This is a genomic window from Arthrobacter sp. 01T414 (genome assembly GCF_056398965.1).
On sequence record NZ_JBFTQK010000005.1, the window covers coordinates 1 to 55268 of the forward strand.

Annotated in this window: 55 protein-coding genes (1 of these 55 running past the window's edge); 27 read left to right on the plus strand and 28 right to left on the minus strand. The window is 67.8% G+C overall.

What is annotated here, in order from left to right:
* Window positions 1-314, plus strand: a 314-nt coding sequence (locus AC1DK9_RS12325; protein WP_476916107.1) for a hypothetical protein, incomplete at its 5' end; no start/stop codon positions are given.
* Window positions 315-569: 255 nt separating this feature from the next.
* Here AC1DK9_RS12325 and rpsN read toward each other — a convergent pair.
* Genes rpsN through rpmB form a run of 3 tightly spaced genes read right to left on the minus strand, consistent with a single transcriptional unit; the run spans window position 570 to window position 1283 of the window.
* The gene (gene rpsN / locus AC1DK9_RS12330) at window positions 570-875 is read right to left on the minus strand and encodes a 30S ribosomal protein S14 (protein WP_043485315.1); all 306 of its coding nucleotides are present in this window, start codon (window positions 873-875) and stop codon (window positions 570-572) included.
* A 4-nt stretch (window positions 876-879) separates the two neighbouring features.
* The gene (gene rpmG, locus AC1DK9_RS12335) at window positions 880-1047 is read right to left on the minus strand and encodes a 50S ribosomal protein L33 (RefSeq protein WP_056737121.1); all 168 of its coding nucleotides are present in this window, start codon (window positions 1045-1047) and stop codon (window positions 880-882) included.
* Window positions 1047-1283 (minus strand): 50S ribosomal protein L28, encoded by a 237-nt coding sequence (gene rpmB, locus AC1DK9_RS12340; protein ID WP_011693744.1) that lies wholly within the window; start codon window positions 1281-1283, stop codon window positions 1047-1049. The genes rpmG and rpmB overlap by 1 nt, the downstream gene beginning before the upstream one ends.
* A 474-nt stretch (window positions 1284-1757) precedes the next feature.
* Here rpmB and AC1DK9_RS12345 point away from each other — a divergent pair, with 474 nt between their 5' ends.
* The 3 genes from AC1DK9_RS12345 to AC1DK9_RS12355 are packed head-to-tail and all read left to right on the plus strand — an operon-like array spanning window position 1758 to window position 4529.
* Complete coding sequence (locus AC1DK9_RS12345) at window positions 1758-3200, plus strand: ferredoxin reductase family protein (protein WP_476861572.1); 1443 nt, start codon at window positions 1758-1760, stop codon at window positions 3198-3200.
* Complete coding sequence (locus AC1DK9_RS12350; RefSeq protein ID WP_476861571.1) at window positions 3197-3727, plus strand: FMN-binding protein; 531 nt, start codon at window positions 3197-3199, stop codon at window positions 3725-3727. Before AC1DK9_RS12345 ends, AC1DK9_RS12350 begins: the two co-directional genes overlap by 4 nt.
* Window positions 3728-3767: 40 nt before the next feature.
* Window positions 3768-4529: an FAD:protein FMN transferase gene (locus AC1DK9_RS12355; protein ID WP_476861570.1), complete on the plus strand. Its 762-nt coding sequence runs from the start codon at window positions 3768-3770 to the stop codon at window positions 4527-4529.
* A 10-nt stretch (window positions 4530-4539) separates the two neighbouring features.
* Here the strand turns inward: AC1DK9_RS12355 and AC1DK9_RS12360 are convergent, their stop codons facing one another.
* From AC1DK9_RS12360 to AC1DK9_RS12370, 3 genes are read right to left on the minus strand one after another with little or no spacing between them, the layout of a single operon-like run.
* On the minus strand, window positions 4540-5952 hold the full coding sequence (locus AC1DK9_RS12360; protein ID WP_476916108.1) for a GH1 family beta-glucosidase: 1413 nt from the start codon (window positions 5950-5952) through the stop codon (window positions 4540-4542).
* Between the two features lie 39 nt (window positions 5953-5991).
* Window positions 5992-6753, minus strand: coding sequence for an SGNH/GDSL hydrolase family protein (locus tag AC1DK9_RS12365; RefSeq protein ID WP_476861568.1), 762 nt, complete (start codon window positions 6751-6753; stop codon window positions 5992-5994).
* A gap of 55 nt (window positions 6754-6808) precedes the next feature.
* Complete coding sequence (locus AC1DK9_RS12370) at window positions 6809-7303, minus strand: MarR family winged helix-turn-helix transcriptional regulator (RefSeq protein WP_476861567.1); 495 nt, start codon at window positions 7301-7303, stop codon at window positions 6809-6811.
* A gap of 85 nt (window positions 7304-7388) precedes the next feature.
* On the opposite strand from AC1DK9_RS12370, the gene AC1DK9_RS12375 reads away from it, so the two are divergent.
* Window positions 7389-7676, plus strand: a complete 288-nt coding sequence (locus tag AC1DK9_RS12375) for a YciI family protein (protein ID WP_476861566.1) — start codon at window positions 7389-7391, stop codon at window positions 7674-7676.
* A gap of 1 nt (window position 7677) precedes the next feature.
* On the opposite strand, the gene AC1DK9_RS12380 is transcribed toward AC1DK9_RS12375, so the two are convergent.
* Window positions 7678-8502, minus strand: a complete 825-nt coding sequence (locus AC1DK9_RS12380) for an SGNH/GDSL hydrolase family protein (RefSeq protein ID WP_476861565.1) — start codon at window positions 8500-8502, stop codon at window positions 7678-7680.
* Window positions 8503-8953: 451 nt separating this feature from the next.
* On the opposite strand from AC1DK9_RS12380, the gene AC1DK9_RS12385 reads away from it, so the two are divergent.
* Window positions 8954-9448 (plus strand): FBP domain-containing protein, encoded by a 495-nt coding sequence (locus AC1DK9_RS12385; RefSeq protein ID WP_476916109.1) that lies wholly within the window; start codon window positions 8954-8956, stop codon window positions 9446-9448.
* Between the two features lie 34 nt (window positions 9449-9482).
* Here the strand turns inward: AC1DK9_RS12385 and AC1DK9_RS12390 are convergent, their stop codons facing one another.
* From AC1DK9_RS12390 to AC1DK9_RS12400, 3 genes are read right to left on the minus strand one after another with little or no spacing between them, the layout of a single operon-like run.
* Window positions 9483-12959, minus strand: a complete 3477-nt coding sequence (locus AC1DK9_RS12390) for an ATP-binding protein (protein ID WP_476916110.1) — start codon at window positions 12957-12959, stop codon at window positions 9483-9485.
* On the minus strand, window positions 12956-13927 hold the full coding sequence (locus AC1DK9_RS12395) for a DUF4194 domain-containing protein (protein WP_476861562.1): 972 nt from the start codon (window positions 13925-13927) through the stop codon (window positions 12956-12958). Before AC1DK9_RS12395 ends, AC1DK9_RS12390 begins: the two co-directional genes overlap by 4 nt.
* A 2-nt stretch (window positions 13928-13929) precedes the next feature.
* Complete coding sequence (locus tag AC1DK9_RS12400; RefSeq protein WP_476916111.1) at window positions 13930-15378, minus strand: DUF3375 family protein; 1449 nt, start codon at window positions 15376-15378, stop codon at window positions 13930-13932.
* A 295-nt stretch (window positions 15379-15673) separates the two neighbouring features.
* Between AC1DK9_RS12400 and AC1DK9_RS12405 the strand changes: the two genes are divergently transcribed.
* The 3 genes from AC1DK9_RS12405 (at window position 15674) to AC1DK9_RS12415 (ending at window position 19161) form a co-directional block, all read left to right on the plus strand.
* Window positions 15674-15988: a hypothetical protein gene (locus tag AC1DK9_RS12405; protein WP_476861560.1), complete on the plus strand. Its 315-nt coding sequence runs from the start codon at window positions 15674-15676 to the stop codon at window positions 15986-15988.
* A gap of 64 nt (window positions 15989-16052) precedes the next feature.
* Entirely contained in the window at window positions 16053-18068 is a 2016-nt protein-coding gene (locus tag AC1DK9_RS12410; RefSeq protein WP_476916112.1) for an acyl-CoA dehydrogenase family protein, read from the plus strand.
* A 166-nt stretch (window positions 18069-18234) separates the two neighbouring features.
* On the plus strand, window positions 18235-19161 hold the full coding sequence (locus tag AC1DK9_RS12415; protein WP_476916113.1) for a YrzE family protein: 927 nt from the start codon (window positions 18235-18237) through the stop codon (window positions 19159-19161).
* Here AC1DK9_RS12415 and AC1DK9_RS12420 read toward each other — a convergent pair.
* Window positions 19158-19583: a YchJ family protein gene (locus tag AC1DK9_RS12420; RefSeq protein ID WP_476861557.1), complete on the minus strand. Its 426-nt coding sequence runs from the start codon at window positions 19581-19583 to the stop codon at window positions 19158-19160. The two genes, AC1DK9_RS12415 and AC1DK9_RS12420, sit on opposite strands and share 4 nt — an antisense overlap.
* Before the next feature lie 250 nt (window positions 19584-19833).
* Between AC1DK9_RS12420 and AC1DK9_RS12425 the strand changes: the two genes are divergently transcribed.
* From AC1DK9_RS12425 to AC1DK9_RS12440, 4 genes are all read left to right on the plus strand, one after another.
* Window positions 19834-20442, plus strand: a complete 609-nt coding sequence (locus AC1DK9_RS12425; RefSeq protein WP_476916114.1) for a hypothetical protein — start codon at window positions 19834-19836, stop codon at window positions 20440-20442.
* A 40-nt stretch (window positions 20443-20482) separates the two neighbouring features.
* Entirely contained in the window at window positions 20483-21487 is a 1005-nt protein-coding gene (locus tag AC1DK9_RS12430; RefSeq protein WP_476861555.1) for an aldo/keto reductase family protein, read from the plus strand.
* Window positions 21488-21490: 3 nt separating this feature from the next.
* The gene (locus AC1DK9_RS12435) at window positions 21491-22345 is read left to right on the plus strand and encodes an SDR family oxidoreductase (RefSeq protein ID WP_476916115.1); all 855 of its coding nucleotides are present in this window, start codon (window positions 21491-21493) and stop codon (window positions 22343-22345) included.
* Window positions 22346-22435: 90 nt separating this feature from the next.
* The gene (locus AC1DK9_RS12440; protein ID WP_476916116.1) at window positions 22436-23569 is read left to right on the plus strand and encodes a sulfite oxidase; all 1134 of its coding nucleotides are present in this window, start codon (window positions 22436-22438) and stop codon (window positions 23567-23569) included.
* A 25-nt stretch (window positions 23570-23594) separates the two neighbouring features.
* Here AC1DK9_RS12440 and AC1DK9_RS12445 read toward each other — a convergent pair whose 3' ends face one another.
* The 5 genes from AC1DK9_RS12445 to AC1DK9_RS12465 form a co-directional block, all read right to left on the minus strand.
* Window positions 23595-24365, minus strand: a complete 771-nt coding sequence (locus AC1DK9_RS12445; protein WP_476916117.1) for an SDR family NAD(P)-dependent oxidoreductase — start codon at window positions 24363-24365, stop codon at window positions 23595-23597.
* Between the two features lie 104 nt (window positions 24366-24469).
* Entirely contained in the window at window positions 24470-26239 is a 1770-nt protein-coding gene (locus AC1DK9_RS12450) for a DUF4389 domain-containing protein (protein ID WP_476916118.1), read from the minus strand.
* Entirely contained in the window at window positions 26236-26685 is a 450-nt protein-coding gene (locus AC1DK9_RS12455) for a flavodoxin family protein (RefSeq protein WP_476916119.1), read from the minus strand. The genes AC1DK9_RS12450 and AC1DK9_RS12455 overlap by 4 nt, the downstream gene beginning before the upstream one ends.
* Window positions 26682-27737 (minus strand): zinc-dependent alcohol dehydrogenase family protein, encoded by a 1056-nt coding sequence (locus AC1DK9_RS12460; protein ID WP_476916120.1) that lies wholly within the window; start codon window positions 27735-27737, stop codon window positions 26682-26684. The genes AC1DK9_RS12455 and AC1DK9_RS12460 overlap by 4 nt, the downstream gene beginning before the upstream one ends.
* Window positions 27734-28114: a hypothetical protein gene (locus AC1DK9_RS12465; RefSeq protein ID WP_476861548.1), complete on the minus strand. Its 381-nt coding sequence runs from the start codon at window positions 28112-28114 to the stop codon at window positions 27734-27736. Before AC1DK9_RS12465 ends, AC1DK9_RS12460 begins: the two co-directional genes overlap by 4 nt.
* A 361-nt stretch (window positions 28115-28475) precedes the next feature.
* On the opposite strand from AC1DK9_RS12465, the gene AC1DK9_RS12470 reads away from it, so the two are divergent.
* Window positions 28476-30041 (plus strand): amidohydrolase, encoded by a 1566-nt coding sequence (locus AC1DK9_RS12470; protein WP_476916121.1) that lies wholly within the window; start codon window positions 28476-28478, stop codon window positions 30039-30041.
* Here AC1DK9_RS12470 and AC1DK9_RS12475 read toward each other — a convergent pair.
* Entirely contained in the window at window positions 30038-30598 is a 561-nt protein-coding gene (locus tag AC1DK9_RS12475) for a hypothetical protein (RefSeq protein WP_476916122.1), read from the minus strand. The genes AC1DK9_RS12470 and AC1DK9_RS12475 overlap by 4 nt on opposite strands.
* Window positions 30599-30691: 93 nt before the next feature.
* Between AC1DK9_RS12475 and AC1DK9_RS12480 the strand changes: the two genes are divergently transcribed.
* From AC1DK9_RS12480 to AC1DK9_RS12495, 4 genes are all read left to right on the plus strand, one after another.
* Entirely contained in the window at window positions 30692-32077 is a 1386-nt protein-coding gene (locus AC1DK9_RS12480; RefSeq protein ID WP_476916123.1) for an HNH endonuclease, read from the plus strand.
* Between the two features lie 263 nt (window positions 32078-32340).
* Complete coding sequence (locus AC1DK9_RS12485; protein WP_175323539.1) at window positions 32341-32958, plus strand: uracil-DNA glycosylase family protein; 618 nt, start codon at window positions 32341-32343, stop codon at window positions 32956-32958.
* A gap of 169 nt (window positions 32959-33127) precedes the next feature.
* Window positions 33128-33871 (plus strand): glucose 1-dehydrogenase, encoded by a 744-nt coding sequence (locus AC1DK9_RS12490; protein WP_476916124.1) that lies wholly within the window; start codon window positions 33128-33130, stop codon window positions 33869-33871.
* A gap of 22 nt (window positions 33872-33893) precedes the next feature.
* Window positions 33894-34850 carry an L-lactate dehydrogenase gene (locus AC1DK9_RS12495; RefSeq protein WP_476916125.1) on the plus strand — a complete coding sequence of 319 codons (957 nt, stop codon included), beginning with the start codon at window positions 33894-33896 and terminating at the stop codon, window positions 34848-34850.
* 4 nt (window positions 34851-34854) lie between these two features.
* Here AC1DK9_RS12495 and AC1DK9_RS12500 read toward each other — a convergent pair whose 3' ends face one another.
* The gene (locus tag AC1DK9_RS12500; RefSeq protein ID WP_476916126.1) at window positions 34855-35958 is read right to left on the minus strand and encodes a cation diffusion facilitator family transporter; all 1104 of its coding nucleotides are present in this window, start codon (window positions 35956-35958) and stop codon (window positions 34855-34857) included.
* Complete coding sequence (locus tag AC1DK9_RS12505; protein ID WP_476916127.1) at window positions 35955-36290, minus strand: ArsR/SmtB family transcription factor; 336 nt, start codon at window positions 36288-36290, stop codon at window positions 35955-35957. Before AC1DK9_RS12505 ends, AC1DK9_RS12500 begins: the two co-directional genes overlap by 4 nt.
* A gap of 140 nt (window positions 36291-36430) precedes the next feature.
* On the opposite strand from AC1DK9_RS12505, the gene AC1DK9_RS12510 reads away from it, so the two are divergent.
* The 3 genes from AC1DK9_RS12510 to AC1DK9_RS12520 all read left to right on the plus strand — a co-directional run bounded on the left by AC1DK9_RS12510 (window position 36431) and on the right by AC1DK9_RS12520 (window position 39045).
* Window positions 36431-36862, plus strand: a complete 432-nt coding sequence (locus tag AC1DK9_RS12510; RefSeq protein WP_476916128.1) for a DUF6153 family protein — start codon at window positions 36431-36433, stop codon at window positions 36860-36862.
* Between the two features lie 111 nt (window positions 36863-36973).
* Window positions 36974-37570 carry a DUF305 domain-containing protein gene (locus AC1DK9_RS12515; protein WP_476916129.1) on the plus strand — a complete coding sequence of 199 codons (597 nt, stop codon included), beginning with the start codon at window positions 36974-36976 and terminating at the stop codon, window positions 37568-37570.
* Between the two features lie 125 nt (window positions 37571-37695).
* Entirely contained in the window at window positions 37696-39045 is a 1350-nt protein-coding gene (locus AC1DK9_RS12520) for an ATP-binding protein (protein WP_476861539.1), read from the plus strand.
* Here AC1DK9_RS12520 and AC1DK9_RS12525 read toward each other — a convergent pair.
* Window positions 39042-39659 (minus strand): HD domain-containing protein, encoded by a 618-nt coding sequence (locus AC1DK9_RS12525; RefSeq protein WP_476861538.1) that lies wholly within the window; start codon window positions 39657-39659, stop codon window positions 39042-39044. The two genes, AC1DK9_RS12520 and AC1DK9_RS12525, sit on opposite strands and share 4 nt — an antisense overlap.
* 9 nt (window positions 39660-39668) lie before the next feature.
* On the minus strand, window positions 39669-40565 hold the full coding sequence (gene gluQRS / locus AC1DK9_RS12530) for a tRNA glutamyl-Q(34) synthetase GluQRS (protein ID WP_476916130.1): 897 nt from the start codon (window positions 40563-40565) through the stop codon (window positions 39669-39671).
* A gap of 330 nt (window positions 40566-40895) precedes the next feature.
* Between gluQRS and AC1DK9_RS12535 the strand changes: the two genes are divergently transcribed.
* Window positions 40896-41354, plus strand: a complete 459-nt coding sequence (locus AC1DK9_RS12535; RefSeq protein ID WP_476861536.1) for an Lrp/AsnC family transcriptional regulator — start codon at window positions 40896-40898, stop codon at window positions 41352-41354.
* A 426-nt stretch (window positions 41355-41780) separates the two neighbouring features.
* Entirely contained in the window at window positions 41781-44507 is a 2727-nt protein-coding gene (locus AC1DK9_RS12540; RefSeq protein WP_476916131.1) for an FG-GAP-like repeat-containing protein, read from the plus strand.
* 25 nt (window positions 44508-44532) lie between these two features.
* On the opposite strand, the gene AC1DK9_RS12545 is transcribed toward AC1DK9_RS12540, so the two are convergent.
* A complete protein-coding gene (locus tag AC1DK9_RS12545) occupies window positions 44533-44988 on the minus strand; it encodes an Lrp/AsnC family transcriptional regulator (RefSeq protein ID WP_476861534.1) in 456 nt (151 codons plus the stop codon).
* Between the two features lie 102 nt (window positions 44989-45090).
* Between AC1DK9_RS12545 and AC1DK9_RS12550 the strand changes: the two genes are divergently transcribed.
* Window positions 45091-45747: a LysE family translocator gene (locus tag AC1DK9_RS12550; protein WP_476916132.1), complete on the plus strand. Its 657-nt coding sequence runs from the start codon at window positions 45091-45093 to the stop codon at window positions 45745-45747.
* A 25-nt stretch (window positions 45748-45772) separates the two neighbouring features.
* Here AC1DK9_RS12550 and AC1DK9_RS12555 read toward each other — a convergent pair whose 3' ends face one another.
* The 5 genes from AC1DK9_RS12555 to AC1DK9_RS12575 all read right to left on the minus strand — a co-directional run bounded on the left by AC1DK9_RS12555 (window position 45773) and on the right by AC1DK9_RS12575 (window position 50775).
* Window positions 45773-46738: a hypothetical protein gene (locus tag AC1DK9_RS12555; protein WP_476916133.1), complete on the minus strand. Its 966-nt coding sequence runs from the start codon at window positions 46736-46738 to the stop codon at window positions 45773-45775.
* 40 nt (window positions 46739-46778) lie between these two features.
* A complete protein-coding gene (locus tag AC1DK9_RS12560; protein WP_476861531.1) occupies window positions 46779-47279 on the minus strand; it encodes a DUF456 domain-containing protein in 501 nt (166 codons plus the stop codon).
* A gap of 51 nt (window positions 47280-47330) precedes the next feature.
* Window positions 47331-48509, minus strand: a complete 1179-nt coding sequence (locus AC1DK9_RS12565) for an NAD(P)-dependent malic enzyme (RefSeq protein ID WP_476916239.1) — start codon at window positions 48507-48509, stop codon at window positions 47331-47333.
* 285 nt (window positions 48510-48794) lie between these two features.
* On the minus strand, window positions 48795-49382 hold the full coding sequence (locus tag AC1DK9_RS12570) for a TetR/AcrR family transcriptional regulator (RefSeq protein ID WP_476861530.1): 588 nt from the start codon (window positions 49380-49382) through the stop codon (window positions 48795-48797).
* A gap of 127 nt (window positions 49383-49509) precedes the next feature.
* Window positions 49510-50775 (minus strand): MFS transporter, encoded by a 1266-nt coding sequence (locus AC1DK9_RS12575; RefSeq protein ID WP_476916134.1) that lies wholly within the window; start codon window positions 50773-50775, stop codon window positions 49510-49512.
* Between the two features lie 93 nt (window positions 50776-50868).
* Here AC1DK9_RS12575 and rraA point away from each other — a divergent pair, with 93 nt between their 5' ends.
* The 3 genes from rraA to AC1DK9_RS12590 all read left to right on the plus strand — a co-directional run bounded on the left by rraA (window position 50869) and on the right by AC1DK9_RS12590 (window position 54764).
* Window positions 50869-51363 (plus strand): ribonuclease E activity regulator RraA, encoded by a 495-nt coding sequence (gene rraA / locus AC1DK9_RS12580; protein ID WP_476916135.1) that lies wholly within the window; start codon window positions 50869-50871, stop codon window positions 51361-51363.
* 138 nt (window positions 51364-51501) lie between these two features.
* Entirely contained in the window at window positions 51502-53154 is a 1653-nt protein-coding gene (locus AC1DK9_RS12585) for an MDR family MFS transporter (protein WP_476916136.1), read from the plus strand.
* Between the two features lie 170 nt (window positions 53155-53324).
* Entirely contained in the window at window positions 53325-54764 is a 1440-nt protein-coding gene (locus AC1DK9_RS12590) for a sugar porter family MFS transporter (RefSeq protein WP_476861526.1), read from the plus strand.
* A gap of 78 nt (window positions 54765-54842) precedes the next feature.
* On the opposite strand, the gene AC1DK9_RS12595 is transcribed toward AC1DK9_RS12590, so the two are convergent.
* Window positions 54843-55268, minus strand: the 3' end of a protein-coding gene (locus AC1DK9_RS12595; RefSeq protein WP_476916137.1) for an MFS transporter. It continues 801 nt past the right edge of the window; the window shows 426 of its 1227 coding nt (coding positions 802-1227); its start codon lies off the right edge, out of view; the stop codon is at window positions 54843-54845.

Below are 55268 nucleotides of genomic sequence, written 5' to 3' on the forward strand. Positions count from 1 at the left end.
GTATCAGTATCAACAAACTTGGCACACTATTGAGTTCTCAAACAACAGACACACCCGGCACCACCCAAACCAAACGGTCCAGGATCGCTCCGGAGCAACTTTTCAAACTTACCCGATCACCAACCGCTTTGCAAACCGGCGTATCCGCCGAATTCGAAGCAATGGAAGGGTCCCCAGCCAAAAAACCAGCACGGAAATCCGCACCATTTTCCAGGCCGTTCAACAAGGGGGTCGGTCGCTATCTTTCCGCTTCAGCGGCGGCGACTCGAACTACTCTACACACCAACCCGACCCGGAACAAATCGAGCCCTTAAGCAGGTGGATCCCCGGAAATCCGCGCCAGAACAGGGCGACGGACGCAGAAACCACGCCCCGGCGTCGAAAGTGGCCGGTGTGTGCTCGGTCACCGCCCGAACCCGCGGGAGCCGAAACCCCGCCGGCCTAGGCGGAGGCAGGGCAGCCCGGACTGGCGGCCCATGCCTAAACGCAAACATGCTTAAACGCAAAGAGGGCCGGCAACCATGTGGTTGCCGGCCCTCTTTCAAGCCACTGGCTTCAGGAGTGCTGAATTACCAGGAAGACTTCGTGATGCCCGGGAGCTCACCGCGGTGAGCCATGTCGCGGAAGCGAACACGGGAGATACCGAACTTCTGGAACGTACCGCGGGGGCGGCCGTCGATGATGTCGCGGTTACGCAGGCGGACCGGCGAGGCGTTGCGGGGCAGCTTCTGCAGGCCGAGGCGTGCGGCTTCGCGTGCTTCATCGGTCGAGTTGGGGTCAACCAGAGCCTTCTTCAGTTCGAGGCGCTTTGCAGCGTAACGCTCGACGATGACTTTACGCTGTTCGTTCTTAGCGATCATTGACTTCTTAGCCATGTGTTTAGCGCTCCTCTCGGAATTCGACGTGCTGGCGGATTTTGGGATCGTACTTCCGCAGGACCATGCGGTCCGGGTCGTTACGACGGTTCTTGCGCGTCACGTAGGTGTAACCCGTGCCCGCGGTCGACTTGAGCTTGATGATCGGACGTACGTCCTTGTCCTTTGCCACTAGAGCTTCACTCCTCGTGCCAGGATGGCGGCGACGACTACGTCAATGCCGCGTACGTCGATGGTCTTGATGCCACGCGCAGAGACCTGCAGGGTGACATTGCGGCGCAGGGACGGAACCCAGTAGCGCTTCTTCTGGATGTTCGGGTCGAACCGGCGCTTGTTGCGGCGGTGCGAGTGCGAAATGCTGTGTCCAAAGCCCGGCTCGGCTCCGGTCACCTGGCAGTGTGCTGCCATGACGACTCTCCTAATGAAAATAAAATGAAACGGCTGGCGGAGTTCCGCGTAGCCGTGCGACAGGCGGCGTCCGCATCCAGTCCCTACCGACTCCCGCAGGAATCCGGCAACCGGCGGAACCGGCTGCAGTCAGCACTGCGGCGAAGATTGTGGGTCACCGGCACCGGGCGGTGAACATCCGTAAGGAATCACTGCGAAGTGCCGGGATACTGGGCGAATACAGGAGTGCACGCAACTTGAGCCCCTAACTACCGGCCACCGGGAGTGCCTGATTTCTCAGCCATTTCCGCCAACCGGAGCAATTGCACACGCTCCGCGCCACCTAGCGCCTACCAAGTCTACGAGCTTGGCGAATTAAAGACCAATCCGGCCCTCCAGGGTGTATAAGCGTCCGTCGTCCTCCTGCAGGGAAGTCACATCAGCGGCGCAGTTCTTTCACAGCAAAATGAAAGGCAATGGGCAGACTCTGGATCCATGAACACACCAACCCAGACTGCCCTGCAGCCCGAGGCCCGGCGGGCGCCGGCCGGCGGCAACCCCTTCAGGGGCCAGCACCGCAGGCGGCTGTTCAAAGCGGACCTGTTGACCGTGATCGCCTGGGCGTCGGTGGCGGGGGCCGTGGCGTTGTGGCTGGCCGACGGCGGCGCTGCCGGCTTCTCCAGCGTCGCGGGGACGTTCACTGCAGCGGGCATCGTGGCAGGCCTCGCCGGGATGGACCTGGTGCTGCTCATGCTGCTCCTCGCTGCACGCCTCCCGGTCATCGACAGCGCGGTGGGCCACGACCGGGCCCTTGAGTTCCACCGCAAACTCGGAAAGCCGTCCCTCTACCTGCTGCTGGCGCACGGCCTCCTGGTCGCGACCGGCTACGGGCTGGCGGAGGGACTTAATCCCATCAGTGAGTCGGTCGCCCTGTGGGTTAATGTCCCCGACATGTGGCTGGCGTTCGTCTCCACGGCACTTTTTATCGCCGTCGTCGTCACTTCCCTGGTGGCCGTCCGCCGTCGGTTCCCCTACGAGTTTTGGTACGCCGTCCATCTGCTGACCTACGCCGCCGTGCTGACCTCGCTGCCGCACCAGTTCAGCGTCGGCGGACTGTTCGCCGAGGGCACCTGGCAGCGCTGGTATTGGCTTGCCGTCTGCATTGCGACGGGCGCCGCACTGCTGCACTACCGGGTCCTTGAGCCCATCGTCGCCACGGTGCGGCACCAGCTGCAGGTCAGCCGAGTGGTGGCCGCCGGACACGGCGTGGTCAGCATCGAAATGACGGGCCGGCATCTCGACGAGCTGGCCGGCAGCGGCGGACGGTTCTTCATCTGGCGGTTCCTCGCCCCCGGGCAGTGGTGGCACCCGCATCCGTTCAGCCTCTCGGCCGAGCCGTTGCAGCTCGACGCCGACGGCGGTGGCCGGCTGCGGATTACGGTCCGGAACCTCGGCCGCGGCTCCGCGAGCCTGGCCCGCCTGCGGCCCGGCACCCGGGTTGCGGTGGAAGGACCGTACGGGCTCTTCAGCACCGCGGCCCGCAGCCGGAGGAACGTCGTGATGATTGGTGCCGGCATAGGCATCACCCCCATTCGGGCGCTGCTGGAGAGCACCCCGTTCGCGCCGGGCGATGCGACCGTGATCCTCCGCGGCCATAGCCGGTCCGGGCTGTACCTGGGCGACGAGATTCTCGAGCTCTGCAAGCAGCGCGGCGCGACCCTGTTCCATCTGACCGGGCGCCGTCCCCGGGGCATCGAAACCTGGCTACCGGAAACCGAAGCCCGGGCCGGCTACCGGCTGGCCAGCTACGCTCCCCGCTTGGGCGACGCCGACGTCTACGTCTGCGGGCCCGCCGAGTGGGCAAGAAACGTCCTCGATGACGCGCGCCGGGCAGGCGTGCGGGAAGAGCAGCTCCATTACGAAAGGTTCGACTGGTGAGAATTCGCGCAGTAGTTTCAGCAACCCTGGCGTCGGCGGGGATCTTGGTGGCCGGCTGGCAGTCCGGAGCCCACGTGGCGAACACGGCCAGCGCCGTCGGCACGGCGGCTACCGCCGGGGCGGGCACGGAGCCGGGCACGGGTGCGGGCGGCGCCAACTCAGGCTCCGGCAATTCGGCGGGCAGCTCGGCGTCGTCGTCGGGGACCTCCGGCTCGGCCGGTTCCTCCGGATCGGCCGGAGCAGCGGCGAAGGCCGGCACCTTTACCGGCGACGTGGTGCAGACCCGCTTCGGGCCCGTCCAGGTGCAAATCACCGTCAGCGGAGGCACCATCTCGGATGTCACCGCCCTCCAGCTCACCGACGACGGCGGCCGCTCGGTACAGATCAGCAACTACGCCGCACCCCTGCTCCGCAGCGAGGTCCTCCAGGCCCAGTCCGCCAACGTACAAACCATCAGCGGCGCAACCGTCACTAGTGATGCTTATCTGACCTCGCTCCAGGCGGCCCTCGATGCAGCGCACCTCTGAGCGGGGCCGGCCGGAGCTGCGGGCCCGGACCTTCCGGTGCATGGGGACGGTCGTGAGCCTTACGGTTCCGGTCGGATCCGAGGACGGGACGTCAGCCGCCGACGCCGCACTGGCAGACGCCAGCAGCGTCGTCGAACAGCGTTTCGTGGAGCTCGATGCCCGCTTCAGCCTTTACCGCCCCGAGTCCGAGGCGAGCCGGCTGGCAAGCGGGGAGCTCTCGCTGCGGCAGGCCTCCCTGGAATTCCGGAACTGCTACGCCGACGCCGCTGAATGGCGCTTGCGGACAGAGGGCGCGTTCACGCCGGAACGTCCTGACGGGGTTCCGGACCTGTCCGGACTGGTAAAAGGATTCGCGATCAAGGAAGCCGGGGCCCTGCTGAAGGCGCGGGGGCTTAGCGACTGGTGCCTCAACGCCGGCGGGGACGTGCTGGTGGCGGGTTCACCCATCGCGGGCAGCCGGGCGGCGTGGCAGGCCGGGATCGTGGACCCACAAGACCGCACGACCCTGATCGCCGCTTACCCCTTGGGCGGCAGTACTGGTGCCAGCACTGGTGCCAGGGCGTTGGCCACCTCGGGGTCCGCTGAACGCGGTGACCACATCTGGACCCAAGGGGCCGGGGGTAGCGAATTCCGCCAGGTCTCGGTCGCCGCCGCAGACATAGTCACCGCCGATGTACTCGCGACGGCCATCGTGGCCGGCGGGGTCAGCATGCTCAACCGGGCAACCAGCGGCTGGGACATTGAAGTGCTCGCCGTCCGGAACGACGGCGGCATCCTCGCCACAGCCGGGTTCCGCGCCTGAACCTGGCCGGCTATTCCTTTGCCGCGGGCAGGGCGTTCGACGCCGCAACACGCGCGTACCAACGACCGCTCGCCTTGGGAATGCGGCGCTGCGTCTCATAGTCCACCCGCACCAGGCCGAAGCGCTGGTGATAGCCGAAGGCCCATTCGAAGTTGTCCAGCAGGGACCACGCGAAATACCCGCGGACGTCCACACCGTCCGCGAGGGCGTGGTGAACGGCCCGCAAGTGCGCATCGAAAAACGCCAGCCGTGCCCGGTCGTCGACGAAGCCCTCTGCGTCCGGAACGTCCTCGAAGGCGGCCCCGTTTTCGGTGATGTAGATCGGCACAGCGGCCGGGCCGGTGTATTCACGCTGCAGCCTGGTCAGCAGCCGGTGCAGGCCCTCGGGCTGGATCTCCCAGCCCATTCCGGTGACGGGCAGGCCGCGCGGCACCTGGCGGACGCCGTCGGCCGCGACGAGCGGCGATGCCGGTTCTCCGCCGGCCACGTCCCGGTGCGGTTCCGGGTCCGTGGTGAAGGCGTCCCCGTGGTAGTAGTTCACGCCCAGCACGTCGAGGGGCGCTGAGATGATGTCGAGATCGCCCGGCCGGACGACGCCGGCCATGCCGAGGTGGACCACGTCGGCGAGCACATCGTCCGGGTATTCGCCCTTGAAGAGCGGGTCCAGGAAGAGCCGGTTGGATTGTCCGTCGACCCTCCTGGCAGCATCGAGGTCCCCCGCCCGCCCGGGATCTGCCGGATCGGCCACCGTCAGGTTCAAGGTGATGCCCAGGGTCGCCTCGGGATCGAGCCGGCGGAGCGCGCTGACAGCCAGGCCGTGCCCCAAGAGCAGGTGGTGGACAGCCGCCAGCGCCGCGGCGGGGTCCCGGCGGCCCGGGGCGTGGATGCCCGCGGCGTAGCCGAGGAACGCGGAGACCCAGGGTTCGTTGAGCGTCGTCCAGATCCGGACCCGGTCACCAAGCGCCTCGTGCATCACCGCGGCATAGGCGGCAAAGCGCTCGGCTGTTTCCCGCGCCGCCCAGCCGCCCTTGTCTTCCAGCGCCTGCGGCAGGTCCCAGTGGTACAGCGTGACCCAGGGAGTGATGCCGGCAGCAAGCAGCTGATCGACCAGCCGCGAATAAAACGCAATGCCTTCCGGGTTCGGCGTCACGCCGTCGGGCATGCAGCGGGCCCAGGAGACGGAGAAGCGGTAGGCGGCCAGGTTCAGCTCCTGCATCAGCCCCACGTCCTCGGCCGAGCGGTGGTAGTGGTCGCAGGCAACATCGCCGTTGTGGCCGTCCGCAACGGCCCCGGGCACGCGGCAGAAAACGTCCCAGATGGAATCCCCGCGGCCGCCCTCGTGGGCGGCGCCCTCGATCTGGTACGCCGCGGTGGCCGCTCCCCACAGGAAGCCGGCAGGGAAGGTGAGGGGGCTGCTGTTCATCCTGTTGCTGCTCCTTGCATGAGGCGGCACGGCATTGGGCTAGAGGCGGGTCAGCTGGGGGTAGCGCGGCGAGAGGCCGTCGCCCGAGGACTTGCCGGTAACCCGACGCACCACCCAGGGCCCGGCGAACTCGCGCACCCAGCGGGCGTTCGCGCGGAGCGCCTCGGAACGGCTCAGCTCGGGTACCGGCGTCATCGGCGGGACATCGATCGAGTGGTCGTGTTCCAGCACGGTGAGGACCCGCTTGGCCATGTTGGCATGGCCTGCGGCGGACATATGCATGCGGTCGGTGGCCCACATGCCCCAGTCGTAATACTCGTTGAACCGCCAGTAGTCCACCAGCAGGGCATCGTGGTCCCCGGCGATGCCGCGGACGAGTTCGTTGTAGATGGCGGTCCGGCCGCGCATGGTGCCGAAAATCTTGGAGCCGCGCGCGTCGAAGCCGGTGAACATCACCACGGTGGCGCCGGTGGCCTTCAGCTTCCGGATGCCGTCGTCGTATTCCGCCAGCAGGTCATCGATGTCGATCTTGGGGCGGAGGATGTCATTCGCCCCCGCGTAGATGGTCACCAGCGTGGGTTTGAGTGCGACGGCGGCGTCCACCTGTTCGGCCAGGATCTGGCGGAGCTTCCGTCCGCGAATGGCGAGGTTGGCGTAGCCGAAGCCCGGGTCGGCTGCTCCCAGCTGCTCGGCCACACGGTCCGCCCAGCCCCGCACGCCGTTGGGGCGGCCCGGGTCGTCGTCGCCGACGCCTTCCGTGAAGGAGTCTCCGAGTGCAACATAGCGGGCTGTGAAATCCATGGAGCCAGTCTGCCATCCGTTGCTGCGAGCAACCAAGGGCCCGCGGCCGGTCCCGTCAGGCGGGAGGAGGCGTGTTCTCCCGCAGGATCCAATGGCCGGCGTCGAGCCGGGACACGATCTTCTCGCCGATGCGGGCCAGGGCGGCGACGTCGTCCGGATCAAGCGCGTCCAGGAACAGGGCCCGGACGGACTCCACGTGGGCCGGCGCGAGCTCCACGATCGTGGCCATGCCGGCGTCGGTGAGGTGGGCGGTGGTGACGCGGGCGTCCCCCGGGTGCGGCCGCCGCTCCAGCCAGCCACGGTTTTGGAGCTTGGTGACAACGTGCGAAAGCCGGGACAGCGACGCGCTGGTGCGTGCCGCGAGTTCACTCATGGGCAGGTACTGCCCCTCCGCCTCGGACAGCATGGCCAGGACGTTGTAGTCGAAGAGCGATAGCTTCCCGGCAGCATGCAGCTGCGTGTCCAGCGCAGCCGGCAACAGGGTGTTGATGCTGAGCTGGGCCAGCCAGGCCCGGCGTTCGTCGGCGTTGAGCCAGCGCGGTTCGGTCATGCCTCTATTCTAGGAGCCTCGATGCTTGACGGTTCAACATCGAGGCTGCCGCCACTCTGCCGCGGGCAGGCGGTAGGCTGGCGCCATGTATGTAGTCTCCCTGACCTACAAGGTGCCCGAAGAGATCGTCGACTTCCACCTTCCGGCCCACGTCACGTGGCTGCAGGATGCGTTCGACCGCGGCGTGTTTCTGGTGGCCGGCCGCAAGATCCCGCGCACCGGCGGCCTTCTGCTCTCCAACGCCGACCGCGCCGACCTGGACGACGCCCTGGCCAAGGACCCCTTCTACGTCAACGGTGTGGCTGACTTCGACGTCGAAGAGTTCCACGCCAGCCGCGTCGCGCCCGGCTACGAAAACCTGCTGGACAGCTAGCTCAGCCGGCCAGGAGCTTCTTCAACCCGCCCTTACGTGGGACTTTCACCGGGGCGGGCCAGCGCGGGCTGAGCTCATCCCCCAGCGTGACGCCGCGGAGTTTGCGGCCAAAGAGGGGCAGCACCCAATCGTGCACCCAGCGGCGCTGCCGGCGTTCCCAGTCGCGCAAGCCGAGCCTGGCGGGGGGTTCCCACTCCTTGAGGCTGATGTTGTGCGGCACGCCGAGATGGTCCAGGACCTGCGCTGCAAGGTATTTGTGGCCGGCCTTGGACATGTGGAGCCGGTCCGCATCCCACATCCGGGGGTCGTGGAAGGCATCGAAGCACCAGTAGTCCACCAGCACCGCCCCGTACCAGGCAGCCAGCTCACGGACGCGCCGGTTGTAGAGGGTGTTGCGACGCTTCAGCGGTTCCAGCAGCACGGAGACTTTAACGTCGAAACCCGTGAACAGGACCACGGTGGCGCCGCTTGCAGCCAGCTTCGCCACCAGATATTCGTAGTCATCCATCAGATCGTCGATGTCGGTTCCGAAATCCAGGATGTCGTTGCCGCCGGCATACAGCGTGACCAGGGTCGGTTCCATGGCGAGCGCCGGTTCCAGCTGTTCGGTGATGATGTGGCGGAGGCGTTTGCTTCGGATCGCGAGGTTGGCGTATTCCCACCCGGGTTCGGCTTTGGCCAGCTTCTCCGCGACCCGGTCTGCCCAGCCGCGGACCCCGTTGGGCAGGCGCTTGCTGCGGTCTCCCACGCCCTCGGTGAACGAGTCCCCCAGTGCAACGTAGATCCGCCGTCCGCCCGGTCCCGGTTTTAGAAGGTTCTCGGCCACCCGTCCAGGCTATCCAGTGCAGTCGACCGGCAAGGAACGGCGGCGTGAACACCAGGGGACAGCAGCGAACAGCAGCTGAACCGCGTGCTTTACCCGGGCCGGCCGGGGCCGGGGTTGCAGCTTGAAACTGGACAGCAAGGCCGGGCTTTGCAACGATGGGGCCGCCGGTGCAATGGAACCGGCCGTGAATTCGGGAAGAGATAGGGAAGTGAGCATGCGCATCGCAATGATGACCGCTGCCACGGTCAGCGGGGTGGCCACTTTGGCCTGCTACGCGGCCGCGCAACTGCCAGCCCTTTCCCGGCAATCCGGGCCCGCCGCGGCCTGATTCCCCGGAAGCACCCGGTTCACACCGGAGTCGAATGCTGGCAGTCCCCTGCCCACTTACCGGCCCCCTCCCGTGCTGCTGCCCGCCCGGGGCCGGAACCATCCGATTCCGAAAGATTCAGCCATGCAAAAACTCACTCCCCAGCAGATCCGCTCGTCCTTCATCAATGCGAGCCGGTCCGAAGCCGCAAAACTCAACCTGCCCATGAACTTCGACACCCTGGACTGGGAGAGCCTCGACTTCCTCGGCTGGCGGGACGCGAAGATGCCGCTGCGCGGGTACCTGGTAATGCCGGGCGCGGACGGTCCCACCGGAATCATGCTCCGGGCCCCTGAAGGCGGCGCCAAGAAGAACCGTTCAGTCCTGTGCGAGCTGTGCCGCGACATCCTCTCCAAGGACGATGTGCTGCTCTGGGTAGCCAAGCGTGCCGGGCAGTCCGGCCGCAACGGCAACACGGTGGGGACCTTGATCTGCGCCGAATTCGGTTGCTGCCGCAACGTCCGGGTCGAACCCCCGGCAAACGAGATCAACCCGGATCCGGCCGCCGTCGTGCTGCGCCAGATCGACGGCCTGGCAGGGCGGACCACACAGTTCCTGCAGCGCGTGCGGGCAGGGTAGCGCCGGCACAGGCAACGCCCGCGCTGCCCCGGGATCAGCGCAGGACGATATCCACCGGGTTCGCCTCGGAGCGCCACACGCCCTCCGTGGCGGACCCGCGGGCGATCACCGGGGCCGTCAGGACGCCGGAGCGGTTGGTGCGCTTATCCCGCAGGATCTCAGTGACCGAGCCCAGGTGCCGGGACAGGTCGATCACGTTTTCCGGGGCGGCAAGGAGCAGCTGGAAGCCGAATTCGTGCAGCGCCTTGATGCCGGCGCCGGCGAATTCCTCCGAGGCCAGCACGAACGCCTCGTCCATCATGACGGTGCCGTAGGTGGTGAAGCCCTGCTCGGCGATGCCCAGCTGGTAGCTCAGGGCCGCGGCCATGATGAAGGCCGTAAAGCGCTGCCGCTCGCCGCCGGACATGGAACCGGTGTCCGCGTGCATGAAGACCTCGGTCCGCTTGCCGCCGTTCCTGCCCGCTTTCGACCCCTGCACCTCGCGGTGCTCCTTGCACTGGATGAAGAGGTGACCGCGGACATCCAGCACCTCGGCCCGCCAGCGCCGGTCCTCGGGCGTCTGCGAACCGAGCCGCTTCACCAGTGTTTCGAGCGACTTATAGCGGCTGGTGAGCTCGGCGTCGTCGTCCGCCTCCGCGCCGGCGGACCCAGCGGCCGGCCCAGGGGCCTTCCCTGTCCTGGCGTGGCGGACCTTCAGCGCGTTTTGGATTGCGTCCTTGAACTGCTTTGCGGTTGCCGGGAGGGTCTGCTTGATGTCTAGTTCCAGGAAGCTGCCTTCGTGGAAATTCACCTCGGAGAGGATCCCGTTCAGCGGCAGGATCCTGCTGGTGATGGAGCGGCGCTCCTCGTCCAGCAGGTGCAGGAGCGTGCTGAAGGACTCGTGCGTGCGCTGGTTGAAGAACTGCCGGAACTCGGCCTCCTGCGCGGGCAAGCCGTCGCTGACAATCGCGTGATACCGGGCCTCGAACTCCCCGGCGGCCCCGATTGAGGTGCCGTGGTCCGCGGAGATCGCCGTGCCCCACTCGCGGACGAAGCCTTCGAAAATGCGGGTGAGCCGCTCCGAGGTGGCCTGCCCGCGCGAATCGGCCACGTGCAGCTCGGCCAGCAGCCGCGTCCGGACCTGGTTGGCGAGATTGTCCAGCTCGTACATCTCCAGCACGTCGCCGAACTCCGCGAAGTAAGGTTCCAGCGCCGCGACGGTGGCATCCGACGGCGGCTGCTGGGCCAGGCGCAGACGTGCCGCGTCAAGCAGGGAATCCGCCGTGGTGAGCTGGGCGTCGAGGGCCTTGTACTCGCTCTGCAGCACGGCCGCGGCCTCGGTGCTGGACTGGTGCTTCTGCCGGGCGACTTCGATGTTGGCGCGCAGCGGCTCGAGGTCGGCCTGCGCGGCGAGGGCATCCTTGAGCCGCTGTTCGATCCGGGCGAGCTCGTCGGCGGCCACTACCGCGGAAACCTGTTCCCACGGCCGGTGGTCGTCAGCCACCCGGCGCAGGGCGTCGAGCTGTCGGGTCATGCCCTGGTGGGATTCTTCCCGGCTCTGGGCCAGCTCGGCTGCCTTGGCGAGTTCCTGCTGCAGGTCCTCGACCTGCGCCGCGACCAGTTCGAGCTTGGCGGCATTGTCGAAGCCGAGGACGTAGTCCTGCCGCGAGGTGAAGCGGTCGTCCTTTTCCACGGTGTGGCGGTTGCGCTTGACCACGCCGCCCAGGCTCAGTCCCTTGTCCAGCCGGGCAAGTTCGTCCGGATCCTCGACGCAGGGGTAGGCGAAATCGAGGGCGATCCGCTCCCGGATCCATTCGCCCGCCTCCGCGGCCGGCCCGGCGGTGAGGATGTCCAGTTTGGTCAGCAGGTCGCCGTCGGCGGCGTCCTGCACGGCCAGCGCCCCGCCGGCGAGCGGCTTCGAGACGTCGACGGCGCGCAGTGCCCCGCGGACCGAGTGGTCGTTGAGGTAGCGGGTGACGGCGGCGAAGTGCTCGCCGGGGACCAGCAGCGTGGTGGCGAGGCTGCGCAGCGCACGCTCGGCGGCCGGCCTCCACTGTTCCTGCCCCTCGGCCAGGTCGATCAGCTCGCCGCCGAACGGCATCTGCTCCTCGGGAACGCCGGTGGCCGCCGCGATGGCGCTGCGGTTTTCAATGCTCGACGGCGGCAGCAGGGACTTGCGCGTCTTGAGCGAGACGAGTTCCTGCTGGGCGGCGGCCAGCTCCCGCTTCCTGGTCGCATGGCCGTCGAAGGCCTCAAAGCGCAGTTCCTTGAGCGCTTCCGAGTCGTCCTTGAGCTCGGCCGAGCGGGCGGCGGCGTGCTCGTGCGCCTGCTCCCAGCCGGCGGCGGTCCATTCAAGTTCCAGGCCCGCGTCGGTCAGGGCCTTGCGGGCGGATTCCTCGACCTGCTCGCGGAGTTTGAGGCCCACCCGGGCGTTCTCCAAGGACTGCTCGATCGCTGAGATCGCGTTGCCGCCCTGGTTGTTGTAGTCCGCCTCAAGCTGCCGCAGTTCCTGGGCGAGGCCGTCGCGGATACCGCGTTCAGCGCCGAGTTCCTTGGCCTTCGCCTGGGCCAGGTCCTTGAACCGGGCCAGTGTTTTCTCGTGGACGGTGACGGCGAGCTGCTGCTTGTAGGCCTCGAATTCCTCGCCGGCGAGGTCGCGCAGCCGGTTCGCGTCGAGCAGGGACTGCGCGTACTCCTTGTTCAGTCCGGGGACCGGTGCGAGTTGGTCGCGCTGTTGCCGGACGTCCTCGAGGCGCTGCCGGATGGACATCAGGTTGCTGAATTCCTCGACGACGTCGTCCGCGGCGGCCAGTGTGGCCGGCGCATCGAGGACCTGGTCGCGGAAGAAGGTGTTGACGCTGCCGCCCAGGCCCTTACCGGCCTGGATGACACGAAGCAGCGGAAGGGCCTGGTCCGAGTTGATCCCCAGCAGGCGCCGGAAGCGCTCGGCGAAGGCCTTGTGGACGTCGAAGATCTGGGCGTCCGGGAAGATCGCGTCCAGCGCCGCCTTGGTGAAGCGCTTCTCCGCGATCCCCTCGAGCGCGGACAGATCCAGCGGCTTGTTGTCGATCAGGTAGTACCGGCCGACGCTCGACTCGGTGCCGTTCTTCGGCAGGTCGAAGAGCGCCGAGATGGTCACGCGGGTGCCGGCAGCGTTGTCGAAGGTCAGGGCGACGGCGGACCAGGTGGCCCCGGGGCGCTGGAAGGCGCTGGCCGAGCCCTCGCCGACGGCTTTGTCTCCCACCTTGCCGCGCATGTACGTAAACGTGGTGCGCTTGTCCTCGACGGCGCCGCCGGCACGCTGGGCGGCGGCCTCGTTGGAGCGCGGCCGGGCATCGAAGACCCGCAGCATGGCGTCGAACAGCGTGGACTTGCCGACGCCGGAGTTGCCGGTCAGCAGGGTGCCGTTGCGGTCCACGTGCATCGTGTGGGCGCCATGGAATGTGCCCCAGTTGACCACCTGGACGAGGGCAAGGCGCATCTGGCCCGGGTTCGTAAGCTCGCCCATCGGGAGCATGGTTGCGATGCTCATTCGGCTGCCTCCGCTTCGTTGGTGGACGGGTCGGGTGACGACGACGGCGATGCCGCCCCCGCCCCTGCGCCGCGCAGCTGATCTTCGATCAGCTCAGCGCGCGGCTCCGACAGGCCCGATGCCACTCCCGGGGCGGCATCGCCGTCATCGTCGTCGCTGGTCAGGTCACCTTGAGCGTCGTCCCCTGAGTCGTCGTCCGTGTCGTCGTCGCCGGAGGTCCCCGGGTCGGCGTCGAGTTCGATCAGGGGTTCGGTGCCGGAGGGGTCGGTGCTGGCGGCGATGAGGGCTTCGATTTGGGCCGGGATGTCGCCGATGTTCTCGAAGGGGAGGGCCAGCGGGAGGGCGTTCGAGATGGTGTAGACCTCGTCCAAGCCGGTGCTGAGGAGGAGCTGGCGGGCCAGGAGCTTGGTGATGGCGCGGGTGACGACGTCGGCGTCGCGCAGCGCGTCCTGTTGGCCGGAGGGCTGGTAGTGGGCCACGAGGTCGGCGATTTCTTCGCGCGTGATCGTGGGGTCGGTCTGGGCGGTGACGTGGCGGTCCAGCAGCAGGCGCAGGCGAAGCAGCACGATGGTCTCGACCCGGCTCAGGGCCCGCTGCTGGCGCAGGATGCTGGAGCGGGTGCTGCCGCCGATCGCCTCCGGGTCCACCGGGCGCAGCACTGCCACCTTGCGTTCGTGGTCCAGCTGCAGCGTCAGGAAAAGTTCGGAGAGCCGGCTGCGCAGGATGAGCTGGTTGTCCAGCAGCGTGGTCCACAGCTTCTCGTCCCGGCCGCCGTCGATGTACGGGCCCTTGAGGAGCTTCACGAGGGCCTGGCGTACCTTCATCGGGAGCACGCCGGTGTCCCCCGGGAAGAAGGCAGCGCCGTCGACAAACGTGTCCCGCGGGGTGACGGTGAAGGGATCGGCGGGAACGTGCTCCGGCCCTTGCTGGGGCTCCGCGTCGTGTGCTTCCAGGGAAACTTCGGTCATCTTCAATCCTTCTTGAGCGTGACGACGGGCAGGTAGGCGGTGCGGGTGGAACCGTCGATTTGTTCGAAGTCGAGCGGCTCCCAGGCCTCGCGGTCGAAGCCGGCGCCCTGGTGCAGCGCGTGCGAGAGCAGGGCCCGGATGGAGTTGATGTGGCGCTCCTCCTCCGGCAGCTGCGCCCAGGCTTCGGCCAGGGTGGAGGCGCCGGCGAACGCGGCGCGGATCGCCTCGGGGCTGGCCTTGCCGGTCCGCGGCGAGCGCACCCGGTCCGAGTCGCTGAACGCGATGGGGTCGGCCAGTTTGGGCGGCGCGGCAAACTCGTCCGGGTCGAAGAGCTTGACCATGGCAAGGGACTCGAATCCGGCGTTGAAGAGCACCGGGCCGCGGACCAGGCCCGGACGTTCGCGCTCGTAGGGCAGCGAACGGATTGCTTGCTCGGCCTCACGCAGTACCTTGCGAAGCCGGACGGACTGGCGGTAGTCGTCGCTCTGGACGTACGTGTTGAGGCTCTCGCTGAGCTTGCCGTAAATCCGCTGGATCTGGCTGTGCTGGCTGCGCAGTTCGGCCACCAGGTTCTTCAGTGTCTCTCGCTCGTCCGGACTGAGCTCGTCGGCGAACTGCCGGCTAAGCACCTCCCCGATCGCGGACCGGAAGCGGAGCTGCTGCTGCGGGTCCTCCAGGAACGCGGTGAAGGACCGGAAGGTCCTGCCCTCCGGGCTCTGCCGCAGCCGCTTATCCGCCTCCAGCACCTGCGCCATGGTGGCGCCCTTGCTGAGGGATTCCTCGATGATCTGGTTGCGCAGCTCGCCCACCAGCTCCTCGATCCGGTCGCGCATCTTCTTGTAGTCCGCGGGCAGGCTCGCGGCGAGGTCCAGGATGTTTCCGGCCGCTTCGACGGCCTCCTCGTCGTCGAGCAGTCCGTCGAACTCGCCTGAGCTGATCTCCTCGATCAGTTGGCGGCGTTCGCCAATCTCTTCCTCCAGGGATTCCAGCCGCGCACTCTGGTCCGGGTTGGTCTCGTTGGCGAGCTTCTCGACGTCACCCAGCAGCGTCCCCAGCCGGGAGCCGTTCAGGGTGGAGCGTTCGCTGGAAAGGCTGTCCAGGAAGGCGAGGACACGGGCCGCGGGCTCGGTAACTTCGTACACGATCTGACCCGACTGGTTGCGACGGGTCAGGAAGCTTTTGCGCGTCCACTCATCCCCGAAGCTCTTGCCGTTGGCGGATCCGCCCAGCCCGGGGTCCTGGCGACGGAGCTGCTCAAGGAAGGCGTCGACGTCGGCATGGAACTGCTCCAGCGGCAGCTGGGGACGGGTCCGGGTGAAGGAGGCCTGCAAGACGGCGATCACCCACGGCGCCGAGCGGGTCAGCGCCCAAGCAGGCCCCTTGGTGAGGAGTTCGAGGTCCCGGAGCCGGGCGCTGATGGCGTCGGCGGAGGACACCGCGGAACGGGACACGCAATTCTCCAATCGCTGCCGGGGGTGGGTTCGGGCAGCGGATCGATGAAAACTGCCAACTACAAGGTTAACGCAGGCCTCCTCCCCTTCCTCGTTGAACCTCCCGGGCGGCCGGAGTGCTCCGCAAATGGCGACGCCGGTGAGCTTTTCGCGACCTCGCCGTGACCTACGCCCGGGTAGCATTTCGATCCCGTATCAAGGCACCGGACGCGCCCCGGGACTCTGGTTCGGCGCCCCTCCCGCACCCTACGCTCGGGCTACTGGTTCAGCCGAAGCGACGGGTGCAGGAGGAAGAATGCAGTTCGATCTAAGCGCAGTGGAGACGGGCACGATGGTCTTCGCCGGGACGCTGGCTTTCGCCCTTGTAATTGCCCTCTTCATCATTACGGCCGCCTTCGCCGCCCTGGTGCTGATCGGGCTTGCCCGGCTGTCCTGGTTCCTTGCCGCCAGCGTGCTGCTCGGCCTGGTTCACGGCATCAACGCCGGCTGGGACCGGCTGCTGCACCATGCCTCCACAGTGGAACTCCCCGGAGAATTCCCCGGCGAACTAATAGGGCAGTCCTCCCCTAGTACCGGCACCTACCCGCGGGTAGTATTGCGGGACAGCTGAAGGGTCCACCACCCGCGGCGGATCCAGGGCTCGAGCCGGACAACCCGGTTAGAGGAGATGCCCAATGAGCTCCGCCGTCGACAACCCAGCCACCGAAGATCCGGCCACCGATAGCCCCGCCACCGAGGTGCCGGTAGCCGCCCGGAAAATCGGCCCCGAGGCCACCGCAGCCGATGCCCGGGCCGTCGCCGAAGCTGCCCGGGAAACCAACTGGGACCGGCCCAGCTTCGCCAAGGGCCTCTACCTCGGCAGCTTCGACCTCAGCCTCATCCACCCCTGGCCGCAGGCACCGGCGGACGACGTCGAACGGGGCGACGCGTTCATGGAGCGGCTCACCGCGTACTGCCGGACGATGTCCGGGCGCACCATCGAGCGCGAGGCCCGGATCCCCGACGAATACCTCTCCGGCCTGGCGGCCCTGGGCGCCTTTGGCATGAAGATCCCCCGCGAGTACGGCGGCCTGGGCCTTTCGCTCGTGTACTACGGCCGGGCGCTGGCCCTGCTCGGGTCGGTCCACCCCAGCCTCGGCGCCCTCCTGTCCGCGCACCAGTCGATCGGCGTTCCGGAGCCCGTCAAGGTGTTCGGCACGCCAGAGCAGAAGCGCGAGTACCTGCCGCGCTGCGCCGCCGGTGCGATCACTGCCTTCCTGCTCACGGAGCCCGACGTCGGCAGCGATCCGGCACGGATGGGCAGCACCGCGGTCCCCTCCGAGGACGGCCGGTCCTACGTGTTGGACGGCGTGAAGCTCTGGACCACCAACGGCGTGATCGCCGAGCTCGTCGTGGTGATGGCTCTCGTCCCCGCGCACACCGACCCGGACGGCACCGCGCACAAGGGCGGCATCAGCGCCTTCGTCGTGGAGATGGACTCCCCCGGCATCACGGTCGAGAACCGCAACGCGTTCATGGGCCTGCGCGGCATCGAGAACGGCGTCACCCGCTTCCACCAGGTCCAGGTTCCGGCTGCCAACCGGCTGGGCCGCGAGGGGCAGGGCCTGAAGATCGCGCTCACCACGCTCAACACCGGGCGCCTCTCCATTCCCGCGCTCTGCGTAGCCTCCGGCCGCTGGAGCCTGAAGATCGCCAGGGAGTGGTCCAACGCCCGCACCCAGTGGGGCCGCCCGGTGGGCCAGCATGAGGCTGTGGGCAAGAAGATCGCCTTCATCGCCGCGAGTGCCTTCGCACTGGACGCGGTGTTCGAGCTGTCCGCGGAGCTGGCCGACGCCGGGCAGAAGGACGTGCGGATCGAGGCCGCCCTCGCCAAGCTGTGGTCCACCGAGATCAGCTGCCGGATCGCCGACGAGCTGGTGCAGATCCGCGGCGGACGGGGCTTCGAAACGGCCGACTCGCTTGAGGCCCGCGGAGAGCGCGCCGTCCCGGCCGAACAGCAGCTGCGGGACCTGCGGATCAACCGAATCTTCGAGGGCTCCTCGGAAATCATGCGGCTCCTGATCGCGCGCGAGGCGGTGGACGCGCACTTGGCCGCCGCTGGCGCGCTGGCCTCCGAGGACGCCAGCTTCCCGGAAAAGGCGAAGGCCGCCGTCGGCGCCTCCGGTTTCTACGCCCGCTGGCTGCCGAAGCTGGTGGCGGGCACCGGCATGGATCCGCGTTCCTACGGCGACTTCGGAATACTCGCAAGGCAGCTGCGCTTCGTGGAGCGGGCGTCGCGGCGGCTGGCGCGGCAGACCTTCTACGGGATGGGCCGCTGGCAGGCGAAGCTGGAGCACAAGCAGGCGTTCCTGGGCCGGATCGTGGACATCGGAGCCGAGCTATTCGCGATGGCAGCCTGCTGCTCGCGGGCGGAGATGCTGCTGCGGACCTCGCCGGAGCGCGGCGCCTCGGCCTACGAGCTCGCCGACGCCTACTGCGAGCAGGCGCGCGTCCGGGTCGAGGAGTATTTCGACCAGCTCTGGCGGAACACCGACGACGGCGACCGTGCCCTGACGCGCAAGGTCCTTGCCGGGGATTTCGAGTGGCTGGAGGCCGGCGTGCTCGACCAGTCGGAGGGGACCGGCCCGTGGATTGCGGATACCAGCCCCCGCGCCTCCGTAACCGAGAACCTGCACCGAAAGTACCGCTGACGTGGGGCGATGCCGGGGAGGGCACGCTCCGGAAAAATAGTAAGCATCCTTGCTATTGGCTGAGCTGCCGTGGTTAGGTGGTGCCAAGACCTGATGACGGTCGAAGCATTGCCGTGCCCGGCTCAAATCATGAGTCCGGGTCAATCAATGAAAGCGAGCAGCCATCATGACCACCCCCACTGGACCCGAAGAGCGCACGCCCCGCACCGCACGCGAGGAAGAAGTCAGCCGGAACCAGGACCCGCGGATCCACGACGCCCGCCAGGACGGCGTAACCGCGGAGCGGCCCCTCAGCGTTGACGAGCCGGCAGAGCGCCGCGCCGAGCACCGTTCCGAGGTACGGGACGAGCGCGCCAACGACACCCGCGCCTTCCCCGCCGCTCCCGTTGCCGGAGCCGCCGCCGCCGCGGGTACTGCCGCAGGTGCTGCCGGCCGGGACAACCGGGTGATCCACGGGTCCCGCGACGACCGCTACGACGGCGAGAACCACACCGTCGTCGAGGAGGTGCCCACTCGCGAGACTGTGGTGGCCCGCGAGAAGGAACAGTTCGGCGGCGTCAAAATCGGCTCCGCGTTCTTCGGCTGGCTGGCCGCCACCGGCATGGCAGTGCTGCTCACCGCCTTGGTCGCCGCCGCCGGCACCGCCGTCGGCCTGGCCACCAACACCAACGTCAACGAGGCGGTCAACCAGGCCTCGCAGAACCAGAGCGTGGGCATCGCAGGCATCATCGCGCTGCTCGTCATCCTCTTCGTCTCCTACTACTGCGGCGGCTACGTGGCAGGGCGGATGGCCCGGTTCAACGGCGCCCGCCAGGGCCTGATGGTGTGGATCTGGGCACTGATCGCGGCCATCGTCGTCGCCGTCCTTGCCATGACGGCCGGTCAGAAGTTCAATGTCCTGGCGAGCCTGAACAGCTTCCCGCGCATCCCCGTCAACGAGGGCGACCTGACCGCCACGAGCATGATCGCCGCGGTCGTCGTTGCCGTGGTGGCCCTGATCGGCGCGATGCTGGGCGGCCTGGCCGGGATGCGCTTCCACCGCAAGGTGGACCGCGCAGGCTTCACCCCGGTGGAAACCGTCGAGGAGCGCTAGGCGAGGGTGAGCGCGCCGAGGTAGTACCAGCGCCGGCCCTCGCGCAGGAAACGGCTTGTTTCGTGCTGGATCCCGCGTTCGCCGTCGTGCCGGTAGTACGCCTTGAATTCGACTGTGCCTTCGGTGTCCAGCGGGCCTCCCCTGCCGGTCGACACAATATCCAGGCGCCGCCACTGCACGGCCGGGTCGAGGTCGAGCCGGGTCGGCCGGGTGTCCGGATGCCACGTCCGCAACAGGTACGCGGCGTCCAGCACCACAAAGGCGCTGTAGCGGGAGCGCATCAGTTGTTCCGCCGTCGGCGCCTCCGCGTCACCGCGGTGGAACCGGCCGCAGCAGTCGCCATACTGCTCGCCCGACAGGCACGGACAGTTGCCCTGATACAGGGCCTCGCCGTGCTCGGAACTGGCCTGGGCGTGCGTCAAGGGGATCCTTCCGGCTGGCCGGGCGGGTCCGGCGTGGGCTGCTTCCGACTATAGCCGCCCGCCCGGCCCGAGATCCCGACGGCGGGGTCCCGCCGTGCGGGCCACCGAAGGTATCAGCTTGGACACATACTGCCCCGCAAGGCCTTTCCCTGCGTGTCAGTTCGAAATAGTCCGTATGGTTAAGAAGGGCTGTCGCCCGGCGGAACGATTGCGGCACGGACCTCACTGCAGGCTGGATTGGAGAGGCGAAGTGGAAGACCCGACAACGATCGCCATGAACCTGACTTTCTTCGGCACCCTTGGGATTGGCCTGGTCATGTTCTTCGGCGTCTTCCTGGCCCTCGTCATCGTCCTGTTGCTGGCAGGCCTCGGCCGGCTGCTCGCCGTTGCCGGCATGGCCCTGGGCCGCGGCCTGACTTCCCCGCGTGTATCCGCCGGCCAGACGGCCGCCGTCGAGCGTGCCGCCGAGGATCCCGGAACAGCCAAGGCAGCGCGACCGGCGAAGCCCGCCAAACCGGCCCGCAAGGAGCCCCAGCTTTCCCCGGAGTGGGCCGCCGCCGTCGAACGTGCCGATGCCCGCGCAAAGGCCCGGGCCGAGGCCGCGGCGGCGCCGGAGGTGACCGTGTCGGTCCGCGAACTGCCCAGCCCGAAGGCCCCGGTCCGCGAGATCAAGGAAGTTGGGCCCCTGGTCGAGTCCGCCACGGACCGGAACGGCGCCGCACCCGGAACTCCGCGGGCGTCCACGAAGCCCGCGGTTCCGGCCGCCAGCCCGGTGCTGGACACCGGCTCGCTGGCCATGCTCAAACACCAGCCCGCTCAGCAGGGCCAGCGGCAGAATACGGAACGCAAGGCCAGCTGAGCCCTTACCCCGGACAACCATCTGGGCTACGTTGGAACCCATGGAATTCAGATACCTCGGGCACAGCGGCTTCAAGATTTCGGAAATCACCTTCGGCAACTGGCTCACCCACGGCTCGCAAGTGGAGAACGACGTCGCCACCCAGTGCGTGCGGGCAGCGCTCGACGCGGGCATCAGCACCTTCGACACGGCGGACGTCTACGCGAACACCGCGGCCGAGACGGTCCTGGGTGAGGCGCTCAAAGACGAGCGGCGCGAGTCCCTGGAGATCTTCACCAAGGTCTTCGGCCCCACCGGCCCCAAGGGCCACAACGATCTTGGACTGTCCCGCAAGCACATCATGGAATCCATCAACGGCTCCCTGTCACGGCTGCAGACGGATTACGTGGACCTCTACCAGGCCCACCGCTACGACTACGAGACGCCGCTGGAAGAGACCATGCAGGCCTTCGCGGACATTGTGCGGCAGGGCAAGGCGCTGTACATCGGCGTCAGCGAATGGACGGCCAACCAGATCCGCGACGGCCACGCCCTCGCCAAGGACCTCGGCTTCCAGCTGATCTCCAACCAGCCGCAGTACTCGATGCTGTGGCGGGTCATCGAGGCGGAGGTGGTCCCGACGTCGGAGGAACTGGGGCTGTCCCAGATTGTCTGGTCCCCGATGGCCCAAGGCGTGCTCAGCGGCAAGTACCACCCCGGCAAACCCGCGCCCGAGGGCAGCCGCGCCACGGATGCCAAGGGCGGCGCCCGGATGATCGAGCGCTGGATGTCCGACGAGGTCCTGACCGGTGTGCAGCGACTCAAGCCGATCGCGGAGGAGGCCGGACTGACCATGGCCCAGCTGAGCATCGCGTGGGTGCTGCAGAACAAGAACGTTGCCTCCGCCATTATGGGCGCGTCCCGGCCGGAGCAGATCGCCGGAAACGTGGCCGCCGCCGGCGTGAAACTGGATCCGGCCCTCATGGACAAGATCGACGACGCCATTGGATCCCTCGCCGAACGGGACCCGGCGCAGACCAAGTCGCCGGCCTCCCGCGAGGCCTAGCCGGTGCGGGACCTGCCGGAGCTCGCCGTCACCGGTTCCACCGGCCAGCTCGGCGGCCAGGTGGCCCGGCTGCTGGCCGGTGCCGGGAGCGCCCAGCGGCTGCTCGTGCGCGACATCCGCCGGGCGCCGGAACTCGACGGCGCCGTTCCCGCCGTCGCCAGCTATGCGGACGCCGCGCAGGCGCGCGAAGCACTCGCCGGGGTGAAGACGCTCTTCATGGTCTCCGCCGCGGAGGCCGAGGACCGGCTTCAGCAGCATTACACCTTCGTCGATGCGGCGGCGGAGGCCGGCGTGCAGCACATCGTGTACACCTCGTTCTTCGGCGCGGCCCCTGACTGCACCTTCACCCTGGGACGGGACCATTACGCCACCGAGGAGCGGATCAAGGCTTCCGGAATGGACTACACGATCCTGCGGGACAACTTCTACCTGGACTTCCTGCCGTTGCTGGCCGGCGAGGACGGCGTGATCCGCGGCCCCGCCGGCAACGGTGTCATGGCAGCCGTGGCCCGGGCGGACATTGCCCGCTCTGCGCTGGCGGTGCTGCGCGACCCTGCCCTGCACGTGGGACGGAGCTACGACCTGACCGGCCCGGCGGACCTTTCGCTGGCCGCGGCCGCGGTTCTGCTGACCGCCGGCACCGGGCGCACCGTCAGCTACCATGACGAGACCCTCGAGGAGGCTTACGCCTCCCGGGAACACTACGGTGCGCCGCCCTGGCAGGTGGACGCCTGGGTCAGCACCTACACCGCCATCGCCGCCGGTGAGCTCGCGGGGCCGACGTCGGCCGTGCATGAGCTGACCGGGCGCGAACCGCTGGGACTGGCGGACTTCCTGGCCGAAGTGCACTCCCTCTAGGCGGCGGCATGACTCGGCACGGTATTGACGCTTTCCGGGCGACGGCGTAGACCTGAACGGCAGGCGAAAACCGCACAGAATCGCAGTCCCATGCCCAAACAACTCTCCAAGCACACCTCTCCCGTCATGGCACGGCGCCGGCAGGCGCAGAGGCCGGCAGCGCATCCCGGTGAGCCCAGTCATGGACCGCTCACCGCCGAAGAGCTGCAACTCGCCGTGCGGAACCACTCGATGCCGCTCGAGGCGCTCCGGGAGGACGTGACGCCGCCCGGGCTGCACCACCTGCTGGACCACTTCGACATCCCGGCCATCGACAGTGAGCGCTGGCATCTGCGGATCGGCGGCGCGGTGCAGCGGTCGCTCGAACTGAACCTCCGCGCCCTCCGCCGCGCACCGAGCATCAGTGTCCCGGTCACGCTGGAATGCGCCGGCAACGGCCGGTCCCTGCTCAAACCCCGGCCCTTGAGCCAGCCCTGGATGCTGGAGGGCTTAGGCACCGCTGTCTGGACCGGGGTGCCGCTGGCCTATCTGCTGACCCAGGCCGGCGTGGAGGACGACGCCGTCGAGGTTGCCTTCACCGGGGCCGACGCCGGGATCCAGGGCGGCGTGCGCCAGCAGTATGCGCGCAGCCTGCCGATCGGCGAAGCGCTCCGGCCCGACGTCGTTCTGGCCTACCGGATGAACGGCGCCGAGCTGCCGCCGCAGCACGGATACCCCCTGCGGCTCGTCGTCCCGGGCTGGTACGGCATGGCGAGCGTGAAGTGGCTGTCCTCGATCCAAGTGCTGACCAAACCCTTCGACGGGTTCCAGCAGTCCGTCGCCTACCGCTACCAGCAGGACGCGGACGACGCCGGCACCCCGGTCACCTGGATTAAGGTCCGTTCGCTCATGGTTCCGCCGGGCATTCCGGATTTCTTCACCCGGCAGCGGTTCCTTCCCGCGGGTCCGGTGATGTTGACCGGACGGGCGTGGTCCGGCCACGGCGCCGTCCAGCAGGTGGAGGTGGGGATCGACGGCAAATGGGCCCCCGCACACCTGGAACATCCCGCGGCACCGTTCGCGTGGTCCGCCTGGTCGATGCCGTGGGTGGCGGATCCCGGACAGCACGAGCTCTGCTGCCGCGCCACGGACTCCAGCGGCGCCACCCAGCCGCTCGAGCCGGTCTGGAACTACCAAGGCATGGGCAACAACGTGGTGCAGCGGGTCAAAGTCACGGTGGAATAGCCCTCCCCGACAGTCCGCGGGAGTCCTAGTAGTCCACGATCGCGCCGCTGGAAATGTTGATGGTGGCATCGGTGATGGCGCCGGCCTTGTCCGAGGCAATGAAGCTCGCCACGTTGCCGACGTCTGCCAAGGTGGCGGTGCGGTTCAGGTGCGCAGCCCTGGCGATCTCCACCACGATCTCCTCGCGCCCTTCCACCTGCCAGGGAATGGTCTCGATGATGCCTCCGGTCACAAGGGTGACCACGCGCACGCCGGACTTGCCCAGCTCAAGCGCCCACTGCCGCCGCAGGCCCTCCATCGCGTCCAGGGCGACCTTGAATCCACCGAGCCCGGAGACGGTCTGCGGCCCGGAGCCGCCGAACATGAGCACGACGCCGGACTTCTGCTTGATCATGTAGCCCGCCGCCGCCCGGGTGGTCAGGAAGTGGGTGCGCGTGGCCAGGGTGATCGGCTGGCTGAAGTCGTCGACGTCGATTTCCATCAGGGGCTGCTGGATGTCGCCGAACGAAATGACGTTGAAGGAGATGTCGATCCGCCTGGTCTTCTTCGCGGCGGCATCCACGAAGGCCTGCACCTGCTCCTCGTCCAGGGCATCGACGACGGCGGTTTCCGCCGTCCCGCCTTCCTCCCTAATATCCCGGGCCACCTTTTCCAGCCGGGATTCCGTGCGGCCGGCCAGGAAGACGGTGGCGCCCTCGGCCGCGAAAGCCCGCGATACCGCTCCGCCGATCGCACCCCCGGCGCCGTAGATCAGTGCCGTCTTGCCCTCGAGCAGGCCGCCAGTCGGCTCTTGCATAGTCAGCATCGTTCCCTGCCTCCCGCCGCGGAGTGGTGAATTCCCTCAACTATGTTCTCGCCGAGGGCAGGTGGCAAGGGGCAAAGATTCGTGTCCAAATACGATCAGTGACGCGGAGGAGCCGCGGGGCCCGGGTGCGGTCCCGGCTCGGGGCCGGGTTGCGGGCCAGGCGGCGGAGGGCCTTCCGGGCCGCCTCTGCCCTCATGGACCTCCGGCGGCACCGACGCCGAGGGGCCGCCGATCCCGTAGAAACCGGGCGGCGTGGCCTGCCGGGTGGGCGGGGAGGCCGGACCTGGCTCGCCCGAAGTCGGCCCGGGTTGCCCGTAGGCGGTGGGCTGCGGAGGGACAACTGCCGTAAGCGGCTGGAGGTCGCCCGGATCGGTGGGTCCCATGTCGAGATGGAACGGCGGGTATTCGTCGCGCATGAGGGCCACGTAAGTGATGACCCGGTAGATCCAGCGGTTCAGCCCCATCAGCAGATCGAACAGGCCGCGCCAGTACTGGCCGGTGAACAACAGGATGACGCCCGCGATCAGCACCAGCAGCCCGATCAGCGAGATGCCGTTGTTCTCCTGGACCCAGCGGCCGTCCACCCAGTAACCATCGCGGCCGCCCCAGCTGCGCGTCGTCCCCGTGAGGACGGCGACGATGAGCAGATGCGGAATGGCCAGCAGCCAGGACTTCACCAGCACCAACCCGCGCGAGAGCTTCTCCGGGTAGTCGACGTCGAAATCCGCCGGATAGCCGGTACGGGCAAGCGTGAACGGCGGGTACTGGTCCGTGCCGATCGCTGCATAGGAGTAGAACGCCACCCGCCAGCTCCAGCGGATCACGCCCACATTGAAATTGAACAGCGAGCGCGGATAACGGCCAGTGAAAAGGATCGCAAAGCCGGCCACGATGGTGGTGACGACGAAGGCGAACCAGAGGAAGAACAGCACGATGAAGTGCGGAATGGCCAAGAACCACTTGACCAGCCACAGCCAGCGCGAGAGCTGCGGGTCCAGGTAGCCACTGAGCCGCGCCGGATAGACATAACCGCCGGGAGGCGTCCCGGCCGGCATCGGTCCGGCCGAATAGGGAGCCCCGGCGGGTGGGGCTCCGGAGTAGGGAGCCGGCGCATACGGACCCGGGGCGTACGGAGCGCCGGCGCCGGGGGCGCCCGGGTACGGCTGCTGGTCCGGGCCCTCCGGCGGCCTGCCGCGGCCCAGCCCGGCAGCCCCGGCCACGATCAGCGGGACGCCCACCGCCAGCAGCACAATGCCGCCGATCAGGAGGCCCAGGAAGATCGGCCAGAGGAGGTCCGAGCGGGCGCCGCCGCGGAGGTCGACGGAAACGGGGCTGCTCGCATCGGCGTTCATGATCACCACGGCCCAGTTCCCGGAGCGCAGGTTCCATTTGAGTTCCTGGCTGCCGGCCCCGGATGCGGACGCCGTCCAGAACTTCTGGTCCGCCGGCCGGGCCGGGGGCTTGGTCCCGGACACGTCCCGGTACTCGGCCCGGAAAGGCGAGAAACGGACCTCGGTCAGTTCGGAGTGTTTGACGCCGCTCAGGTAGGCGGCCACGTCTGCCTGCGGTGCGATGCCGATGAAGATCTGCTGCGCGGAGTCGGCGGCGGAGCCACGAAGCATCACGCTGCCGGCCATCGCGGCCGGGTCCATCCCGGCAGCTCCGGCATCCGTCATGACCTCCAGCCGCGGCGACGTCAGTGCGTAAGAATCCACCGTGTAGCGCTCAGACGGGGTGGTGAAATATCCGCCGTCGCGCTGCTGGTAATTGGCCCAGCCGGTGAAACCGGCCCCGACGAGGAGTCCCAGCCCCAGCAACGCAGCAAGCGTGCCGAGCACCAGCATGACGATCCGGCCCGGTTTCATGGCCTGTCCAACGCCTCCAGCAACGACTTGCCCCATCGTGCGGCCTTCTCGATTTCGCCGGGACGCAATGGCCCTTCGCTGCCCTGGACGTAGAACGGCATGGGTTCGGAAATGATGTCGGCGCCGCTGTCCCGGAGCGCATGTGCCATCTTTTTCGCCGCGTCCCCGTGGACGAACATCCGGACCCGGGTGTCGAAAGCCGCGGCTTTGACCCCGTTGAGGTGGCCGTCCCCGAGTGTCGAGAGCAGTTCGGTGATCTTCGGCGTCGGACGCCAGCCGTTGATGGGACTGCCAACAACCAGCAGGTCTCCTGCCGCCAGGTCGTCGGGGTGGAACTCGCTGACGGCGACCGGCGTGGCGTGGAGGTCGCCGAGTGAGCCGGCGACGGCTTCCGCCACGGATTTGGTGTTTCCAAACGCCGAATCGTAGACGACATGTGCCTTCATGCGGTGATCACCACCTTCAGGGCTTTCGTTTCCGCTGCGCGGGAAAAGGTGTCATAGGCGTCCATGAACTGGTCGAAGGTGAAGTGGTGGGTGGCGAACTTGTCCGCCGCCACCTTGTCCTGGGCCACCAGCTTGAGCAACATCGGGGTGGTGTTGGCGTTGACCAGGCCCATGCTGATGTTGATGTTCTGGATCCAGAGGTCCTCCACGTGCAGTTCCACGGGCTTGCCGTGCACCCCGACGTTGGCCACGTTGCCGCCGGGACGAACGATGTCCGTGCACATGCTGAAGGTGGCCGGGATACCGACAGCTTCGATCGCCACGTCCACGCCCTGCCCGTCGGTGAGCGCCATCACCTGGTCCCTCCAGTCGGCGTYGCCGGAGAGCACGACGTCGGTGGCGCCGAACTCACGTGACTTTTCCAGCCGGTTCGCGTCCAGGTCGATGGCGATGATGGTGGCGGCGCCGTAAAGGCCCGCCGTGGCAATCGCTGCGAGGCCCACCGGGCCGGCGCCAACCACGGCAACGGTGTCTCCGGGCTTGACCCTGCCGTACTGCACCCCGATCTCAAAGCCGGTAGGCAGGATGTCGGAGAGCATCACGGCCTGCTCGTCACTCACGCCCTCAGGCAGCAGATGGAGCGAGTTTTCGGCGTAGGGGACGCGGACGTATTCAGCCTGGGTGCCGTCGATCAGGTGGCCGAACACCCAGCCGATCCCGGACTGCCCTTCCTCGCCCATGCAGTGCGAGTAGAGGCCGGTTCGGCAGTTGGCGCAGTGTCCGCAGGACTTGATGCAGGAAATGATGACACGGTCCCCCACCTTGAGGCCGGTCACGGAGGACCCGGTCTCGGTGATGGTCCCCACGCCTTCATGGCCGAGGATCCGGCCCTTGGTTACGGCGGGGACGTCGCCCTTGAGAATATGAAGGTCCGTGCCGCAGATGGTGGTGGTGTCCACCTTGACGATCACGTCGCTGGGATTTTGGATCTTCGGGTCGGGGACGTCCGTCCAGGATTTCTCCCCGGGGCCGCCGTACACGAGGGCTTTCATGCGAGCTCCTTGCTTCTGAGGATGACGTGCGGATCGACGATCCGCAGGCGGCACGGGGTGACGGAAGAGTCGATGCCGGAGGAGACGATTGACTGGCGGGCGTGTTCGCGGAGCTCCTCGAAAGCTGCCGCGGTGACCCGGGCGTGGGCCAGATCCACGACGATCTCGTAGCCTCCGAGCTTGGATGTGACCCGGCGGCACACCACATAGAGAGCGCGGATATTGGCGGTGGTGACGACGCCGCGTACCTCGACGCGTGCGGACTCCTCCGCGGGATCGATCCGGATGACCACCTTGAGCCGCGGATCGCCGTGGGAAGGGTGCGCGTGGAACGACCGGCTACGGCTCGCCTGGTTCAAATGACGCAACGGGCTCATACGGTCTCAGAGCTCCCGCGCCGCCCAGCCCCCGCCGGAGCCGCAATGTGTGCGTCCGCTGCAATGGAATACTGCATAGACATGTTCGATGGCCACCTGCCTTTCCTGCCCAAGCTGGAAAGTGCAATTGCCATTTCCTCACCCCAGGGTCATAGCGAGACCGAAACTACTTTGCGGCGGTTCAACCCCCAATGGCCGTGCAAGAACCGCCCCAATTCCAGAATGGCCTCGCTCCCATCGGCGGGCAAGGGGGCGAAAGTCCCTTGCCCCCGCCGCGGTCCGGCGGGCTGGGAACGGTGTGCCGGCAGTGACCGATGGGGCGGGAATTGTTGCTGCCACGTTGTGCCCCTAGCCTGTTCCTATGTCGCGACACACCTCGCCCTCCGCTCCAGCCGGGCTTGTCCTCACCTCGGTCCGGCAGCCGGGGGAAATGACGCTCTGGGACATATTCATTACGGGCGGCATCGTTTCGCAGATTGTGCCGGCGGGCTCGTCCGGCCCGTTGTCGGACGCGGCGGCCGGCATCCAAGCGGTGGACCTCGACGGGCGCTTCCTGATTCCGGGACTGTGGGACGAACACGTCCATATGACCCAGTGGGCCCTGGCGGCCGGCCGGATCGATCTTTCCGACGCGGCCTCCGCGAGGGAAGCGGCCGCCGTCGTGCGTTCCCAACTGGAGGCTCGGCACTCCGGCGCGGCGGAACGGATCGGCTCCGGCGCGGCGGAACGGACCGACAGCGGCGCGGCCGCGGGTCCGACCCGTGTGGGCGTCGGGTTCCGTGATGCCGTTTGGGCGGATACGCCCAGTCTCGAACTGCTGGACAGCGCGACGTCCGGCGTCCCCACGGCGCTGATCAGTCACGATCTACACTGCGTGTGGCTGAACAGCGCAGCGGCGGCGCGCTACGGCGTGGCAGTGGGCGCGGACGGTCTGCTCCGCGAGGACCCGGCTTTTGAACTGACCCGGGAGCTCGGGCGCCTGCCTGACGACGCCGTCGATGCCATGGTCAGCGACGCCGGGAAGGCAGCCGCGGCGCGAGGCATCGTGGGGATTGTCGACTTCGAGATGGTGTGGAACCGGGACACCTGGCTGCGGCGCATCGCGTCGGGGTTCGATTCCCTGCGGGTGGAGGCAGGGGTCTATCCACAAGATCTGGAACGGGCAGTCGGCGCGGGAATGCGGACCGGTCAGCTGGTGCCTGAGTGCGGCGGCCTCCTGCGGGTGGGGCCGCTGAAGGTGCTGATCGACGGCTCCCTGAACACGCGCACGGCGTACTGCGTGGACCCTTACCCGCACGGCGGACGCGGGCTGCTCACGGTCAGCGAGGCGGAGCTGCTGCAGCTGCTGGAGCGGGCCCGCCAAACCGGCTTCGTGCCGGCAGTGCATGCCATCGGCGACGGCGCCAACGAGGTGGCGTTGAACGCTTTCGCGGCTGTGGGGATCCCGGGGCGGATTGAGCATGCCCAGTTTGTCCGGCAGCAGGACTTCGCACGGTTCGGCAAGCTGGGCCTCACCGCCAGCGTGCAGCCCGCCCATGCACTCGATGACCGCGACGCCGCCGACTCCAACTGGGCCGGCCGGACGGAGCGGGCGTTTCCGCTGCGTTCCCTGCTGGATGCGGGCGCGGCCTTGGCGCTTGGCTCCGACGCGCCGGTGGCACCGCTGGAGCCTTGGACGGCAATGTCCGCCGCCACCACCCGGGCGCGGCAGGACGGCCGCGGCCCGTGGCACCCGGAGCAGGCCCTGACCCGGCAGGAGGCTCTGGCGGCGTCCTCGCGCGGACGGCGCCGGATCAGCGTGGGCGACCCGGCCGACGTCGTGGTGCTCGACGCCGATCCGCTCGCCGTTTCCGACGTCGAGTTTGCCGCGATGCCGGTGGCCGCGACCATGGTGGCGGGGCGGTTCACGTACCGCGGCGGCCTTTAGCCGGATTTGGTCCCTTTGACCCGTGCCTGGACCAGGTTGGCGTACGGCAGCCGGCCATAGTCCGCGACGAATGCAGCGTGGTGCGCGGCCTCGGCCGCGGCGAGCTGCTCCACGGGGAGCTCCTTCCACGCCACGATCAGCTTGTTAGCGCCCGCGAGCTGCCAGATCAGCCGGCCGTCCCAGTGACCGGGAGGCTTGCCCTTGCCGAAGTCCACGAACTCTTGGATCTGGCGGCGCAGGCCGCGATTGCCCTTGCTGCCCGGACCAGCTTTGCCCAAGTAGAGGATGTCGGCACCGTCGACCCATTCGGCGTCCAGTGCCTCCGTCTTTAGGCTGGGGTCCTTTTTCTTGAAGACGCCGGCCGTGCTTTTGGCGAGGAACTGGGGCCGGGTGTTGCCGGGGCCGGGGGTGGGGCCGGGGCGTCCGGGGCCGGGGCCTCCGGGAAGCAGGATCGCGAAGATTCCAGGCTTCTGCGGGATCCGGTTGATGTCCAGGTCCGCCATCGGCCGGAACCCGGTGAAGCCGTCCTGCTTCAGCGTCTGTTTGTTGATCGGCATGGCTTCCTTGCGGTGGGGGCGGGTTCATAAGGCGTACAGAGGGCGGCTTTCCTGGCCGCCTTAATTGTCACAGGTGCCTGATTGACTGGGTTCATGGACGGCAAGCAAGGGCCCGAAGTGGTCCAGGAGGCAGCGCTTGGTGGCGCGGTCCGGGAAGTGATCCGCGGCCTCGCCACCACAATGCCGCCCGCCGACAGTTCAGCGGCCATTGACTGGTTGCGCGAGCTCGAGGATCTCAAGTCCGCCGCGGCCGCCTTGCAGGCCCGGATCACGGTCGCGTTCGACGTATTGCAGCGCCATGAACAGCGCGACGCCGGCGTACCGGCCGACCAGCTGGGGGCCGGGGTCGCGGCCCAGATCGCCCTCGCCCGCCGGGAATCCCCGGCCAAGGGCAGCCGCCTCCTGGGCCTCGCCAGGGCCTTGGTCACCGAAATGCCGCACACCCTCGCGGCCCTGGAAACCGGCCATCTGAATGAATGGCGCGCCACCCTCCTGGTACGGGAAACTGCCTGCCTGGCCGCGGCGGACCGGGCCTCCGTGGACGAGGAACTCGCAGCCGAGACCGGGACCTTCGACGGCGCCGGAGACCGGGCCATCACCTCCGCCGCGAGGGCGGCAGCCTACCGGCGGGACCCGCGCACGATTACCGAACGCGCCGCCCACGCCGCCACCGAGCGCCACGTCAGCCTCCGCCCCGCGCCGGACACCATGTGCTACCTCACCGCCTTGCTGCCCGTCGCGGAGGGGGTAGCCGTGCACGCGGCACTGACCCGGCACGCCGACGCCCTGCGCTCCGCAGGCGACACCCGTTCCCGGGGCCAACTGATGGCCGATGCGCTGGTCGAACGCACCACCGGAAAGGCAGGCGGGATCAGCGGCGTCGAAATCCAACTCGTCATGACCGACCGCGCCCTGTTCCAAGGCGGCAGCGAACCCGCCCGTCTGCCGGGCTACGGTGTCGTCCCGGCAGGGTTGGCACGGAAGCTGCTTAGGGACGCCGGCGCCGCTGCCGCTGCCGACGACGGAAATCACGCCCTGCGCGACGAACGCGCCTTCGCGACCTGGCTCCGGCGCCTCTACACCGCCCCGGCCACCGGCGAGCTCGTCGGGCTGGACTCCCGCGCCCGGTTCTTCCCGCCCGGACACCGGCGCCTCATCCACGCCCGGGACCACACCTGCCGCACCCCGTACTGCGACGCCCCGATCCGCCACCTGGACCACGTCGTCCCCTGGCACGACGGCGGAACCACGAACTTCAGCAACGCCGCCGGACTCTGCGAAGCCTGCAACCACACGAAAGAAGCCCCCGGCTGGAGCGCCCAACCCAGATCCGGCGCCCGGCACATCCTCCACCTCACGACGCCGACGGGCCACGTCTACCGCTCCACCGCACCGCCGCTGCCGGGAACGGCGTATTCCCTCTCGGAACCCCGACAGCGGCGCAAGCTCCGGCATACCGTCAAGATGCTGAGGTGCTGAGGCCGGGAGCCGTGCCCCCTTAAACACAAGGCCTGCAGGTACCTTCGCGATCTCGCTATGAGCTGGCCCGGACAATTGAATGTCCTGAACGACCCGAGCAAATCAGATGGTTACCTGCAGGCGCTTTAAGCGTACGCCCGGTGCCGGAGCCCTGACTAGGGGTCGCTCGCCTCTTCCGTGACGCACGGAAACACCCCTCGGCGCAGGAGCGTAGAGTGGAACAAGACGCCTGATTCTGGACGCCGAGTGCTGAGGGAGAAATCGTGACGATTGACTGGGACGAAAAGAAGACTCTGCTGCAGGAACCGAACATCGCGGCCGTGACACAACTTTGCGACGAACTGATGGAGAAGAAGCCGGGATCGGTTGTCCCCTACATCGATCCTGTCCATGACGAAGACGAATGCCGCATCGTAAGCCTCCATATTGCGCCCGGCAAGGGCTGCGAATCAGGGTTCGTCTCGCATTTCAACGAGGATGAGGCCGCCCGCCGCGCCACGTCCATCTATGAAGCCGTCGAGCTCGACCCGCGCTACGTGATGCCGTGGAACGCCTACCCGTGGGTCCGCGACCCGGAGCTCCCCTCCGCCCTGAACGTCCAGGAAAAGACCGACGGCCTGCGGCCCTTCCGGCAGTTCATGAAGATCAACAAGCGCACCTCCGCGATCATCGCCCACGGCGCCGACGCGCACGCTTTCCTGACGCTGTTCGAAAAGACCTACCACTCTTCACTAAAGAACCGCGGCGTCAAGATCTACAAGGCCACCGCCCTCGGCGGCCGCGCCTTTGCCGTCTCACCGGCCAAGCAGGAAGAACTGCTGGCCAAGAATGTGGCGGTCTACAAAGACGCCATGCAGCGGGCCGGCATCCAGCACCTCTAGGGACCCCCGACGCCGGCTTTTAGCCGCCCGTCGTCGTCGACCGCTTGGGCCCAACGGCCCTGCCCAATCCCGTCCCCCAACGGCCAAGCTGGGATAGCTGACCGGAGAACGGACAGCCCGTTGCGGCGCGTGCCAGCGCTGACGGTTGCTCCTTGGAAGGGAAACCAACATGGGACGGTTAGACGGCAAAGTTGCCCTGATCAGCGGCGGCTCCCGCGGCATTGGCGCTGCGATCGCGCGGCGCTTCCTTGACGAAGGGGCCACGGCCGTCGTCGGCGACGTGCTGGACGACGACGGCGCCGCCTTGGTGGCGGAACTCGGCGACCGCGTCCGCTACGTGCACCTCGACGTGACCAGCCCGAGCGGCTGGGACGCCGCGGTCAACGAAGCGGTGACCGCATACGGCGGCCTCAGCGTCCTGGTCAACAACGCGGGCATCGTGAACTTCGGCCGGATCGACGAGTATCCGCACGAGCAGTGGTCCCGGATCATCGATGTGAACCTCACCGGTGTCTTCAACGGCATCAAGGCCGCCGCCCCGGCTCTGGCCAAGGCGGGCGCCTCCTCCATCATTAACGTCTCCTCCATCGCGGGCTTGCGCGGCTACGAGAACCTTGCCGGCTACACCGCCTCCAAGTTCGGCGTCCGCGGGCTGACCAAGGCCGCCGCGCTCGACCTCGGGCGGGACGGGATCAGGGTCAACTCAGTACACCCGGGCGTCATCCAGACCCCGATGACCGAGGGCATGACCTTCGACACCGGCCACGTACCGCTGCACCGGATCGGCCAGCCCAGTGAGATTGCCCAACTCGCCGTCTATCTGGCCAGCGAGGAATCCTCCTTTGTCACGGGTGCCGAGTTCGTCGTCGACGGCGGCGAAACCGCGGGCACCGTCGTGCCGCCCGGCAGCTGACCCACAGGAAATGGAAAGGCTCATGCCCGCGCATTCCGGGTCGAAACTGGCCGTTATCGGTGCCGGCAGCGTCGGCACTTCACTTGCCTACGCCGCCCTGATCCGTGGTTCGGCCAGCCACGTCGCGCTCTTCGACGTCAACGCAGCGAAGGCCGAGGCCGAGGTCCTGGACCTGGCCCACGGCACCCAGTTCACGGCGGCGGCGGCAACCGTCCACGGCGGCGCGGACATCGGCGTCACCGAAGGCGCCGACGTCGTCGTCATCACCGCCGGGGCCAAGCAGGCACCCGGGCAGACCCGTCTGGACCTGGCCGGAACGAACGTCCGCATCCTTGAGCAGCTCATGCCGCAACTGCTCGAACACGCCCCCGAAGCGGTCTACGTGCTGGTCACCAACCCTTGTGATGTGCTGACCGTGTCCGCGCAAAAGATCACCGGGCTGCCTTCCTCCCGGATTTTCTCCTCGGGCACTGTCCTGGACACCTCGCGGCTGCGCTGGCTGCTGGCGCAGCGCGCGGGGGTTTCGGTGAGCAGCGTGCACGCCAGCATGGTCGGCGAACACGGCGACACCGAATTCCCGGTCTGGTCCGGCGCGACCATCGGGCCCGTACCGATCCGGGAATGGAAGGTCGACGGCGAGCGCATCTTCACGCCCGGGTACCTCAGCGAAACCGCCCGCGAAGTCACCCAGGCGGCGTACAAGGTGATCGCCGGCAAGGGCGCCACGAATTACGCGATCGGGCTCTCCGGCGCCAGGATCGTCGAGGCGCTGTTGCGCTCCGAAAACGCGGTACTCCCGGTCTCCACGGTGATGCACGGCCAATACGGGATCGTCGGCGTCGCCCTGTCGCTGCCCAGCATTGTGGGGAACGGCGGCGTGCACGCCGTGCTGGAGACGCCCATGGACGAGGGCGAACTCGCCTCGCTCCACCACTCTGCCGAAACCCTCCGGCAGAGCCTCGCCTCCCTCGGGATCTGACCCCTTAGGCGGGTTGCGGTGCCGACGGCACCACAGTCACCGAGCCCAGGTGCGGCAGCGCCGCCTTGGCGCCCTCCTCCAGGTCCGCGGCCACCGAGGAGAATTCAGCCAGCCGGGCGTCCGCGCTGACGGGGATGGTGATCTCTGCGTGCAGCCGGTGGCCGGACCAGCGCAGCCGCGAGGTGCCGCCCATGGGCGAGCGCTCCCGGACGACGCCGGCCAGCGCGTCGCTCAGGTGGGGGTCGACGCCGTCCATGAGCCGCCGCCCGACGTCGCGCACCGTGCCCCAGAGAAGCACCATGATCGCCACCGAGATCAGCAGACCCACGATGGGGTCCGCCAGCGGGAAGCCGAGCCAGACGCCCACGACACCGGCCACCACGGCGAGGGAAGTGAAGCCGTCGGTCCGGGCGTGCACGCCATCGGCGATCAGCGCCGCGGAACCGATCCGCCGTCCGACCCGGATCCGGTAGATCGCCACCAGCTCGTTCCCCGCGAAACCGACGAGCCCGGCCGCGAGGACCCAGCCGAGGTTCTGCACGGGCTGCGGCTCGAAGAAGCGGCGAATCGACTCGACGGCGGCCACGACCGCGGAGAGGGCGATCATGGCGACAATGAAGAGTCCGGCGAGGTCCTCGGCGCGGCCGAAGCCGTATGGGTAGGTTCGCGTCGCCTTTCGGCGGCCGAGCAGGAACGCGATCCACAACGGCACCGCTGTCAGCGCATCGGAGAAGTTGTGCACGGTGTCCGCCAGCAGCGCCACGGAGCCGCTGACCAGCACAATTGCCAACTGGAACAACGAGGTGGTCCCCAGGCCCAGCAGTGAAACCTTGACCGCACGGATGCCTTGCGCACTGGACTCGAGCGCCTCGTCGATTGAGTCCGCGGCGTCATGGGAGTGCGGGACGAACAGCTCGTGCAGCCAGCCCTTCAGGCCGGAGGCGTGAGTGTGCCCGTGTGGGTGGTCATGGCCATGGTCGTGGCTGTGGTCGTGTGGGTGGTCATGCGCGTGGTCATGGTCATGGTCGTGCTCATGCTCATACGTGTGGTCATGGCCCTCGTGGTCCCCGTGGCGCTGCTGGCCCACGGCGTTCCCCGGCCCGCTCATGCGCCGTGTCCCGGGGCAGTACCCAAGGCGTGCTCGGCCTGGTGGATCGCATCCATCACCAGTTGGCGGGCGTGATCATTCTGCAGCCGGTAGAAGACCTTGGTCCCCTCCTGCCGGGTGGCGACCATGCCGCCCAGCCGCATCTTGGCCAGGTGCTGCGAAACGGCCGAAGCCGGTTTCCCAACCTGCTCCGCGAGGGCGTTCACCGGCAGCTCGCCATCCCCCAGCGCGAGGATCAGCCGAACCCGTGTGGCGTCGGCCAACATGGAAAACACTTCAACGGCCAACTCCACATGGGGGCTGTCGAGATCAACCTGCATATCTGCATTCATACGCAGATATTGTCATATGCGCTGCGCCCGAACAACCGCGACCCGGACGGCAGCTAAGTGGCGGGAACGCAATCCGCGGGACCGTCGTTGAAAACCCGGTAGCGTGAGAGGCGCGACCTCAGCCTGGAAGGAGCAGCGACGTGGCCAAGACAGCTCGGCACAATCCGGCCGTTGTCCTTCTCCGCGTCGCCCTGCTGGCCGGCATCGCCGCCGTCATTGCCGGCCTTCTCGGAATGCATGTCTTCTCCGGCGTCCACGGAGCGTCCGCCTCGACCGGGCATCCAGCGGTTGAGTCCCAGACCACCGCGACGGCCGGCCATCCTGCCCCGGCGGCCCAGCACGAAACGCCGCCGCCGCCGTCGTGCGTCTGCGGCGGAGGCTGCGGCGAACAGCATGCCGCACACGCCTCCTGCACCCCGGCCGCCCCGACCGCTTCCCTGAGCGCTCCCCCGCCGGGGACAACACTGCTCACGGTCCTGCCGTGGAGCGGGGCGGAACCCGATCGGCTTCCCGCCTACTCCTACCGTCCCGCCACGCCGACGCCGAGCGAGCTCTCCATTAGCCGGACGTAAAAGGGGATCCGGGCCGCAGATTTGCGGCATCCAGCCCCCAACGGTGCGCGCGGCCCCAGCCGCCCGCCGTCCGACGCCGGCACTCGCCGGATTCCCAAAGGACAGATTTCGATGAACAAAGTACTGACAATTTTCGCCGCGGCCCTGGCCGCCGCCATCGCCCTGGCCGGCTGCTCCGCCAGTTCCGACTCCGGCAGCAACATGCCCGGAATGGACCACAGCAGCACGGAATCAAGCTCCGCGGCCGCAAGCACAGACCACAACGGCACGGACACCATGTTCGCGCAGGGAATGATCCCGCACCACGCCCAGGCCGTCCAGATGAGCGAGATGATCCTCAAGAAGCAGGGCATCGACCCGAAGGTGTCGGCCCTGGCCGGCCGAATCAGGGCCGCCCAGGGTCCGGAGATCGAACGCATGACCGGCTGGCTCCTGAACTGGGACGAATCCACCCAAATGCCGGGAGGCCATGCCATGTCCGGCATGGTGAGCGATGACGGCATTCGCCAGCTCGACGCCGCCACCGGTACCGATGCTGCGAAGCTGTTCCTCACCCAGATGGTCGCCCACCACGAGGGTGCCGTCGAGATGGCCAACGCGGAGGTCCGGAGCGGAAAGAACCCGGAGGCCATCAAACTGGCCAAGGACGTCGCCGCCTCCCAGACGGACGAAATCAAGGAAATGAAGGGGCTGCTGGCCGGTCTCTGAGCCCGGAGCAGCCCGGCCTTGGCTTGGGCGGCGGCGCGTAATGCCGTGCCGCCACCGCCCGGGTTCGCCTAAGCTCGAAGGAACAGTTTCACTGGCTCAGCGACGAACCACCCGGGAGACACTTCATGACCAACTGGCGGATCAGGGATTTCCATTCAGCCGACCTGGACGGGATCCTGCATCTCTGGGAATCCCTCAAGGCCACGAATGTCGAGCCGGTCTACGCGCTCTCCGAGGTTCTCGCCTCGTGCGAGAAGGACCACGCCGTCGTCGCGGTGCAGGGCGAGCAGGTGGTGGGCGCCGCCGTCGGTCGCGCCGCCCATGACCAGGGCTGGATCGTTTTTCTGGCCACCCTGCCCGAGTTCCGCGGCCGCGGAATCGGCACCTCGCTGCTGGCCGCGGTGGAGAACCGGATGGCCCCGCACGGACTGAACAAGCTCTCCGCGCTCATGCCGGAATCCGAAACCCGCGTGGAGGCATTCCTGAGCCGCGGCTTCGTGCTGAAGAAGAACCTGCGCTACTTCGAACGCAAGATCCCCGTGCAGCGCCAGGAACTCGAACCGCTCAGCCAGCTCGGCGGCCGGATCCTGGCCCGGGACCTCTGGGAAAACGTCGCCGGCATGCGCATGGAGAAGGAACTCTTGGAGCGCCGCCTCGTCCTGCCCCTGGCCGAAGCCGACCTGGCCGACGAGTACGGCGTGGTGCCTCCGCGGGCCGTGGTTCTGTTCGGCCCGCCCGGCACCGGCAAGACCACCTTCGCCAAGGCCATCGCGTCACGGCTGGAGTGGCCGTTTGTGGAGGTCTTCCCCTCCCGGCTCGCCGCCGACCCGCTGGGCCTGGCCGGCGCCCTGCGCGAGACTTTCCTCGAGATCGCCGAGCTGGAGCACGCCGTTGTCTTCATCGACGAGGTGGAGGAGATCGCCTCGCAACGCGCCGGGGATCCGCCGTCGCCGCTGCAGGGCGTCACCAACGAACTGCTCAAGATCATTCCGGCGTTCCGCGAACAGCCCGGCCGGCTGCTGGTCTGTGCCACCAACTTCATCCGCGCCCTGGATTCCGCCTTCCTGCGCCACGGCCGCTTCGACTACGTCATCCCGATCGGCCTGCCGGACCGCCTGGCCCGCGAGGCCATGTGGCAGCGTTTCATTCCCGCCACCGTGGTGGACGACGTGGATGTGGAGCTGCTGGTGGACCGCACCGAAGGGTTCTCCCCCGCGGACATTGAGTACGCTGCCCGGAGCGCCTCACAGCGCGCGTTGGAGAACGCCGTTTACGGAATGGACAGCGACGGCGGGGCGGGCACCGCGGGCGGCCCGTCCGGCGGCGCTTCCCCCGGCGCCTCCCTCCGGGAGGCGGTCCGGAAGGGTCCCGCGACCCAGGATTACCTCGCTGCGATCGCGGACACCCGGACCACCGTCAGCGCGGAGGTCCAGCAGGAGTTCCTTGAGGACATCGACCTGCTGGGCCGGGTCTAGCCCTGCGGGGTGCCGTCGTAGGAGAGGTTTTCGTAGTCGGTGTCGTCTTCCTCGTCGAGCCGGTCGTCGAGTTCCTCCAGTAGCCACGGGTTGATCCGGGCCAGGATCTTGCGGATCTCTTCGACCGGAACCGCGGCGTACAGCACCGGCCGGGCGTCGTCGTAGCGGGTGACCGGCGGCTTGTCCGGCCACTTCTCCGCCAGCGCCCTGACCCGTTCGGGCAGGGAGTTGTGCGCGTTGTCGGCAATCTTGACCAGGGTGGCGTCGTGGTCCTCGGCTATGTAGCGGATCCCGGCCTGGTAGTCGTCCGGGTTCTCGTGCAGGCGTTTCGTGACGCGCTCGATGATGTCGACGGCTCGCTCGGAAACGCCCATCTCCAGCAGCGCCTGGCGCGTCATCGGGGTGTCTTCGGCAATGTCGTGCAGGTATCCCGCGATCCGGATGTCGTCATCGAAGTCGGCCAACGCATCGCCGACGGCGATCACGTGCTCCCGGTAGGGGCGTTTGAGCTTGTCCTTCTGGCGGTTGTGCGCCACTTCGGCGAGGACCCTGGCCGTCTCGACGGTGAAATGCGGCCGGTCGGCGCGTGCTTCGGTGAACTCTGGTTCTGACATGATTCCAGCCTACGCGCCGGGGCCGCCCATCCCGGGCCACACCCACGGCTCCCTCGGGAGGGCAGCGGGATCAAACTCGTTCAGCGCCTGCACCAGCGGTCCCGCGGGCAAACCCAAGGACTCCAGCAGCGCGTCCCGCACCTCATCCGCGGTGACCCCCTCGGCCGCGAGGTCCGCGAGCGTCACCGCGCCGTCGCGCTTGGCCAGCCGGGCACCGGCGGCATTGAGCACCAGCGGCACATGGGCATATTCCGGGACGGGAATATTCAAAAGGGAGGCCAAGTAGGCCTGCCGCGGGGTGGACGGCAGCAGATCGTCGCCGCGCACCACCTGGTCGATTCCCTGCGCGGCGTCGTCCACCACCACGGCCAGGTTGTACGCGGTGACCCCGTCGTTGCGGCGGAGGACGAAGTCGTCAACTACGCCGGTAAAGCTGCCGTGCAGCACGTCCTGCACGCTCGCCTCGCTCACCCCCGCCCGGAGCCGGACCGCCGCAGGCCGAACGGCTCGCTTGCTGGCGCGCTCGGCCTCGGTCAGGTTCCGGCAGGTACCGGGGTACGCGCCCTGCGGGGCGTGCGGGGCCGACGGCGCCTCCTGGATTTCGCGGCGGGTGCAGAAGCATTCGTAGGTCAGCCCTTCCTCCGCAAGGTGCTCGATCGCGGCCGCGTAGAGGTGTTCCCGGTCGGTCTGGCGCACGACGCCGCCGTCCCAGTCCACGCCAACCGCCGCCAGGTCACGAAGCTGCTCCGCCTCGGCACCGGAGCGGGCACGATCCAGGTCCTCTACGCGCATCAGGAAGCGCCGGCCCGTTGCGCGCGCGAAGAGCCAGGCGAGGATGGCGGTGCGAAGGTTGCCCACGTGGAGCACGCCGGAGGGGCTGGGGGCAAAACGCCCGGCTGGTGTCATGGCACAAGCCTATGCCGGGCAACACAAGAGCCCCTCAGCCACCGATGACTTCGGACATCCGACGTCGGGGGCTCAGGGGCTCTTGCCGTTAAGGGTGTGCGGAAAGACGATGCGTGAACAAGAGTCAATCAGCGGCGGGCTCCTTGCGGGATGCCTTGTCCAGGGCCCGGTAGGTGTGCCGGGGAATCTGTAGCCATCGGCTGCCGGCGGTGGCCCGCATCCTTTGTTGCCACTATTTGAGCAGGAGCCATACAGTTGGCGCAACGGACTTGGAGTCTCTTGGTCAGAATGACCAGTAGGCGCCTCAATGATTAGCAGGAAGTGGTCAGATTGCAGCAACTCGACGCGACGGATCGCCGGATCCTTCTTGCCCTGGACGCGGATCCGCGGCTGCCCATCATGGTGTTGGCCCAAAAGCTGGGCCTGGCCCGCGGCACCGTCCAGTCCCGCCTGGAGCGGATGACGGCGTCGGGCGCGCTCCGGCCAAACAGCAGCCGGGTGCTGCCCTCCGCGCTGGGCCGCGGCGTTGCTGCGGCCGTGAGCGCCGAACTGGACCAGAGCCACCTGGATGAGGCGATCGCGGCGCTGCGGAAAATCCCGGAGGTGCTCGAGTGCCATGCACCCGCCGGCGACACCGACCTGCTGATCCGCGTGGTGGCCACCAGTCCCGACGATCTCTACCGTGTTTCCGAGGAAATCCGGCTGTGTCCGGGGATCGTGCGGACGTCCACGAGCATGTTCCTGCGCGAAGTCATTCCTTACCGGACCACCCCCCTGCTGGGCGGGTAAAGGGGGCACCGCCCGCACGGCGGGCCGCCCTCCCTGGCACGAGCTGGCCGCAGTTTTCCTGACGCTTTCGCTCAATTTTGGCGCGGGTTTCATCTACCCGCGCCCGGAATCATCACCCCGTTCACAAAATTGTCATCCGTCTCATGCGTCACGTCCGTTACACTTGCGCGAAAGCAAGTATTGGGGGGGATGTGGGAGTCAACTGTACGTTGAGCCCCGTGAGCGCCGAGGGCTGCGAGCTTCGCCGGCCCGTCGATGGCGCACGGCCCCCAGTTTTTTCACTTCGACGTTCTGCGAGCTTCCGTCGGTCCTCCGGATGTGACCGACACCAGCACGATCCGCCGCGGCCCGCACTTCTGTGCCGGGGCTTGCGCCGCCGCGCACCACAACATCTCTCATCCGGTCCGGGTTATATGAAGGAACTACATGCGTTCTGCTAAGCGATCTCTGGCGTCTATCACCGGCTTCCTGCTGCTCGCGGCAGGCATGGTCTCGCTTCCCAGCGCACCGGCTGCCGCCGTGGACACCGGCGGCACCGACAGTCCGCCGACCGTTTTCGTGGACGGCACCCCCCACTCCGAGCACGTCTTCGAGCCCGGGACGAATCCCGCCGAGAAAGCCGCCGCCGGGGGCCTCCAGACCGAGTCGACGTCGGCCGGCAAAATCCAGGTCACACTGGTCACCGCTACCCTCGCCGACAACAGGACCGCCGTAGACGCGGTCGCTGCGGAGAAGGCAGTCGCGGCATCCAGCGCGTACTGGAGCAACATGTCCAACGGCCGCATCACCATGACGGTGGCCAAACGGATCCTCGGCCACAAATCTGCGGGGACCTCCACGCAGTTCTACGGCGACCTCATCGACAAGATCACCTCGGAGCTGGGTTGGCACTACGCCAGCAATACGGCCCTTGTCATTTTTATTCCGGCCTCCTCGCTGTCCGGCGGCGCGCTCGGCGCAGGCTACAGCGGCTACGTCACCGGCGGGGTCAGCGGTCGCATCCTGATGCCCAAAATTGGCGCCTACACCACCAGCGTCATCTCCCACGAGTTCGGCCATGTCCTTGGCTCCATGCACGCGGACTCCCTGCAGTGCGGCAGCGGCGCCTCCGACGTCGGGACCACCTCTTCCGGGTCCTTCGCGGATTCTTCCTGCTACATCCGTGAATACGGGGACACGACCGACCTCATGGGCCTGTCCCGCAACGATGCCTCGCCGGTCATCAGCTCCTCGCTGTGGGATTTCCTGGGCATGGGAAGCGGGACCGGCACCGACATCCTGAACGTGGGCATCGCCAACGGCGTCAAGCGCTACACGCTCAAGCCGTGGGGCGGCAAGGATCCCAACCGGGCCTTGAAGTTCACCGATCCGATCAGCGGGGAGATCTACTACCTGGAACTGCGGCAGCCCGTCGGCTACGACAGTTACCTCGCGACAGCGTCCAACGTCAGTAACCGCGGCGTGAAGATCGTCCAGCGCGGCGGAGCCACGGCGGCATCATCACTGGTCCTGAAGCCGTATTCGAAGCCGGACGGCAACGTCTACGCGAATCTCGCCTGGCAGCAGGGGAGCACCTTCGTCACCCACGCAGGCACCCGGGTCCGGATCGATTCGGTCACCGCGGATGCCGCCACCGTCACCATCACGGCCGATCCGGACCGCTGGACCAAAATCCAGTTCTCGGTCGGCGATTTCAGTGGGGACGGCCGGCCCGACATGATTTCCCGGGAGTCCAACGGCGCGCTCCTGCTGAGCCAGGGCCAGGCCGGCAACCGCATCGGGTCCCCGGTCCAGATCGGTGCAGGCTGGGACGCCTTCAACTCGGTGATCGGCAATGGGGACTTCGACGGCGATACCTTCGCCGACATCATCGCCCGAAGCTCGGACGGCACGCTGTGGCTCTACCCGGGCAACGGCCGGAGCGGCTTCCTGCCCAGGAAGCAGATCGGGTCCGGCTGGAATATCTTCAAACGCATTGTTGCCGCCGGCGACTTCACCGGCGATGGCCACAACGACCTGTTCGGCATCCTGCCCAGCGGTGAGCTCTACCTCTATCCCGGCAACGGCTCCGGCGGGTTCCTGCCGCGCAGCCAGGCCGGTTCGGGATGGCAGATCTTCAACGGAGTTGCCGCGGCAACCGGGATGGTCGCCGGCGCCCCGGGACTCGTCGCCCGGAGCAGCGACGGAACCCTGTACCTCTACCCGGGCAACGGGGCCGGAGGCTTCCGGCCGAGGCTTGCCGTGGCCTCCGGCATGGACACCACCGCAGACCTCGTGGGCGGCCAGGACTTCACGGAGGACGGCAGCACCGACGTGCTCGCCGCCCGAGCCACCGGCGCGATGGCGCTGAACGCAGGAGACGGCACCGGCAAGTTCGCCGGACGCCTGGACATCGGCGCAGGCTGGAACAAGTTCAGTGACATCTGGGAAGCCGGCGACTTCGACGGCGACGCCCGGCCGGACGTACTGGCCCGGGACGCCGCCGGCGCCTTGATGTTGTACTCCGGAAACGGTTCGGGCAGCTTCAAGGGCTCCAAGCAGATCGGCTCCGGCTGGCAGATCTTCGACCGGGTCATTTCCGCGGCCAACTTCGACGGGCAGGGCGGCCCGGACCTCGTCGCCCGCTCGACCGACGGCAAGCTCTGGATGTACCCCACCAACGGCGCGGGCGGCTTCAGTCCGCGCAGGCAGATCGGGAGCGGCTGGAACATCTTCTCGAAGATCCTCTCCCCCGGCGACTTCAACGGTGACGGCCGGTCGGACATCCTCGCCCAGGGCTATGACGGAAAGCTGTGGCTCTACCCGGGCAACGGCGGCGGCGGTTTCTTGCCCAGGCGGCAGATCGGTGCCGGTTGGGGCGGCTTCAACCAGGTCCTGGCGGCGAACGACTTCACCGGTGACGGCAAGGCCGACCTGATGGCGCGCGCCAGCGACGGAAAGCTGTGGCTCTACCCCGGCGACGGCAGCGGCGGCTTCCAGCCCAGGCGGCTGATTGGCAACGGTTGGAACATCTTCCGCACCTTCGCCAGCGTTGGCAGGTTCGGAGGCATCGCCAAGCCGAACATCATTGCCACCGACACCCGCGGGACCATGTGGCTCTACACCGGCAACGGCGCGGGCGGATTCCAGTCAACCGTCCTGAACCCGCGCTAAGCCGGCCTCAGGCCCTTCGAACGGATCAGACCGGCGGGCCGGTATTCGCTTTCAGGTTCTTCATGACCAGCGTGGAGGTCAGCCGCTCGACGCCGGGCAGCGAGGTCAGTTCGGCGTCGTAGAAGCGCTGGTACGAGGGCAGGTCTGCGGTGATGACCTTGAGCAGATAGTCGGGCTCGCCGAACAAACGCTGGGCTTCGACGATGTTCGGGTTCTCCGCGACGCGGTTCTCGAAGATCTCCATGGTGGCGCGGTCCACCTGCCGAAGCGTGACGAACACAATCGCCTCGAAGCCCAGCCCGACGGCGGCCGGATCGATGTCGGCGCGGTAACCGCGGATGACGCCGGACGACTCCAACTCGCGCAGCCTGCGGTGGCACGGCGCGACGGTCAGCCCTACCTTCGCAGCCAGTGCCGTGGCGGTCATTCGACCGTCCTCACGGAGGTGGCGCAAGATACTTCTGTCGATATGGTCTATCACGCAATTATCTTATTGCCGCCGCGGATTATTCGGCGAAATCAGTAAGCACTTGTTGGCTCCAAATCCCTAGGCTTACTCCTGCAGCCAACCCAGGAGACCGCCGTGAACCCCCAACTCTTCCTCGCTTTCGTCGGCGTCGCCGTGGCCCTTGCCTGCACGCCGGGGGTCGACTGGGCCTACTCGATCTCCGCCGGGCTCAAGGAGCGCAGCTTCGTGCCCGCCGTCGCCGGCCTGTGCGGTGGCTACGTCGTGCACACCGCACTCCTGGCCGCCGGTCTGGCCGCCGTAATTACGGGCCTCCCCGGCCTCCTCGGCTGGCTCACGGTGGCCGGCGCGGCCTACCTGCTGTGGCTGGGCGTCAGCACGGTACGCTCCTGGCGGGACGCCAGCTTCGGCCGCCAAACCGCCGCCACCGGGCCCGCCCAAAAAACTCAGTTCAGGGCGTTCCTGCAGGGCATGGGCATCAGCGGCATCAACCCGAAGGGCCTGCTGTTCTTCGTCGCCTTGATCCCGCAGTTCGTCAGGCCCGACGCCGCCCTGTCCGTACCGGCGCAGTCAGGCCTGTTGGGCCTCACCTTTGTCCTGCTGGTGGCCGTCATCTACAGCGGCGTGGCCCTGCTGGCCCGGAAGCTGCTGCATTCCCGGCCCGGCGCGGCCCGGCGGGTGACGCTGGCCAGCGGAGTCATCATGGTGGCCCTAGGCCTGGTGCTGCTGGCCGAACAGCTCGTCCCTCTGGCCACGGCAACTGCCTGGCAGTAGGGGCCCGGCATCCGCCGGGACGGGATCATTCCCCGTTCAGCTGCTTCCACTCCTGTTCCCACAGCCTGCGTTCTTCGACGTCCTTGCGGATGACTTCGAAGGTTTCGAGCTCGGCCGGCCGGCCGCGCAGCCAGTCGCGTGGATTCAGTGACCTGCGCCCGTTATCCAGCACCAGCAAGGCGCGGTCCGTCAAGGCATCGTTACGGAGCGCCAGGTGGGTCTTGCGCCGCCGGAGCACCTCCTTCAACGCCGCCTGGGAGGCCGTAGCGGCACCCAGGCGGCGCAGTGAGCGGGCGCGGATCAGCAGCAGCGCGGCCGAGAGGTCGTCGGCGTTCAGCAGCCCCTCCGTCCACACCGTAACTTCCTTGTCCCGGCCCGTCGCGAACGCCACCGAGCACCGGGCCAACGCCGCGGGCAGCGAGGGCGGAAGCGACGCCGCGGTGTGCAGCGCCGCCTCAAGGTGGCCGGTTTCCCGCAGGGAGTGCGACAGCGCCAGGAACACCGCCTCCTCACTGAAGAGCACCGGAACCTCGATGCGCTCAGCTACCCCGACCCTGGTGACCACCCGGGTCAGGTAGCCGGACGCGAACTGGTTGGCGTCGTCGTCGTTCCTGGTGGTGAGTCCGCGCTGGAGGAGTTCCGCGGCACGCAGGTAGCCGCCCTGCTTGTGGGCCAGGAGCCCGGCGAGCACATAGCAAAGCCCGGCCCAGCCGGGGTAGGTGCGGCCCAAGGCGATCAGCCGGTTGGGGTCGGTATTGTGGAAGGTCGCCTCGTGGACCGCCTTCGCCGCTTTCCCGGGCATCCGCCTAAGCCTGGGGGCAGGGCCATCCACGCTGAGCAGCGCACCGCTCCGGCCGCCGAGGGCGGTCTGCAGCATGCCGCCGACGCCGTCTGCCAGGTCCCGTACCGGCGTGCGGACCTGGGGGTTGCCGAACGGCGTGAGGTCGCGGGTGTCGCGATAGATGGGTCCTGGGGACTGTGCGGCGCTCATTCTTCCATGCTAATAGCGCCCCCTGGCGCGCAGGGAAGGGCTAGCTGGCCGCGGCCACCCAGACGCCAATGACCCAGGTGCTCACGGCAAGGCAGGCCAGGCCGAACTCCACCAGCATGCCCACTCCGGTGGCTTTCAGGGCCGCCCAACTGGTGGTCACGGCGGCACGCCAGGCGCGGGTTCGGTGGAGTTCGCTCAGCAGCAGGCCGGCCGCGAAGCCGACAAAGAGCCCCACCACCGGGATCAGGAACATGCCTGCGACGCCGAAAACCAGTCCGGCCACCACGGAACGGCCCGGCACGCTGTGCTGCTTGAGCTTGCGGCCGGTCAGCAAGGCACTGGCCGCCATGCCGGCCAGCACCAAGGCCAGGCCCACACCGAAGACCACCCAGCCGGTGGTTCCGGCGCCACCCCAGAGCGCCCAAGCCAGCAGGCTCAGGCCAATCAGGATGCTGCCGGGGAGCACCGGGATGACGATCCCCGCCACGCCCACCAGAATGGCCAGGCCGCAGAGCACAGTCACGAGGATTTCGGGGTTCATGCCCCCAGTCTATGGCTGGCTACTGCGCGGCCCGGCCCCTGCGCCGGTGCGCTACTCCGCCTCCACCGCCGCGGCGACGGCGGCGGAAACGGCCGGGGCGACGCGCGGGTCCAGCGGGCTCGGCACGATGTAGTCGGCAGAGAGATCGTTCTCGGCCAGGTCGGCGATGGCGCGGGCCGCGGCGAGCTTCATCGCGGGGGTGATCCGGCGGGCACCGGCGTCGAGGGCACCGCGGAAGATGCCGGGGAACGCCAGCACGTTGTTGATCTGGTTCGGGAAGTCGCTGCGTCCGGTGGCGACGACGGCGGCGTACCGGGCCGCGACCTCCGGCAGCACTTCCGGGTCCGGATTGGAGAGAGCGAAGACGATGGCGCTGTGGTTCATCAGCTTTAGGTGCTCTTCGTCCAGCCGGGAGGAGGAGACGCCGATGAACACGTCCGCGCCCAGCAGGGCTTCTGCGGGGCCGCCGGCGACGCCGCGGGGATTGCTGCGGGCGGCAAGCTGGGCCTTTTTGCTGGCCGGGTCCGCGGCGATGTCCGTACGGTCGCGGTTGATCACGCCGCGGGAGTCGAGCAGCACGACGTCGTCGATTCCGGCGCTGAGCAGGATCTCAGCGACGGCGATCCCGGCCGCACCGGCGCCCGAAACCACCACCCGGAGTCCCTCGAGTTCACGGGCCGTCACCTTCGCGGCGCCGGTCAGCGCGGCGAGGACGACGACGGCGGTGCCGTGCTGGTCATCGTGCATGACGGGGCAGTCGAGGGCCTCGATCAGCTTTTCCTCAAGCTCGAAGCAGCGGGGCGCCGATACGTCCTCAAGGTTGACCGCGCCAAAGCTGGGACGCAGCCGGACGAGGGTCTCGACAATCTCGTCAACGTCGGTGGTGTTGAGGACCAGCGGGATGGAGTCAAGGTCGCCGAAGGCCTTGAAAAGCGCGGACTTGCCTTCCATGACGGGCAGTGAGGCACTGGCACCGATGTCGCCAAGGCCCAGCACCGCAGTGCCGTCGCTGACCACCACTACGAGGCGCTGGGCCCAGGTGAGCGTCTTGGCCAGTTCCGGGTCGGCGGCGATGGCGCGGCTGACCTGGGCGACGCCGGGCGTGTAGGCGATGGACAGGTCGCGCTTGCTGGCGAGCGGTACGGTGCTGGAGATCGAGAGCTTGCCGCCCTGGTGGGAGGCGAAGATCTCCTGGTCGGTAAGCGCGGCTACCGGCGCTTCTGCCGCCACGGCCGGGGAAGTGGATTGGGCGGGAATGGTCGTTTCAATGGACACGTCGTTGTCTCCTGGGGCTCACCGTGGGCATACGGCACTTGGCTGCTCGGGCACAAGGGGTGCCCAAGATGGTCGGGGGAACTTCCTGGGCGGCCCCGGGGTGGCGGACCTGCGGTGAAGCTCCCGGAAGTGCTGGCGCTTGCGCCGCTCCGGTTCTGCAATCGTAAACAACGGCGATCCCCGGCGGAGATTCCGCCGGACATAATCCGGTAACTGGTCTAGACCGCCCGGCCCCTTGGGCTACTTGGCCTCCCGGCCCCTGGCCAGCAGCGAGCAGGCCTTTTTCAGGTCCTCCTCCGCTTCGAAAAGCGACAGCCGGCGGCACCGCACGGACTGCACCAGGCCGGTGACGGTGAGCAGCAGGACCCGTGAGACGGCAGGGTCGCCGCTGACCGCGGTCACAGCCTTCTCCGCCGTCGCGTCGATGTCCCTGAGCAGGCGGGTGGTGTCCGTGTCCTTCGCGTAGACCGTGAGGTTCAGGCATTGCTCCACGGCGGGCTGCATCAGGCGCATGTGGAAGATTTCCATCACCGCGCCCACCAGGGCGTGCGCCGGCGCCCGGGCCCCGTCCGGCCATTCGCCGAGATGGAGTTCGCCGAGCTGCTTGCGGTACAGGGCCAGCATCAATTGCGTGGAGGACGGGAAATAGCGGTACAGGGTTCCTAGCGGGACATCCGCCCCGGCTGCCACCTCGGAGAGGACCACGGAGTCGAGTCCCTTGCGGGCAAAACCCGCGGCGACGTCCAGAATGCGCGCATAGCGCAGGCGCTGCCGGGGCAGGGTGGGCGGCGGGGCCATTGGTGGAAGATCCGAAGGGAATTCAGGCATCAGCAGCGTTCCGGGGTCGTTTTTCTCGGCAGCCGGGAGGGTTAGTCCACAGCACTGCCGCGGGAATCCCGTCCACTATACGGCACGGTATGGGGCTCCCTGCCAGTCAAACGAGCTCCCCTGCCGGCTAGTCCACACCCTTGATCTTGACCACGAAAACGGCGCCCAGCAGCCCGATCACGGCCGCCGCAATGTATAGCGAGACGTACCCGCCCCAGAGCGCCACGAACGGGTAGGCGATCAGCGGAGCCAGCACCTGCGGCAGCGAATTGGCGATGTTGATGACCCCCAGGTCCTTGCCCCGGTTCAGAGCCGTGGGCAGCACCTCGGTGATCAGGGCGAAGTCGACGGCGAGGTATGCGCCGAAGCCGATGCCCAGCACCGAGGCGCCGATCAGCGCCCCGGGCCAGGTCGGGGCGAAGGCAAGGATCAACGCGGCCGCCGCGATGACGGCCGAGGACAGGATGACGAGCGGCTTGCGCCGGCCCATCCGGTCACTGAGCCGGCCGCCGATCACACTCGTGATGATGACCATGACCGCGTACAGGCCGGTCAGGACCAGGACGCCGACCTCCGCCTCGATGCCCTGCGTCTGCGGCAGGTGGACGGCGTCGGTGAGGAAGAACAGCAGGTAGAGCGTCACCACGTGGTTGCCGATGTTCACCAGCAGGCGGGTGAGCCAGGCCCAGGCGAAATCCGGGTACCTGGCCGGGGAAATCCAGAAGCTCTTGGCAAATTCGGCCGGTACGAGCCGCGGCCTGGCTTCCCGCGGCAGCGCGACGTCGTCGTTCTTGAAGAAGTACAGACCGACGCCGGCCAGCAGGGCCACCGCGCAGAAGGCGTAGCCAAGCGCGAAGTTGCCGGAGACGACGGCGGCGATCACGGCCCCGATCAATATGCCCATGGTCTGGCCCATCGCGGCGAGGCCTCCCACGGTACCGCGCTGAGCCACCGGCACCCGGTCCGGAACGGCGGCGGTGATGGCCGCGTAGGCTCCGTTGCAGCCTGCCTGGACGAGGCACCAGAGAATCGTCATAACGGCGACATTCGGGGCGCCCGCGAGGGCAGTCAGCGCGGCGGCGCCAAGGATGGCACCGAAGAGGACCCACGGCACCCGGCGGCCCCGGCGGGCGACCGTCCGGTCACTCAGGGCGCCGAACAGGGGATTGGCCACGAGGGACACAGCCGCTCCCGCGCCGGTCACCAGTGCCAGGATCGCTTCCTTCTCGCCTTCGTCGAAGGCCGCCGCCTGCTGGCCGAGGAGCACCTGGAGCGGACCGAAGAACGCCGCGTTGATGCCCACGTTGACCAGGACCACGCCTGCGGTCCAGACCGGGCGGACGCGTTGCTGCGGTTCGGCGAGCGCCGGCGCGGCGATATTGGACAGGCTCATATGGTTCCCCCCGGAACTGATGCTGGAGCTGAAGATCAGTGTTGGCCCAGACTATCGTGGGCATCACCTTATTCACCCGGCCGAGGAGAACCAGTGACCCACTCCCGCACAGAACCCGCCAACCCCGTCAATACCGCCGACCTTTTCGACGAGCGCGGCGCGGACCTGGATTCCATCTCGCTGCAGTTCCAGTCCCTCGGCGGCCACACCCATTTCAACGGCCCGGTCCGGACAATCCGCTGCTTCGAAGACAACGCCCTGGTCAAGGCCACGCTGGCGACGCCGGGCAACGGCGCCGTCCTGGTGGTCGACGGCGGCGGCTCGCTGCGCACCGCACTGATGGGGGACATGATCGCGGCGGGCGCCGTCGAGAACGGCTGGGCCGGCGTCGTGATCAACGGTGCCATCCGCGACCGGGTGGCGGTCTCCGGGCTGCCGCTCGGGGTGAAGGCACTCGGCAGCAACCCGCGAAAGAGCGCCAAGGACGGTGCCGGGGAGGCCGACGTGGAACTGGAGATCGACGGCGTCGCCATCCGCCCGGGCCAGCTGATCTGGTGCGACCCGGACGGGATCCTGCTCGAACGCTGAGCACGGAGACCAGTTACCGGACCGGTTACCGGGCCTGTAACCGGTCCGGGGTGCGGGCGGGAACAAAGCAGGCCGTAAGATAGTTACTGAAAGCAACCTTCCTGCTTGACCCCATAAACTTCCCCCCTTGGAGCAGTTATGTCCAAAACCACCTCCGCACGCCTGCCCGGAGAGGTCCTGACCCACCGTCAGACCATCACCGTCATGGTGGGCCTCATGCTCGGCATGTTCCTGTCCTCCCTCGACCAGACCATCGTGTCCACGTCGATCTACACCATCGCAAACGACCTGGACGGCCTCTCGCTGCAGGCCTGGGCGACGACGGCGTACCTGATCACCTCCACGGTGAGCACGCCGCTCTACGGCAAGCTCAGCGACATCTTCGGCCGGCGCCCGCTCTACCTCGCGGCGATCCTGATCTTCCTGGCCGGCTCGCTCTACGCCGGCTCGGTCCACTCGATGACCGAACTCGCGATCGCCCGCGGCATCCAGGGCATGGGCGCCGGCGGCCTGCTGGCCCTCGCGCTGACCATCATCGGGGACATCGTGGCGCTGAAGGACCGGGCCAAGTTCCAGGGCTACTTCATGTCCGTCTTCGGCATCTCCTCCGTGCTGGGCCCCGTAATCGGCGGCGCGTTCGCCGGTTCCGCCAACATCCTGGGCTTCGACGGCTGGCGCTGGGTCTTCTTCATCAACATCCCGATCGGCCTGGCCGCCCTCGCCGTCGTGTTCCTCTACCTGCACCTGCCGGCCAAGCACCTCAAGCAGAAGATCGACTACTGGGGTGCCGCCGCCATCACCCTGGCAATCGTCCCGCTGCTGCTCGTCGCCGAACAGGGCCGCACCTGGGGCTGGACCTCCACCGGCGCCTTCCTCTGCTACGCGCTCGGCGTCGTTGGCATCATCGCCTTCCTGCTCGCCGAAAAGCGCGCCGGTGACTACGCGCTGATCCCCCTCCGGCTGTTCCAGAACATGACGTTCGGACTCTCCTCGCTGCTGAACTTCATCATCGGCGTGGGCATGTTCGGTGCCATCGCGATGCTGCCGATGTACCTGCAGCTGGTCAAGGGCCTCACCCCCACCGAGGCGGGCCTCATGATGATCACCTTCACGGTGGGCATCCTGACCGGATCCATCACCGCCGGCCGGACCATCTCCGCGTCCGGCACCTACCGGATCTTCCCGATCCTTGGCACCGCCGTGCTGACCGCGGCCGCCGTCGTCATGGGACTCTCACTGGGTGTGGACACCCCGCTCTGGGTTCCCGGTGCGATTGCCGTGTTCTTCGGCCTCGGCCTGGGCTTCTGCATGCAGCCGCTCACCCTCGCCATGCAGGTCTCGGTTCCGGCCAAGGACATGGGCGTGGGCACCTCCTCGGCCGCCTTCTTCCGCTCGATGGGCGGCGCGGTGGGGACCGCGGTGTTCATCTCGATGCTGTTCAGCCTCGCGGCGGACAAGATCGGCAGCGGGATGAAGGCCGCGGTGCAGAACGCGGATTACCTCAAGGTGCTCAAGGACCCGGCCGTTGCCGCCGACCCCGCGAACGCCAAGCTGTACGAGTTCTTCAAGAACGGCGCCAGCAACGACTCGCTGAACGACACCAGCTGGCTGCACACCGCGAACGCCAGCCTGACCCGGCCGATCACGGAGGGATTCGCCCAGTCGATCGACGCCGTGATGCTGACCGCCGCCGTCCTGACCGGCATTGCCTTCCTGATCAGCTTCGCGCTGCCGAACAAGAAGCTCACCGATCCGAAGGCCGCCGCCAAGGAGTCGGTCGCCGCGCACTAGCCGCTCTTGACCCGCGAAACGGCAGGCAGCCTTATGGCTGCCTGCCGTTGGCGGTTAACTGTATGTTTCATCTCACTTTCGAAGTCCTGTGACATGCGCCGCGGCGGTGCCGGTGTAAGACTTGGTAGTTGCGGCGTGAGCCGCGGACCACGAATTGCCGAGGGAGCCACATGACCACCACCCAAGACCAGACCGTCGCCAAGATCCCCAAGCGGGTCATTTGGCTGGCCGTGGCGGGCGCCGTCGGCGGCTTCCTCTTCGGCTTCGATTCCTCGGTCGTCAACGGCGCCGTCGACGCCATCAAGGACGAATTCGCGCTCAGCGAGGCCGTCACCGGGTTCGCCGTCGCGGTCGCCCTGCTGGGCTGCGCTGCCGGCGCCTACCTGGCCGGCAAGGTCGCTGACCGCTACGGCCGCATCCCCGCCATGAAGCTCGGGGCCCTGCTGTTCCTGGTCAGCGCCTTCGGCACCGGCTTCGCCTTCGGCGTCTGGGACCTGATCTTCTGGCGCCTCATCGGCGGCCTGGGCATCGGCCTCGCCTCGGTGATCGCCCCCGCCTACATCTCCGAGATTTCGCCGCGCCACGTCCGCGGCCGCCTGGCGTCGCTGCAGCAGCTCGCCATCACCACCGGTATCTTCGCCGCGCTGCTCTCCGACGCCCTGTTCGCCAACTTCGCCGGCGGCGCCGACCAGGCCCTGTGGTTCGGCGTCGAGGCCTGGCGCTGGATGTTCGTCGCCGCGGCCGTCCCCGCCGTCGTCTACGGCTGGATCGCCTTCACGCTTCCCGAATCGCCGCGGTTCCTGGTGTTCAAGGGCAAGGATGAGGAAGCCCTCAAGGTCTTCGAGTCCATCGCCCCGAATGAGGACACGGACCGCCACCTGCGCGACATCAAGAAGGCCATCGAGGAGGACAAGCTCGCGGGCCAGAAGGGGTCGCTGCGCGGCAAGGCGCTGGGCCTGCAGCCGGTGGTGTGGATCGGCATCATCCTGTCCGTGCTGCAGCAGTTCGTCGGCATCAACGTGATCTTCTACTACTCCACGACGCTCTGGAAGGCGGTGGGCTTTCAGGAGAAGGACTCGCTCACCATCTCCGTGGCGACCGCCATCACCAACATCCTGGTGACCCTCGTGGCCATCGCGCTGGTGGACCGGATCGGTCGCCGCCCCATCATGCTGGCGGGTTCCATCGGCATGGCCGCCTCGCTGGCGACCATGGCCTTCGCGTTCGGTTCCGCCACCGGCTCCGGCGACGCGATCACGCTCCCGGGCGCCTGGGGCCCGGCCGCCCTGGTGGCCGCCAACGTCTTCGTCATCAGCTTCGGTGCCTCCTGGGGCCCGCTGGTCTGGGTGCTGCTGGGTGAGATCTTCCCGTCCCGCATCCGCGCCCGCGCCCTGGGCCTGGCCGCGGCTGCCCAGTGGATCGCCAACTTCGCCATCACCCTGAGCTTCCCCGTGATGGCGGCCGCCTCGCTGCCGCTGACGTATGCCATGTACGCCTTGTTCGCGGCGGCGTCGTTCTTCTTCGTGATGTTCAAGGTGCCGGAGACCAACGGCATGGCGCTTGAGCACGCGGAGACGCTGTTCGTGCCGAAGGGCTCCGCCAAGAAGTAGCCCCGGCAGCGCAAGAACCAACAACTGAGGCCCATGTTCCGCGGAACATGGGCCTCAGTTTTTTGTGCTGCGGGACGCCTAGACCAGGTGCGGCTCGTGCGAGCTCAGGTAGCGGCGTCCGACCAGGACCACCACGATCGCCAGCGCCATGGCCACGGCCGCGGCGAAGAACGGAACCTGGGGCCCGAAGTGCTCGCCCAGCTGGGCGGCGGCAAACGGTGCCAGCGCCCCGCCCATCCAGCGCACGAAGTTGTAGCCGGCGGAGGCCACCGGGCGGGGCGAATCGGAAACACCCATGGCCAGCTCGGTGTAGATCGTGTTGTTGATCCCCAGCAGCGCGCCGGAAACCACCACCAGGACGACGACGGCGGGCACCGAGTGCCCCGCGGCCAAACCGAGGCCGGCCAGGTCCAGGAGCAGCAGCGCCAGGGTGCCGCTGAGTACCCGGACGGCGCCGAAACGCCGCTGCAGCGCGGGGGCAACGAACACCGAGAAGACGGCCAC

Bases quoted from the DNA above. Each gene is read 5' to 3' on its own strand.
- rpsN (WP_043485315.1), bottom strand. From the start codon at position 875: ATGGCTAAGAAGTCAATGATCGCTAAGAACGAACAGCGTAAAGTCATC.
- rpmB (WP_011693744.1), bottom strand. From the start codon at position 1,283: ATGGCAGCACACTGCCAGGTGACCGGAGCCGAGCCGGGCTTTGGACAC.
- AC1DK9_RS12345 (WP_476861572.1), top strand. From the start codon at position 1,758: ATGAACACACCAACCCAGACTGCCCTGCAGCCCGAGGCCCGGCGGGCG.
- AC1DK9_RS12355 (WP_476861570.1), top strand. From the start codon at position 3,768: ATGGGGACGGTCGTGAGCCTTACGGTTCCGGTCGGATCCGAGGACGGG.
- AC1DK9_RS12360 (WP_476916108.1), bottom strand. From the start codon at position 5,952: ATGAACAGCAGCCCCCTCACCTTCCCTGCCGGCTTCCTGTGGGGAGCG.
- AC1DK9_RS12365 (WP_476861568.1), bottom strand. From the start codon at position 6,753: ATGGATTTCACAGCCCGCTATGTTGCACTCGGAGACTCCTTCACGGAA.
- AC1DK9_RS12370 (WP_476861567.1), bottom strand. From the start codon at position 7,303: ATGACCGAACCGCGCTGGCTCAACGCCGACGAACGCCGGGCCTGGCTG.
- AC1DK9_RS12375 (WP_476861566.1), top strand. From the start codon at position 7,389: ATGTATGTAGTCTCCCTGACCTACAAGGTGCCCGAAGAGATCGTCGAC.
- AC1DK9_RS12385 (WP_476916109.1), top strand. From the start codon at position 8,954: ATGCAAAAACTCACTCCCCAGCAGATCCGCTCGTCCTTCATCAATGCG.
- AC1DK9_RS12390 (WP_476916110.1), bottom strand. From the start codon at position 12,959: ATGAGCATCGCAACCATGCTCCCGATGGGCGAGCTTACGAACCCGGGC.
- AC1DK9_RS12395 (WP_476861562.1), bottom strand. From the start codon at position 13,927: ATGACCGAAGTTTCCCTGGAAGCACACGACGCGGAGCCCCAGCAAGGG.
- AC1DK9_RS12405 (WP_476861560.1), top strand. From the start codon at position 15,674: ATGCAGTTCGATCTAAGCGCAGTGGAGACGGGCACGATGGTCTTCGCC.
- AC1DK9_RS12410 (WP_476916112.1), top strand. From the start codon at position 16,053: ATGAGCTCCGCCGTCGACAACCCAGCCACCGAAGATCCGGCCACCGAT.
- AC1DK9_RS12415 (WP_476916113.1), top strand. From the start codon at position 18,235: ATGACCACCCCCACTGGACCCGAAGAGCGCACGCCCCGCACCGCACGC.
- AC1DK9_RS12430 (WP_476861555.1), top strand. From the start codon at position 20,483: ATGGAATTCAGATACCTCGGGCACAGCGGCTTCAAGATTTCGGAAATC.
- AC1DK9_RS12440 (WP_476916116.1), top strand. From the start codon at position 22,436: ATGCCCAAACAACTCTCCAAGCACACCTCTCCCGTCATGGCACGGCGC.
- AC1DK9_RS12445 (WP_476916117.1), bottom strand. From the start codon at position 24,365: ATGCAAGAGCCGACTGGCGGCCTGCTCGAGGGCAAGACGGCACTGATC.
- AC1DK9_RS12450 (WP_476916118.1), bottom strand. From the start codon at position 26,239: ATGAAACCGGGCCGGATCGTCATGCTGGTGCTCGGCACGCTTGCTGCG.
- AC1DK9_RS12455 (WP_476916119.1), bottom strand. From the start codon at position 26,685: ATGAAGGCACATGTCGTCTACGATTCGGCGTTTGGAAACACCAAATCC.
- AC1DK9_RS12465 (WP_476861548.1), bottom strand. From the start codon at position 28,114: ATGAGCCCGTTGCGTCATTTGAACCAGGCGAGCCGTAGCCGGTCGTTC.
- AC1DK9_RS12470 (WP_476916121.1), top strand. From the start codon at position 28,476: ATGTCGCGACACACCTCGCCCTCCGCTCCAGCCGGGCTTGTCCTCACC.
- AC1DK9_RS12475 (WP_476916122.1), bottom strand. From the start codon at position 30,598: ATGCCGATCAACAAACAGACGCTGAAGCAGGACGGCTTCACCGGGTTC.
- AC1DK9_RS12480 (WP_476916123.1), top strand. From the start codon at position 30,692: ATGGACGGCAAGCAAGGGCCCGAAGTGGTCCAGGAGGCAGCGCTTGGT.
- AC1DK9_RS12490 (WP_476916124.1), top strand. From the start codon at position 33,128: ATGGGACGGTTAGACGGCAAAGTTGCCCTGATCAGCGGCGGCTCCCGC.
- AC1DK9_RS12495 (WP_476916125.1), top strand. From the start codon at position 33,894: ATGCCCGCGCATTCCGGGTCGAAACTGGCCGTTATCGGTGCCGGCAGC.
- AC1DK9_RS12500 (WP_476916126.1), bottom strand. From the start codon at position 35,958: ATGAGCGGGCCGGGGAACGCCGTGGGCCAGCAGCGCCACGGGGACCAC.
- AC1DK9_RS12505 (WP_476916127.1), bottom strand. From the start codon at position 36,290: ATGAATGCAGATATGCAGGTTGATCTCGACAGCCCCCATGTGGAGTTG.
- AC1DK9_RS12515 (WP_476916129.1), top strand. From the start codon at position 36,974: ATGAACAAAGTACTGACAATTTTCGCCGCGGCCCTGGCCGCCGCCATC.
- AC1DK9_RS12520 (WP_476861539.1), top strand. From the start codon at position 37,696: ATGACCAACTGGCGGATCAGGGATTTCCATTCAGCCGACCTGGACGGG.
- AC1DK9_RS12525 (WP_476861538.1), bottom strand. From the start codon at position 39,659: ATGTCAGAACCAGAGTTCACCGAAGCACGCGCCGACCGGCCGCATTTC.
- gluQRS (WP_476916130.1), bottom strand. From the start codon at position 40,565: ATGACACCAGCCGGGCGTTTTGCCCCCAGCCCCTCCGGCGTGCTCCAC.
- AC1DK9_RS12540 (WP_476916131.1), top strand. From the start codon at position 41,781: ATGCGTTCTGCTAAGCGATCTCTGGCGTCTATCACCGGCTTCCTGCTG.
- AC1DK9_RS12555 (WP_476916133.1), bottom strand. From the start codon at position 46,738: ATGAGCGCCGCACAGTCCCCAGGACCCATCTATCGCGACACCCGCGAC.
- AC1DK9_RS12560 (WP_476861531.1), bottom strand. From the start codon at position 47,279: ATGAACCCCGAAATCCTCGTGACTGTGCTCTGCGGCCTGGCCATTCTG.
- AC1DK9_RS12570 (WP_476861530.1), bottom strand. From the start codon at position 49,382: ATGCCTGAATTCCCTTCGGATCTTCCACCAATGGCCCCGCCGCCCACC.
- AC1DK9_RS12575 (WP_476916134.1), bottom strand. From the start codon at position 50,775: ATGAGCCTGTCCAATATCGCCGCGCCGGCGCTCGCCGAACCGCAGCAA.
- AC1DK9_RS12585 (WP_476916136.1), top strand. From the start codon at position 51,502: ATGTCCAAAACCACCTCCGCACGCCTGCCCGGAGAGGTCCTGACCCAC.
- AC1DK9_RS12590 (WP_476861526.1), top strand. From the start codon at position 53,325: ATGACCACCACCCAAGACCAGACCGTCGCCAAGATCCCCAAGCGGGTC.